Genomic DNA, 57671 nt, shown 5'->3' with positions numbered 1-57671 from the left:
CGAGAGTGCGGTGTGACCGAGAAAGACAGCCGCTCCACATGCGTCTCAGTGAGCCTTTCCCAAGCTCAGTTTGAGGCGTTGAGGTGGAGGGTGAGGACGGCTTGGACGAGTGCGGTGATGCGGGTGGTGCTGCACCGGAGTTTGCGTAGGAGTCGCCAGGTCTTGAGGGTGGCCATGGCCTGTTCGCCGAGTGCGCGGATCTTGGCGTGGGAACGGTTGACGGCCTGCTGACCTGCGGACAGTTCCTCCCGGCGGCCGCGGTAGGGAACCCGCACCGTACCGCCGGCTCCCTGATACGCCTTGTCGGCACAGCAGGGGATGTCCGCTTGGGCCAGGGCGTCGACGATGCCGTGGGTGCGGGCCGCACGGATGTCGCGGACCGCACCGGGCAGCGCGGCCGAAGCCCACAGCAGACGCCCGGACAGATCGGCGAGGACCTGCACGTTCATCCCGTGCTTCTTGTGTCTTCCGGAGTGGTAGGGGCGATCGGCGGCGATACGGTCGATGGGGAGCAGCGTCCCGTCGAGGATCACGAACGCCTTGCGCGCCGCAGCCCGGACGGCTGTGGCGAGGTCGGGTGCAAGCACGGCCAGGACCTCGACAGCCTCGGCCACATATCGGCCCACCGTGCTGGTCCCGACGCCGAAACCGGCTGCGAGCTGGGCATAGGTGTGTCCGCAGCGCAGGTGGGCCAGGACCAGCAGGGCCTGGCGGGCCGCCGGGAGCCGACGCCATCGTGTGCCCAGCTCCAGGCGTCGGGCGGCCTGCCGGCGGGACAGGAACCGAAGGGCGGAACTGGACAGATCCAGCCCCGATGGGTAGACAAGCACATGAAGCTCCGGGCGGACAGGTTGCTCTTGGTCGACAACCCATCTACCAGGAGCTTCACCTCTTCCCGCACACGGCCCCCGCCTCAACTCACACCATGATCAGGCAGGTTGGCAAAGGCTCAGTGCCGACCTGTGCCTCATCGTGGACGAAGAAATCGACGACATCACCGCCGAACTGGCGGCTCACGGTGTGACGATCGAAGAAGGCCCCGTCGAGCGCACGGGCGCGACGGGGAAAATCAACAGCGTCTACGTACGGGACCCCGACGAAAACCTGATTGAGCTGAGCAACTATCAGGTCTGATCCGGTACCGCGCCGCCACTGGCAGCCCTTGCCGCGATCTGTCGTGCGCGGCGCAGGACGGGCTCGTCGATCATGTGGCCGTCGTGCGTGCCGACACCGCCCGTCGACGAGGCCAGCAGGTCGCGCGCCCACCGGATCTCCTGAGGCGAAGGGCTCAGGAGTTCGGCGACCGCGCCGACCTGGGACGGATGGATCAGCAGTTTCGCCGTGAAGCCCAGTTCACGTGCGTGACGCGTGTCGGCGCTGAGTGCCTCCGGGTCCTTCACCGAAGTGGTCACCCCGTCGATGGGCGGGGCGCAGCCGGCGGCCGCCGAGGCGTAGACCAGGTGGGAGCGTGCCGCGGACAGCGCCGTGTGTGACGCGGGGTCCACTCCGGTCTCCGCTGCGAAGTCCACGTTTCCGAACGCGACCCGCACCACGCCCGCCGTCTCGCAGATCTCACGGGACGCGTACAGGCCGCGCGGGGTCTCCACGAGCGGAACAACCGGCAGCCCGGAGCCGTACCGCGCGCCCACCGCCGCGACGTCGGCGGCCGACTCCGCCTTGGCTACGACGACAGCGGTCGCACGGGCGGCCACGGCGAGGTCGTCGCCGAACCACACCGTGTTCCGCCCGTTGACCCGCACCGCGGCACGGCCGCCGGAGGCCAGCCACTTCTCCACGTTCGCTCGCGCTCCTGCCTTCTGATCCGGGGCGACGGCGTCTTCGAGGTCGATGATCACCACATCGGCTCCGCTGCCCACTGCCTTGTCGAAGCGGTCGGGGCGGGTCGCGGGGACGAAGAGGAATGTGCGGGCCGCCTCGATGTCGTGTCGAGCCATGCGAACTGCCTCCGTAGGAAGGAGAGTTGGATGCGAGGGACGGGGATGTCGGCTAGGCCGGCTTTGCCGTGCCGGGGTCGCCGAACTCGGCCCGCAGCGCCTCGTTGTGCGCGCCGAGCGCGGGCACATCGCCCATCCGCGGTTCACGGCCGAGTACCGTCACGGGCGGCAGGGGCGCCTGGGCCGTGCCGCCGGGCGTCTTGATCTCCCGCCAGCGGTCCCGTGCCTGAAGCTGCGGGTGCTCGAAGAACTCGGCCGGTGTCCTGAGCCGTGCCGAGGCGATGCCGACCTCCTCCAGATGATCGACCACGTCGTCCGCCGTGAGATCCGCGAAGGCCGCCTCGATCAGGGGGGTGATCTGGTCGTTGTTCTCGACTCGGTCGGTGTTGGTGACGAACCTCGGGTCCTCGGCCAGTTCCGGGCGTCCGAGGACCTGTGCGCACAGGGTCTTCCACTCCCTGTCGCTCTGCACTCCGAGGAAGACGGTCGAGCCGTCACCGGCCTGGTACGGGCCGTACGGCGCGATGGAGGCGTGGCGGGCTCCCGTGCGCTCGTTGGGCCGTTCGCCGTAGACGGAGTAGTAGGCGGGCTGCACCATCCACTCCCCGAGGGCGTCGAGCATGGCGACTTCGAGAGTGCTGCCCTTTCCGGTGCGCTCGCGTTCGTACAGGGCGGTGAGGATGCCGGTGTAGGCGTACACCCCCGTCGCTATGTCGGCGATCGAGACACCGGTCTTCGCGTAGTCGTTCGGGGTGCCGGTCACCGACACCATGCCGGCCTCGCACTGCACCAGCAGGTCGTACGCCTTCTTCGTCCGGTACGGTCCGTCGGCGCCGTATCCGGAGATGGAGCAGTGGATCAGTTCCGGGCGCTCGGCACGCAGCGTCCTCGCGTCGAGGCCGAGGCGCTCGACGGCACCCGGGACGAGGTTCTGGACGAGGACGTCGGCCTGGTCGATGATCCGGTCGAGCAGCGCTCGGTCCTCGGGCTTCTTGATGTCGAGTTCGATGCTTTCCTTGCCCCGGTTCAGCCAGACGAAGTAGCTGGCCTCGCCGTGCACGGTGCGGTCGTAGCCGCGGGCGAAGTCCCCGGCGCCGGGACGCTCGACCTTGATGACCCGGGCCCCGAGATCCGCGAGTTGACGGGTGGCGAACGGTGCGGCGACGGCCTGCTCCAGGGAGACGACGGTGATGTCTTCGAGGGGTAGCACAGAGGGGCCTTTCATCGTGATGACGCCCACCGGTGGCCGGACGGGGTTCGCCGGCCACCGGTTGGTCATGGGGGTCTTCTTGGTTTGCTGGTGTGCCGAGGACAGCGGCGAGTTCAGCCTTCGGGTGCTTCCTCTTGGCCGAACGCCTCCGCCTCCATGGCCAGCCGACCGTCGAGGGACGCGGCCCACAGGGAGGTCCGGCGGCCGTCGCGGCGTCCGTTGACGGTGAAGGCGTCTGGCAGGAAGAGCGGGGAACGGGCCTTGTACCGGAACGAACCGAGCGGACGTCCCTCGTGGACGGCCAGGTCCAGCAGCAGTGTGGCCAGCAGGGGGCCGTGGATCACCAGGTTGGGATAGCCCTCGACCGACCGGCTGTAGTCGGCGTCGTAGTGGATGCGGTGGCCGTTGAAGGTGAGCGCCGAGTACCGGAACAGCGCGGTGCTGTCCAGGTGCCAGGTCTCGCTGAATTCCGCGTCCGTGGGCGCCACCGGGCCGCCGACGAGGACGGGCTCGGTCGGCAATTCGCGGTAGACGATGGTCTGGACCTCGGAGACCGCCGGCTGTCCGTCCGCCTCGACGTCGTGGTCGACCGTGACGAAGAAGAGCGGGCCCGTGCGCCCGTGCTTCTCGGTAATCGACCGGATGGTAGAGGTCCGGGTCGCCGTGACGCCGAGCGGCAGCGGTTCATGGAAGGTGAACTCTCCGCCGGCCCACATCCGTCGGGGAAGCGGCACCGGCGGCATGGTGACGCCCAGCGCCGGGTGCCCGTCGCCCCCGAGGTTTCTGGCCTGCACGATGTCGTGGAAGTAGAGCCAGTGCCAGGCGGGCGGAAGGGCCTCACCGGCCTTGAAGGACGGTTCCCGGTCCAGGGTGACCGCCATCCGGTTCGCCTGTTCGGGGTCCAGCCAGGCGGTGGTGGTGGTGCTCCTGCCGATCCAGTCTTTCCAGTCGGTCATGCGGTGGCCTCCGGTGCCTCGATGGCGGTGACGCGGGTTGACGGGGTGATCTCGACGTGGGTGTCCTGGTCGAACGTCTCCCGCGCCGCCACGATCGCCCCGATGCTGATCAGGGATCCGAGGATCATGTACAACGAGATCGCCCAGGTTCCGCCGGTCCAGCTCAGCAGGGCCGCGGCGAGGAACGGCGTGGGGCCGCTCGACAGCATTCCACCGATCTGGTAGGTGATCGAGGAACCGGTGTACCGGAGGCGGGTTTCGAACAGTTCGGACAGGAAACTGGACTGGGCGCTGTAGATCAGCCCGTGCACGACCGCCAGTGCCAGTACCAGCGCGACGAGTACCAGCCCCACCGATCCACTGTTCAGCAGCCAGAAGAACGGGAACGCCACCACGGCACCGATCGCGGCGCCGGTGATCAGCACCGGACGGCGGCCGACCCGGTCCGACCACGCCGACGAGACCGGGATGACGACCATCTCCAGCAGAGCGGCAGCGAGCAGGCCCAGCAGCACCGACTGGTGCGCGACGCCGGTCTTCTCGGTCACGTAGCTCAGCGCCAGGACCGAGGCGCTGTAGAAGAAGATGTTGGGTCCGAAGGTCGAGCAGATACCGAGGAACACCTGCTTCCCGCTGGTCCGGAGCACGTCCGCGATGGGGAGCTTGGACGTGCTGTCGGTCTCCAAGACCTTGCGGAAGGCGGGGGACTCGATGATGCGCAGCCGGATATAGAGCCCGGCGATGACCAGGACCATGCTCGCCAGGAACGGAATGCGCCAGCCCCAGGCGTTGAACTGGTCGTCGCTCACGGTCTTGGTCAGCACGAAGTAGAGACCGCTGGCCAGTACCAGGCCGCTGGGGGCGCCGACCTGGGGCCAGCTGGCGTAGAACCCGCGCCGCTTCTTGGGCGCGTGCTCACTGGCCATCAGTACCGCGCCGCCCCACTCGCCGCCGATGGCGAACCCCTGGGCGAAACGAAGTATCACCAGCAGGACCGCCGACCAGATGCCGATGGTGTCGAAGGTGGGCAGCAGACCGATGGCGAAGGTGCTCAGCCCCATCAGGAGCAGGGAGCTCACAAGCATCTTCTTGCGGCCCAGTCGGTCACCGAAGTGGCCGTACACGATGCCGCCGATGGGGCGGGCCGCGAACGCCACACCGAAGGTGGCGAAGGAGGCCAGAGTACCGGCTGTGGGGCTGATGGTGGGGAAGAACAGCTTGCCGAACACCAGTGCTGCGGCGGTGTTGAAGATGAAGAAGTCGTACCACTCGATGGTGGTGCCGATGGCGCTGGCGAACGCGACGCGCGCTGGTGACACCTGGTCCTGGATCTGCGAGGTGGAGGCCACGGCGAATCCTTTGCTGGGGATGAGCGGAAGAGCGGGAGCCGGTGTTCGGACCGGGCGCTGGCCTGGCGCCCGTCCGCAGGGCTCGGGAGACCGTGGGTCAGAGCTTGACGATCACGGTCTTCGTCTCGGTGTAGGCGTCGAGAGCCTCCAGGCCCTTCTCACGGCCGTATCCGGATCGCTTGAATCCACCGAACGGCAGCTCCACGCCGCCGCCGGCCCCGTAGGTGTTGACATACACCTGGCCCGCCTCGATCTGGGTGGCGAGCCGGTGGGCCCTGCTGAGGTCGCGCGTCCAGACCGCGCCCAGCAGGGCGTAGTCGGTGCAGTTCGCCAGTGCGACCGCTTCCTCCTCGGTCTCGAACGGCATGCTGACGACGACGGGACCGAAGACCTCCTGCTGGGCGATCTCCGACTTCGGGTCGACGCCGTCGATGAGCGTCGGCGCGAAGTAGGCGCCCCCGGCGAGACCGTCGTCCGTCGGTACGTCGCCGCCGACGAGCACGTTCCCCTGGGTGAGGCGACCGACCATGCCCCGCACCCGGTCCTGCTGCTTGGCGGAGACCAGGGGACCGAGGTCCGGATCGTCGAGGCCCCGGCCGATGCTCACCTTCTTGAAGCGCTCCGCGATGAGGCCGAGCAGTTCCTCGCGGATTGACTGGTGGACGATGAGGCGCGAGCCGGCCGAACAGGTCTGCCCGGCGTTCTGCAGGATCGCCTTGGTCGCGACCGTGGCGACGGTCTCCAGGTCGGCGTCCGGGAAGACCAGATGAGCGCTCTTGCCGCCCAGTTCGAGGACGACGGGGGCCACACGATCGGCCGCGGCGTGCGCGATCTTGGAACCTGTCTCGGTGGACCCCACGAAGCCGACATGGGCGATACCCGGGTGGGCGGCCACCGCGGCTCCCGCCTCCGCGCCGACGCCGGTGACCACGTTCAGCAGTCCGGCGGCGGCACCGGCCTGGGAGAAGAGCTCCGCGATCGCCACCGAGGTGCGCGGTGTCTCGTCGGCGGGCTTCACCACACAGGCGTTGCCGGTCGCGAGGGCCGGGGCGGCGGCGCGGGCCAGCAGCTGCATCGGGTAGTTCCAGGCCAGGACCGAGCCGACGACGCCGAAGGGTTCCTTGCGGGTGTAGACGTGCAGGTCGTCGCTGAGCGGGATGGTCTGCCCGTAGTAGGACTCGATGGCGTGCCCGTAGAAGCGGAAGTAGCGCGCACAGATGGAGGCGTCGGTCCGGGCCTGCGAGAGGGGCTTCCCGGTGTCCTCGCTCTCCAGCCGCGCGAGCCGGTCGACATCGCGCTCGATGAGGTCCGCCGTGGCCGTCAGGAGCCTCGCCCGGTCCTCCGGCCGGGTGCGGGCCCAGGCCGGCTGGGCCGCCGCGGCGGCGGCGACCGCCTCGTCGACGTGTTCGGCTGTGCAGCGGGCGACCTCACCCAGCGGCAGCCCCGTGGCGGGATCGATGTTGTCGTAAGTGTCGGCAGCGGCGACCGAGCGGCCGTTGATGTACGCGTTGGTGGTCATCGGTGTGTCAGTCCTCGTCCATGATGAGAGCGGCGCGGGTGACCTTCCGGTCCTCGGCGGCCTGGATCGCTTCGCCGGCCTCGGCGAGCGTGTAGTCGGCGTCGACCAGCTCCTCCCAGGGGTAGTGGGGGGTCGCCGCCAGGAAGTTCACCGCCCGCGAGAGCATGTAGGGCGGGTAGCGGAGGATGGCCTGCATGGTCACGCCGGACCGGGTGAACAGGCCCGGGTCGAACTGCGCGTAGTGCTTGGGGCTGACCGAACCGACGCTCACGAACCGTCCGGCGGGCCGGACCATCTGCACCCCCTCGGCGAAGGCGCTCGGCACACCGGTCAGGTCCACGACCACGTCCGCACCACCGTCGGTGAGCTCGCGGATCATTGCGATCCGTTCCTCCCCGTCCGCGGCGAGGGACAGGTCGACGGTGTGGTGGGCGCCGAACCGCTCTGCCTTGGGCAGTCGCGTGGCCGTCATCTCGGCCACGTACACCTCGGCGCCGGCCTCCCGGCCCAGCGCGGCGGCGCACAGCCCGAGGCCACCCGCACCGAGCAGAAGCAGGCGGTCTCCCGCGGAGACCTTTCCGGCCGCCATCGCGTTGACCATCTGGGAGAGCGCGCAGTTCGCGGAGGACGCCGCCTTGCTGCTCACCGAGTCGGGCACCCGGTAGACGTACTGGTCACGACCGAGCGCCCAATGCGTGCCGAAGGTGCCGAAGAAGTGCGGAGCCCGCTCGGCAGGCTGGGACCACCGGCTGTAGGCGTTGCTGCACAGGCTCCAGTCGCCCCGGTTGCACTGGGGACAGCGGCGGCAGACCGAGAAGTAGGCCGCGACGACGCGGTCCCCCTCGTGCAGCGGCTGTCCGGCGAAGTCCGTGGTCACGCCCTCGCCGAGGGCGGCCACACGGCCGATGCCCTCGTGCCCGAGAACGCAGCCGGGCTTGATCAGGGGGTGGTGACCCCGGGCGATGTGGACCTCGGTCCCGCAGACATTGGCCCGGATCATGTTCAGGACGACACCACCGGGTTCCGGATCCGGCACGGGGAACTCGCGCAGGTCCAGGGTGTGCGGCGCCGTCATCACCGCTGCTACGCCGTTCATCGGCCGCCCTCCTGGCGGGCAGGCCGGGGCTGCCCGGCGAGGGGTGTGCTTGCTGAGGTCAGAGACATCTCGCGGCTCCAATCTGTGCCTCTTGACCGGCATGATGGGCGCGCATATTGCGGCATGTCGAATGACTTGTTTTCATGGCCCGATGATGAGGTGAGATACAGCGAGGAAACCCCATGGAAATCAAGCAACTCACCGCTGTGGTGACGGTGGCGGAAACCGGAAGCGTCACCAAGGCCGCCCAGCTGCTGCACCTGGTGCAGTCCGCCGTCACGCGGCAGATCATCGGTCTGGAGGAGGAACTGGGCGTCGCCCTCTTCGAGCGCACCCGGCAGGGGATGGTGCCGACCGCCGCGGGTGCGGCCCTCGTCGAGCGATCGAGGCGGGTGCTCGTGGAGATCGAGCGGGCACGGGCGGAGATCCGCCCCACCCGGGGCCACGTCACCGGGATCGTCCACGTCGGCATCCTGGGCGCGACTCTGGAACTGCTGGCCCAGCCGCTGCTCGAGGCGGTCGCCGAGAAGTACCCCGGCGTCGACCTGCGCATGTCGACCGCGTACTCCGGACACCTTCAACAGTGGCTGGACGCAGGTGACTTGGATCTCTCCCTGGTGTATAACCTGGAGAGTTCGCCGTCGGTGCACGTCGTGCCACTGCTCAGCGATCAACTGTGGGCGGTGGCTCCCAGGGACGCGGGGCTGCGCCCCGACCAGCCGGTGGATGTCGCCGAGGCGCTGCGGCAGCCGTTCATCATGCCGGTGCCCGGCCACGGTCTGCGGGTCCTGCTCGACCAGGCGCGGCTGGAGGCCCAGGTGAAGCCGAATGTGATCATGGAGGCCAACTCCTGGGACTTGCAGAAACTGCTGGTCAAGGCGGGGTGTGGCTGGACCGCTCTACCGGCTCCAGGCGTCGCCGCGGATCTGGCGAACGGGACGTTGAGCGCCGCACCCCTGCAGAACCCGGAGATCCGGCGCACCATCGCCCTCGGCCTGGCGCGCACGGGCCGTACACCACCCGCGGTGGAGGCGGTCGCCGCCGAACTCATTCGGATCATCCGCGCGACCGTGGGGGACGGCAGGTGGCCGGCGGCGCGGCTCATCGAGGAGTGACTCCGCGCGGTGACGTAAGGCCTCGTCACCTCTCCCGGGTTCAACGACGGCTGCTCGGTCCGTTGAATGAGCGAGCAGCGGGAATCAGTCGGGAGGTGAGACGGAATGAGCCGGAGACAGAGGGCACTGCGCAGTCGGCTGGGCGGTGCCGCGTTGCCGGCAGCCACCGAGGCGGTGGGATTCGCACCGTATGGGTTCCAGCCATGGAAGCTGTGGCAGCGCACGACTGTGGAAGAGGCGCTGCCGACGCGACCACCGCGCGGAGCGGTGCGGGCCCCGCGCGCTGGTGCATCCCAGCTCGGAGAAGTCGGGGCAGAGGGGCGGCTGCGGACGTCGACGTGATGAAGAGCCGGCGATACCCATCGGCCGAGAGATATCCCCCGACCGGGAGACCGGTTGGGGGATATGGCCCGCGCGTTGGCACCGGCTGCCCAGGAGATGAGCCCGCGTGCGGCGGATCCGCCGATCCCGCAACCGCGAGCGTCATGCCATGGAGTGCGGGATCGACTGCCTTGAGTGCCACCGGACGTGGCCACCGGATGCGACAAGCCTGCCGTGTGCCACGGGGCGACCGCGGGGGTCGCAGTCCTCAGCCGGCGGCTGTGACCAGCGCGTTCCCTGTCACCCTAGCCCGTGGGGTCGGAGCTGTTGCCGCTGAACGGCGTGAAGCCGACGGTCGACTCCGACGGCGGCGTGACCGGAGTCAGTCGCGGCTCCTCGGCGAAGACCATCTCCGAGCCGGACTCGGTGAACGACGGCCAACCCGGCAGTCCGTCGTGTCCGGGAACCCCGTTCCGGGCGAAATTCGCCCATGACCGGGTCATCGCGGCGGAGACCGCGAATCGTTCCGGACGGTTGCCGGCGACCGGGGATCGGTCGACGTTCCCGAAGACGAACGGCAGGTCGAGGCTGTGATGGGCGCCGAGGATCCCGCCGAGGACTTCGGTCCGGTAGTCCAACCGGTAGGCGTAGACCGCGGCCGCCTGTGCGGCCTTGGCCTCGCGCAGCCGTACCGTCGGGCGGCCGAACGCGGCTTCGGTCGTCGCCCTGGCCAGCACCAACTGAGGCGGCGAGTCCGGCTCCGACTCGCGGAACCGGGCCAGCGCGTCCCTGCCGCCGCTGCCGAAGAACTCCTCGAACCGCCTTGGCAGTTCGGCTGAGGTCATGGAGTGATACCAGCCCTCCGCGGCGAGCATCAACGCGAACTCATGGGTGGTGGCGCCGATCAGCAACGGAACGTGATCGGTACCAGCCGATGAGGCCTCGGCGAACGAGGGCTCGGGCAGCTCGACCGGGTGCCACACCGGCGCGAACGGCACCGGCCCGCCGCGCATCACCTCGGCCTGAGCGGCCAATACGGCGGACAACGGAACCCGACGAAGCTGCGCGAGATCCTCGGCACCCGTGTAGCGGAGCACGTCCTGCCGGACCTTGGCGGCCTCGATCAGGTCCATCGCACCGAGGAACGGCGCGCTCTGCATGATCGCCTTGTGGAACAGACCTCGCGCGGCCGGCATCGCCATGAGCGCCGCCACCTTGCCCCCGCCACCGGACTGGCCGAAGACGGTGACATTGGCGGGATCCCCGCCGAAGCCGGCGATGTTGTCACGCACCCACCGCAGCGCCAGCACCAGGTCCAGCATGCCCGCCACACCGGAGGCCTCCTCGGGCTCGGGCTCGTCGGCGCCGAGAAAGCCGAGGATCCCGAGCCGGTGGTTCACCGTGACCACGACCACGTCCTCGGACGCCGCGAGCCGGTCGCCCTGGAACCAGCCCTCCGCCCCGGTGCCGTGCACGAACCCGCCGCCGTGGAACCAGACCATCACCGGTTTCGGGCCGGTGTCGGCAACGGAGGCCCACACATTCAGTACCAGGCAGTCCTCCGCCGCCGGCCGGCCTTCCAACGGAGTCGGGACACCGGGATACAGCAGCCGGAGCACGTCGTGGAACCCGGCGTTCGCGTCGACCCGGGGGTCCAGTTGCGGGGCGGCCGGTCCGAAGTCGAAGGCGTCGCGGATTCCGGGCCAGGGCTCGACGGGTCGCGGCGCGGTGAAGCGGTGTTCACCGGACACCGAGGCTCCGTACGGGATTCCCAGGAAGGTGCGGATTCCCCCGGCCCGCACCCCGCGGACCGTACCGGCGGTGGTGTCGGCTGTCGTGTAGCTGCCGAGCATGGGTCTTCTGCTCCTTCGAATCAACGGACACTGCGGATCGGAACGATCGCGACCGCTCCGAGGGCCGCGCAGCCGATCGCGAAGACGAACAACGAGCCGTAGCCGCCCAGGGAATTGATCACCAGCGCGCCGATGAACTGGGACAGCACCTGCGGACCCGTCGTGGCGACGTTGAGGATGCCCAGGTCGCGGGCGTTGTCACTGTCGCCGGGCAGGACCAGCGTCATCAGCGCGGCGTCCACGGACAGGTAGGCGCCGAAGGCGAATCCGAAGACCACCTCGAAAACGATCATGCCCGTCCAGGTGGGCGCGACCAGCGGGACGACCAGGGCGATCCCGGCGAGCGCCGACGACAGGATCACAAGGATCTTGCGGCGCGCGATACGGTCGGAGAGCCAGCCGCTCACGATGGTGCCGGCCAGCAGACAGCCCATGTTGATCGTGGTCAGCGTGCCCACCGCCGACACGGCGTCGTGCCCGGGGATCGTGTCGGCCCTGATGTAGTCCTGCAGGGTGTAGAGCAGGTAGCTGGAGACGCTCCAGTAGCCGAACATCAGGATCATCCTGGCCGTGAAGGCCCAGGCGAAGTCGCGGGACCTGAACGAGGAGAAGAACAGCTTCAGCGCGGTGAGAGCCGAACCGGACCGTCTCCTGCCGGCGCCCGGCGGACGCGGGGTGTCACGGGTGAACAGGACGAAAACCAGCGCGAACAGCACCAGCGTCCCGCCCAGCACCGCGTACCCGGCAAGGGGCGAAGTGGTCACCTTGGACACCATGTTGACGCCATATAGGACACCTATCGGGGTGGCCACGCCGACGACGGCCGACGCCGTGCCGCGGCGTTCGGCGGGTATCCGGTCCGGGACGATCGCCGAGATGACGGCCTGGTAGGAGCCCATCACCAGCATCACCAGGCAGTAGACCGCACCGAGCAGGAAGTAGCTCTGCTGACCGGCGAGCAGCAGCAGGGCCAGCGCGGCCAGTACGGCGGTGACCAGCAGCCACGGGGCGCGGTGCCCGAACCGGGTGCGGGTCCGGTCCGACAGCGCGCCCGCCAGCGGGTTGGCGATCGCGGCGAGCAACGCACCTGCCGCGGCCAGTACGGCCAGCATGTTGACCTTGTCGCCAGGGTCGATGTCGGCGACCTGCTGCGGGAGCAGCACGGCCTGCATGCCCTGGAAGACCGAGAACATCCCGGCCGTTGCCGGAAGCAGCAGGGACAGCTCCCATGCCAGCCGACGTGGAAGGGCGGCGTCTTGGACGACCGTGTTCACGGGTTGGGTGATGGGTTCGGACATCACGAAGGTCCTCTCTCCGTTCACGTCACTGTTACGGAGAAGAAGAGCCCCGACCCGGACTTCAAGTCAATGCATGAACTCAAGAAACCTGAAATTCAGTTATTGAGTTCAGGAAACAAATTCAATTCCAGATCCTGGGCGCACTGCAGAAGGCAGCCCAGGAGCATCCCGGTCCGTCCCAACTCCGCACGGCTCACGGTCAGCCGGGAGCGCAGCAGCATGCGCAGGTGCTGCCGCAGTGACTCGGTCAGCGGCTCCAGCAGGATGTCGCCGGCCTCGGCAAGGCGGCCGCCGACCACGACCTGGGTGACGTTCAGCAGTGTCACCACGTTGACCAGCGCGTAACCGGCGTCGCGTCCGGCCTCGACCACGATCCGCAGCGGCAGGTCCTCCCCGCGCCGCGCTCCGTCGAGCAGGGTGTCCAGACTCACCTCGCTGCCCGCCGGCATGGCGTTGCGGATCGGTTGCAGCAGGGCGTCGGCGCCGATCAGAAGCTCCAGGCAGCCACGGTTGCCGCACCAGCAGCGCGGGCCGTGTTCCGATCCCTCCAGATGGCCGATCTCGCCGGCCATCGCGTCGTCCCCCTCGAAAACCGACCCGCCTATGACCAGGGCGCCCCCGACACCTTCGGACAGTTCGGCGTACACCAGGTTGCGGCTGCCGCGCCCGGCACCCATCCGGAGCTCCGCCAGTGCCGCCATGTTGGCGTCCTTCCGCACCGCGACCGGTACGCCGCATGCCTCGGCCAGCGGGTCGGTCGCATGCGGCGGCAGCCAGTCCAACAGCGGATAGCCGGCCGGCAGCACCAGCCGGGCTCGCTCGGGGGACCGCGACGATCCCCAGCCGGGGAGGCAGGTCGTCGCCGCCTGGACCTCGTCTCTCCCCCGTAGGAGTTCGCTCAGCCGACCGGCCGCCCGCTCGGGTTGTGAGCCGGAGCCGGGTAGTTCCGCCCAGGGGGTGTCGATGATGTCCACCCCGTCGCGGTCCCAGAGCGCCACCTGGAAGGAGGTGCGCGTCAGCGACATTCCCACCAGGGTGCCGGTGGGTACCTGCGTCAACCGGACGATGGTGGCCCGGCGTCCGGAGCGAACACCGGGCGAGGTCTGCACCATGCCGTCGGCGGTGAGCTGCCGGATGATGCTCGTCACCGCCGCCGGGGACAATCCGGTCGCGGTCGCCAGCTCGACCTGCGCCCGCGGGCCTTCGGCGAGCACCGAGAGCACGCGCTCCACATTGGCACGGCGCAGGCCGCTCACCGACCCCTGACCCTCGGTCCCGCGATTCACAGCACGATTCTGACAACGTCACCTGTTGAATTCAAGAGCTAAATTCACGAAGTTGTCCGCGTGATTCACGCGGGACACCGGTCACTCAGATTGCATGCTGTCCCAACGGTGGCCGCATGACTTCCGGTGCCTGCGGATGAGCTGGGAGCGGGCGTGCGCCTCGAATGCCGATCCTGTCCTTCGGGGTACTGGGATCCATGAGGCCTGGAACGGGTCGGTCCGGCTGCCGACCATGAAGGCATGGCACATGTACTCGTCACGGGCGGAACCGGGTTCCTCGGTTCTCACACGATCGCGCAGCTCCTGACCGCCGGGCACACCGTCACGACCACGGTGCGCTCCCTGGCACGGCGGTCCGACGTCGAGCGGATGCTCAAGGCGGCCGGATCCCCGAACGCGGACGGCGTCTCCTGGGTGGAGGCGGATCTGACCTCCGACCGGGGCTGGGACCGGGCCGTGGCGGGAGCCGACTACGTCCTGCACGTGGCATCGCCGTTTCCCGGAGCGCGGCCGAAGAACGAGGATGAGGTGATCGTCCCGGCCCGTGACGGGACCCTGCGGGTCCTGCGCGCCGCCCGGGACGCGGGTGTCCGTCGCACGGTGCTGACCTCCTCCTTCGCAGCGGTGGGCTACGGGCACGGTCAGACCGGACAGATGTTCAGCGAGGACGACTGGACGGACACCGCCGGGCCGGGGGTGTCCGCGTACGTCAAGTCCAAGACGGTTGCCGAACGGGCCGCCTGGGACTTCGTCGGGAGCGAGGGCGACGGCCTGGAGCTGACGGTCGTCAACCCCGTGGGAATCTTCGGACCGGTCCTCGGACCGGACTACTCCGCGTCGATCCGGATCATCCACGCGATGCTGACCGGCGGGATGCGGGCCGCGCCGCCGATCTGGACCAACACGGTGGACGTCCGGGACGCGGCCGACCTCCATCTGCGTGCCATGACCGCGCCGCAGGCGGCCGGGCAGCGGTACCTGGCGCTCGCGGGCGAGCCGATCTCCTTCCACCACATCGCCCTGGCGTTGCGCGAACGGCTGGGCGAGGACGCCGCCAAGGCCCCCACCGGCTCGGCCCCCGCCTGGTTGCTGCGCCTGCTGGCCACGATCAACCCGGCGCTGCGTGAGACGGTGCCGCAACTGGGCGTGGTGCGCCGCGCCTCCCACGCGAAGGCCCGCAAGGAGCTGGACTGGGCCCCTCGTTCCAACGAGGACGCCGTCGTGGCCACCGCGGAGAGCCTGGTCCGCCTCGGACTGGTGAACGGTTAGCGTCAGGAGCATGGCGCACGAGACGGCCGACACCCTGGGCGAGTTCCTGCGGGCCCGGCGCGGGCAGATCAGCCCCGGGCAGGTCGGGCTGCCCGCCGGCGAGCGGCGCCGGGTCCCCGGACTGCGGCGCGAGGAGGTCGCTCAGCTCGCCGGCATCAGCCCCGAGTACTACCTGCGCCTGGAACAGGGCCGCAACCTCAACCCCTCCGACCAGATCCTGGCCGCCCTGGCCGGCGCCCTCCAGCTCGACGAGGACGCCGTGGCCTACCTGCACCGCCTCGCCCACCCCGCCCCGCCCGCCCGCAGGCCGCGCAGCCGCGCCCGTACGAACCAGGGCGATCTGCAACCCCTGCTGGACAGCTGGCCGCAGACCCCCGCCTACGCGCAGGGCCCCAGTGGACGAGTCGTCGCCGCGAACCAGCCGGCCGTGCTCCTGTGCCCCTTCTTCGCGGTCGGCCACAACCTGCTGCGGGCCGCCTTCCTCGAACCCGAGATGCGCAGCCTCTACCCGCAGTGGGACGACATGACCGCGAAGGCCGTCTCCGGACTGCGAGCCATGATCGACGTCGACGAGGCCGACTCGGAGCTGCTGGAGACCATCGGTGAACTCACCGTCGCCAGCGAGCGGTTCCGCACCCTGTGGACCCGCCGCGAGGTCCGCCGCCGCGACACCGGCCTCACCCGGCTGAACCACCCGCTCGTCGGCCGACTCGACCTGCACTACGAGAAGATGGTGCGCCCGCAGGCCCGCCAGCTGATAGTCGTCTACTACGCCGACCAGGGCTCGACCAGCGCCGAGCGCCTGGCACTTCTCAGCAGCCTGTGACCACGTCCGAGGGCGGTGCCCCCGTGGTCCGCTCGGGGTTCCGGCCGGGATGCGCCGGGCCCGCTCCAGGACCGGCTTTTCGACCATCCGACCGCCCACTGTGGCGAGCGCGCCGGTGGCACTGAGGACCGCGCGGGCCCAGCGCAGCTCCTCCTGTGCCGGGCCGAACCCGTCGGCCACGGGCGTGAGAGAACCGGTCAATCGGCCTCGGTTCCAAGAAACTCCGCGGTGAGCCAGCGGCCCTCGGCCACCGCCGACCGGATCTGCTGGACCAGTTCGTGGGCCACGGCCTCCACCGCCGGCGGCGTCCGACCGGATCTCGGCGTGGCGAGGACGATCGAGCGCCACACGTCGGGTTCGGTGAGCGGCGCGGCGCTGAGCGTGCCGTCCCTGATGTCGTCGGCGACACCGACGCCGGGCAGCACGGTCCAGCCGTGCCCGGCCTGTACCAGCTGCTTCTGCACCCGCATGGAGTTGGTCTGGGCGGCGACATTCATACCGGCGTCCGCCCGTGCTGCCGCTGCGTCGATCAGGACTCGCAGCGAGTGGCCCGAGGCGGGCAGGACCAAGGGGCGGGCGGCAGCCTTCGAGAACGGGACGGGCTCATGGGTACGTAGCCCCTCCGACGCGGGCGCGACCACCCACAGGCGTTCGCGTACCAGCGGGCGTGTGTTGAGAGACGGCGTGCTGTCCATGTTGTAGAGAAGGCTCAGGTCCAGGTCGCCGTCGTCGAGCCACTGTTGGAGGTGACCGGAGTACGCGGTGATCACGCGCAGGTCGATACCGGGGTGGGCGCGGGTGAGAGTGGTGACGAGAGGTTCCGCGAGCAGGTCGGTGGTGCTCTCCAGCAGGCCCACCGTGACGATGCCGGTCACCGCGCCGGGAGCGGGCCGTACTTCGGCGCGAGCCCGTTCCAGCTCGTTCAGGGCGCGCCGGGCACGTTCCACCATGATCGTTCCCGCGTCGGTGGGCCGCATGCCCTGTCGCGTGCGTTCGAACAAGGGCACCTGCAGCTCCTCCTCCAGGGTGCGGATCTGCCGTGTCACGGCGGGCTGCACCAGGTGCAGCAGTTCGGCGGCCCGGGTGACACTGCCCACCTCGGCGACGGTGATCAGCGCCTTGAGCTGTTTCAAGTCCACGGGGTGATCCTCCACTGCCATCCGCAAGAGGCATGGATCCATCATGAATCGGTATTTCACTTTGGCTGGCATTAATCATCATGATGGTACTCCTGGTTCGCTCCCCGTCTGGGCGAAGCCTTCCTGGAGGTCACCCCATGGCTGCCTGTCCTGAAGCCCCGCCATCCACCGGCATCACGGTCGTCAGCGTCGAGCAGGCGATGGCGGCATCCGTCGCCACCCGGGTGATCAAGACGGAACGGCCGGACGATTCGGATGACGGGCGGGCGGTCCCGGAGGAACTGCTCGCCGGGTCGGGCAGCGGTGCGGTGGCGAAACCGCCGGACGAGATCGGCATCGTCGGCGCGACGTGCGCATGGATGCCGTACCCGCCGTCGGCGAGGACAGCGGGAGCATCCTGGCCGAGCTGGGGTACAGCACGGCCGACACCCGGAACCTGAGGGCCCAAGGCGTCATCTGACCTGTCCGCGCCGGCGGCGGCATCATCCCATGAGGAGCGTCACAGCATGAGCACTCTCGACATCCTGTCCGAGGACGAGCAGTTCGTCGTCAGGACTGTGCGGAACTTCGTCGACAAGGCCGTCAAGCCCGTCGTACAGGAACTGGAGCACGCCAACACCTACCCCGAGACCCTCATCGAGCAGATGAAGGAGCTGGGCATCTTCGGACTGGCCGTTCCCGAGGAGTACGGCGGCACCCCGGTCTCCATGTCCTGCTACGTCCTCATCACCGAGGAACTGGCACGAGGCTGGATGAGCCTGGCCGGCGCGATGGGCGGCCACACCGTGGTCGCCAAGCTGCTGCTGCACTTCGGCACCGAGGAGCAGAAACAGCGCTACCTGCCGATGATGGCCACCGGTGAGATCCGGGCGACCATGGCCCTGACCGAGCCGGGCGGCGGCTCCGACCTTCAGGCCATGCGCACGGTTGCACGTAAGGATGTGGACGGTTACGTGATCAATGGCGCGAAGACCTGGATCACGAACTCCCGGAGGTCGGGTCTCATCGCTCTGCTGTGCAAGACCGACCCGGAAGCGACGCCCGCGCACAAGGGCATCTCGATCCTGCTCGTGGAGCACGGGCCCGGCCTGACCGTGTCGCGCGACCTGCCCAAGCTCGGTTACAAGGGCGTCGAGAGCTGCGAGCTGTCGTTCGACGACTACCGGGCATCGGCGAACGCAGTCCTGGGCGGGGTGGAAGGCAAGGGCTTCGCGCAGATGATGAAGGGACTGGAGACCGGCCGCCTTCAGGTCGCCTCCCGCGCGCTGGGCGTCGGCCGCGCGGCGCTGGAAGACTCCCTGGCCTACGCGCAGGAGCGGGAGTCCTTCGGTCGGCCGATCTGGAAGCATCAGTCGATCGGCAACTACCTGGCGGACATGGCGACGTCGCTCACCGCCGCCAGGCAGCTCACCCTGTATGCCGCGCGGGAGGCCGACGCGGGACGCCGGGTGGACATGGAGGCGGGTATGGCGAAGCTCTTCGCCTCCGAGACGGCGATGCAGATCGCCCTCAACGCCGTCCGCATCCACGGTGGTTACGGCTACTCCACCGAGTTCGACGTGGAGCGCTACTTCCGTGACGCCCCGCTGATGATCGTCGGCGAGGGCACCAACGAGATCCAGCGCAACGTCATCGCGAGCCAGCTCGTCAAGCGCGGAGGTCTCGACGGATGAGGAGCATTGTCACCGTGAGGTAGGCGCCCGAGGCCACCGGCGGCCGGCACTTCGCCGATGACCTGGCCGTCGACCGTGACGACGCGTACAGCCTGCCGACGGTGTCGGGGCCACCGTTCTGACGGTGGGTTCGGGGGACGCCAAGGGCGCGCCGCGCAAGGCGCAGTCGATAGGTGCGGTCAAGGTGATCGTGCCGGTCCTGCCGGCCGAGCGCCTGGGCGTCTCAGAGGCCGTCGTGCCCTCCAGAGGTCTCCCTTGAGGGCGTCGCAGTGCGTCCGGCCGCCGCTGACCCCTGTCGCATCGGTTCGCCGGTCGGCGTTGTGTCGGGTGCGGGTGCGGTGAACACGCCGGGATGCCGGGGCCCCGATCTTCGAGTTGGTCGAGTTCGGGGGGCTGGCGGAGGGACTGCCCGCCATGCTGTTGGCTCTGGGGCCGAGGCCGAGCTGCTCGCCTCTGCCGTTGGCTTCCTTTTAGTGGCAAAGTGGGTAATAGTTGAACAAATTTTCACCCTGGTGGGAAACGAAAGATGACCTGGGAGAACGACGTCGGCTTGGCGCGTGCGCATGGCAGGTTGCAGCTGGGCGCGACAGTAATGACGGGCGGTAGGAAGAGTGGGGTCCGCCGTCGCATCGGAATGTCCTGGCAACGGTGCGTCGACGGGGGGCTTACGCCGGACCGGGCGTGCGTCGCCTTCAACCAGGACGCCGATCTGGAATGCAAGCTGCTCGACACCGCGGCACCGGTCATCGACCGACTGGCCGGGCGCCTCTCGGGGGCGCGGGTCAGTATTGTCATCGCGGACGCCTACGCACAGGTACTGCGGCGATGGGTCTGCGATACCGGGCTGGACCAGCGATTCGACGCCGCTCGGCTGGTCCCGGGCTTCGTCTTCCTGGAGCGATTGGTCGGGACCAACTCCATCGGCACGACGCTGGTCGATCGGCGGCCGTGCTTTATTGCCGGGCGCGAGCACTTCTCGGTCGTCTCGGACATCCCGGAGTCGCTGGCCTGCGCGGGTGCGCCGATTCGTCATCCGCTGAGCGGCAGGGTCGAGGGGGTACTCAACCTCGTCGGCCTGTGCGCGGACGCCGATCCGGCCATGGTGAAGGTGGTCCAGCAGGCGGCGGCCGCGATCGAGCAGCGGATGGTGGAGCAGACCAGCCGGCGCGAGCGCGAACTTCTTGCTGCGTTCTACCGCGGCGACAGACTCCCGCCGGAGGGCGCCGGAAGCGGCGGCCCGACCTGGGGAGAAGACCCTGCAGCGCTGCCCGGGTCGACCGGCGCAGGTCGCCTGGACCGCGCTGATCAGGCGTTGCTCCGCCAACGCGCCGCTGAGCTGATCGCCTCGCCGCAACAGGTAGCCATTGAGGTGCCGCTTTCCGGTGGCCGGACGGCAGCGCTGCTGCGCCGTGAGATCACAGATGTCTCCGGTCAGGTCGGGGTCGTCGTCGAGGCCGCGGTGATCGACATCGACCACCCTGCGAGCGCGGTGCGCGCCTCCTCCCGTACACCGTCACCGAGGGTCTTGGACCAGCCCGGCTCCTTGCGATCCGGGATCCGCTGCAGCGTCGGCCAGGGGGCGGCCGGCGAAGCAGAGGTAGGGGCATCTGCAGGCCGGGTTTCGACCGGACCGCCGCACGTGGCTCCTCCTGGCTCAGGGGACCACCTGGTTGACCAGCCGACCGCTCTCCCATGGCCGCTGCTCGTCGGCGAAGCGGGAGTCGGGCAGATGGCGCTCCAGGCTCGTCGACGCCTGGAGCTCCTCTACGACACCACCGTGCGCGTCGGCACCACCCTGGACGTGGTCCGCACGGCCGAGGAACTGGCCGAGGCAGTAGTACCTCGTTTCGCGGACTTTGCGGCCGTCGACCTCGCCGAACCGGTGTTCCTCGGTGATGAGCCGACCACGGATCCGGACATTCCGTTGCGCCGCGCAGCTTTGGGCCAGCGGCAGGGCGGTCTCGGGTTGTACCAGGTCGGCGAGACCGTCACCTTCGCAGCTGCGACGCCGCAGTCGCGCTCGCTGCGGACCGGCACAGCGGCATTCGAACCGGAGCTCAGGCAGGCCAAAGGCTGGATCGACCACGATGTGCAGCGCACCCACATGATCCTGGAGTCGGGGATCCATTCGCTGATCACCGTGCCGCTACTGGCCCGGGGCGTCGTCCTCGGGGTGGTCAGCTTCTACCGTGCCGAGGAAGCCCCCGCGTTCGAGGACGACGACCTCGCCCTCGCCGAGGAACTCGTGGGCCGGGCGGCGGTGTGCATCGACAACGCTCGTCGGTACGTGCGTGAGCGGACGATGGCCCTGGCCCTGCAGCGGAGTCTGCTGCCGCGTGGCCTTCCTCGTCAGGACGCAGTCGAGGCGGCACACCGGTACCTGCCCGCGCAGGCCGGGGTGAGCGGCGACTGGTTCGATGTGATTCGGCTCTCCGGGGGCCGGGTCGCCCTGGTCGTCGGGGATGTGGTGGGGCACGGGGTGCACGCGGCGGCCACCATGGGGCGGCTGCGCACGGCTGTGCAGAACTCCTCCGCTCTGGATCTGCCTCCCGAGGACCTGCTGGCGCACCTGGACGACCTGGTCGCCCAGCTGGACGAGGACGGAGATCAGATCCTCGGCGCCACCTGCCTGTACGCGGTCTACGATCCCGTCTCCCGCCGTTGTTCCTTCACCAGGGCCGGGCATCCGCCGCCCGCAGTCGTGGCCCCGGACGGCACGGTGCGGTTCCCGGAGGTTCCGGCAGGCCCTCCGCTCGGCCTGGGCGGTCTGCCCTTCGAGACCGTGGACATCGAGGTGCCGGAAGACAGCCACATCGTGCTGTTCACCGATGGACTCATCGAGAGCCGCCACCGGCCCATCGACGCCGGTCTCGACCTTCTGCGTGAGACGCTGACCGCCGCCAAGCCGCATCTGTGCTCGCCAGAAGAGATCTGCGAGACGGTTGTAGCCGGCATGCTTTCCGACGGCCCGCGTGACGATGTCGCCCTGTTGGTCGCCCGCACCCGCGCTCTGGACGGCAAGCGCACCGCGCACTGGGACGTGCCGGCCGACCCGACGGAGGTCTCCCGGGCACGTGCCGCGGTTCTGGACAAGCTGGAGGAGTGGGGTCTGTCCGACCAGTCCTTCGTCACCGAGCTGATAGTCAGCGAACTGGTCACCAACGCCATCCGGTACGGCGGCGGGCCCATCGGCCTGCGCCTGATCCGGGACGACGTTCTCATCTGCGAGGTCTGGGACGGCAGCAGCACCTCTCCGCGTCTGCGCAGGGCCCGGACAACTGATGAGGGCGGGCGTGGCCTCTTCCTGGTCGCGCAACTGGCCAGCCGCTGGGGTACCCGGTACACGGCAGACGGGAAGGTGATCTGGACCGAACAGCAGTTGGCTTGAGAGGGATCGCTCTTCGTCCCAAGCCGGTTGACGGGCTACTCGGTGACGATCTGAGGGGCTTCGGCGTCGGGCTGGAGCGTCACGCCGAGTTCTTCGACGGGGATGCTCAACACCCTCTCCTTCCGCCCGTCGCGGTTGGTGCAGGTCGCCGTCCAGCGAAGGACGGTGGCACCGTCGCCGGAGGGGCGTCCGTACAACATGAACGGTTCCAGCCACACACGAGCGTGGGCACGAAGGTCTACGGGTGGGAACGTGATCACGACACCGTCTTCCGACGTGACCCGTGTGGGAAGACGCCGGTCCGAAGGGTGGCTCCGATCCCCGTAGAACGCCCACAAGGGGAAGATCGGCGGGCTGTTCAAGCCGGATGCGAGGGGCCCTTTCCCGTAGGGCTCCGGTGGCTCGGGCCAGGGTAGGTTACTCAAGTCGGGCAGGAACTCAGGGGGCTCAACCATCACCCGGTAGCCCGCATCCACAGTCGCGATCACCTCTACCTGGAGGAGCATGGCGTTGGACCGGTTCTCCAACCGCAGACTGAGCGGATTTCTCTCCCATGCCACTGCCTTGTGCAGCATCCGGAGCAGCCCGCGCCGGCTCTTCTCGAGATGGGCTTCGACCTCCTCTCGATACTGCTGGGGAGAACGGTGGTCTCGCAACAGCAGTTCAGCCAGTGGAACCTGGGCGACCTCCTGCAGCCGGAGGAGTTCCTCGACAATCGGTTGCCTGTTGCCGGACGGATCCCTGCCTGCCCGCCGGCTACTTGGTCCGCGTTCGGACAAGGGTAGAGAAGAGAGCAGTTGACGGCGTCGCCTTTCCACGAGGGAGTCGATCACGCTGTCGTCAACCGTCACACCTACCGCGGTGCCGTCCTCAACAGCCAGGTCGAGATCCAACCCTGGTTCGGCGTGAAGTCCGTTGTTCATCAGCCGGTACACCTCGTCCGGCGTGAGGTACTGAGTCTGGTCGCCGTGTCGTCGCGGGATGGCGACCCCGCCTTTGAGGAGCCTCCCGTCCTCCGACAAGGTCTTGGTGACCAGGGCCCATCGGTCGGATTCCGGGAGCGCCTGCACCTCGATGAGGAGGTAGCCGAGGTCCTGGCACGCGGGGTCGGCGAACCAGGAGAACTCGACGTGCACCAACGGGCGCACGTACTCGGCGATGACCTGCTTGTACTTCTCGGCGTTGACCAGCCTCTTCGCGAAGGGCGTCGGCTTCACCGCGGTCTCGTGCAGGTCGGTCGGCCGACGCGTCGCCTTGAATCCGCACACGATGAGACCACCGCCGGTGTTGGCGAACGCCGCGACGTCCTTGGCCAACTCGTACTTCTTGGAATCCTGACGGAGGTCGTAGGGACCCTCAGGCCCGGTGGTCTTGAAGTCCACCCATGCGGACTCCGTCATCCCGACGATTGCTTCAGGACGCTGCTGGGCGAGCAGGGTGACGATCCTGCCCCGACTGTCAACGGCGGTCATGGGGACACATTTTACTGAGCGACCGGGTGGTTTGTTGATGTTTGATACAGGCCCATGGCCTGCGGCGGCCGTCGGGGCGTGACCAGTCGCGAACTGGGAAACGATCGCGGCCGTTCCGCCCCGCAGTTGCATGCTGACTTCCACCGGCGCCGGTCAGGCCGAGGACGGCTCCACCGTCGAAGCTTCATGGCCGAAGGACTCCTCAAGACCCTCTGCGAGGCTCTTGAACTCCTCGCCGCCGGCCATGAGATCGAGTAGTTCGTTGCGGGACTTCTCGCCCCGCGCGAAGTCCGCCGCCGTCCTGCCGTTGATCAGCACCTGGAAGCGATCGCCAATGGCCATGGCGTGCTGGGCGTTGTGGGTGATGAAGATGATCGCCACTCCCGCGTCGCGCACCCGCTGGACGAGCCGGAGCACGAGGGCGGCTTCCTTGACTCCGAGCGCCGACGTCGGTTCGTCGAGGATCAGCACTTTGGCGCCGAAGTGAACCGCGCGGGCGATGGCGAGGGCCTGCCGTTCGCCGCCGGACATCGTGCCGACCAGCTGGTCCGCGTCGAGTACCCGGGTGAGGCCGAGGTCGCGGATCGCGGTGAGGGCCGTGGTGCGCATGGTCGCGCGGTCCAGGCGCCGCAGTGGCCACACGCCCTTGCGGGGCTCGGCCCCGAGGAAGAAGTTGCGGTCGACGCTCATCAGCGGAGCCGTACCGCCGTACTGGTGGACGGTCGAGATGCCGGCGTCGCGCGCCGCCTTCGGGTTCGGGAACTCGACCCGCTTCCCGTCCAGGTGGAGGGTGCCGCCGGTCGGGCGGTACACCCCGGAGAGCATCTTGATCAGGGTCGACTTTCCGGCGCCGTTGTCGCCCAGGAGGCAGAGCACGGTGCCGGGACTGGCGGTCAGGCTCACCTGGTCGACCGCGACGTTGGCGGCGAACCGCATGGTCAGTTTCTCTGCACGGAATTCTGTGGTCATGTGAATCTCCTACGGCCTGCTCAGTGCCAGTCGGCGGACGAAGTTGTTCCCGACGACCGCGACGAACAGCAGCACGCCGACGAAGAGCTGGACGAGATCGGGATTCCAGCCGGTGTAGTAGATACCGACGCTCACGATCGAGTACGTCATCGTGCCGAAGACGATTCCGGCGACCGATCCGTAGCCGCCCGAGAGCAGAGAGCCTCCGACGACGGCTGCGACGATCGCCTCGAAGACGAAGGACTGGCCGCGGGTGACATCGGCGTTGTTGAACTCGACGGCCTGGATGACCCCGACCAGGGCCGCCGAGAAGCCGCTGTACATGTAGAGGCGGAGCTTGACCGTTCTGACCGGGACACCGTTCAGCCGGGCCGTTTCGAGGTCGCCGCCGATCGAGAAGACCCAGTTGCCGAACCCGGTGCTCTGCAGCAGGTATTGCCCGATGACGGCGACGGCGAGCCACCAGATCAGCGAAACGTTGAACGAACCCACGTGACCGGCGAACAGGTCGTGCGCGAAGCCGGACGTGGTCACCGACACGGTCGTGGTGCCGGCCACCGTACGACTGACACTGAGCGCTGCTCCCGCCACGGCGAACAGGGTGACCAGAGTGACGATGAAGCTCGGCAGTCCCGTTGTCACCACGAGCAGTCCGTTGACCAGGCCGATGAGCACGCCGAAGGCCAGGGCCAGCACGATGGCCAGCCACAACGGCCAGCCGAACTGCGCTACCGGCACCGCCACGATCATCGAACTCGCGGCCACGACGGACCCGACGGACAGGTCGAACTCTCCGGCGATCATCAACATGCCCACGGCGAGGGCGACGATCCCGAGTTCCGCGGCGACGGCGAGCCAGGAGACGTAACCGCCGGTGTCGAGGAAGCCCGCGTGGAGCCCGAACGCGGCGAAGAAGACGAACACCAGGGCCGTGCCCGCGGCCGCGCCGGCCTCGGGCCTACGCAGGATCCGGGACAGCCGGCCGGACCCCGGCTTCGAAGCAGCGGCGGCCGGCACGGACGCGATACCTTCGGTCGTGGTCACGAGGCCCCCCGCACGCCGTACTTCTGCTGCACCTTCAGCACCTTGTCGGCGTTGTCCTTGGTGATGACGAGCGGGGACGTGTCCAGGCTGTTGACCGGGTGCATGCCGAGCACACGGTCGGTGATGCCGATGCTGACGGCCTGGTAGGTCTGGAGCCAGCCCTGCTGGTCGATGGCGAACTGGAGCTTGCCCGCCTTGACATCGTTCAGGACCTGGATCGAAAGGTCGGTCGTGCCGACCTTGACCGGCCGGCCGACGCTGGTCACGGCACTCTCGGCGTCGGCGGCGATTCCGACCCCGAGGGTGAACACGCCGTCCACGTCCTTGTGCGACATCAGATAACCCTTGATCGTCTGAGTCACGCTCTGCGCGTCTCCGCTCTGCGACGAAGGGATGGTCAGGGTGGATCCGGTGCCGCCGGCGGCCTTGATCCCCTTGATGGCACCGTCACAACGCGTCTGCAGGACGGGGTTCTCCGGCACGTGATTGACACAGACGAGGTGCTTCACCCCCGCCTTGTTCAGCCCCTCGCCGGCGGCCTGACCGGTGGCGGCGGCGTTCTCGCCGACGAAGCCGACGGCGCCGACCTTCTTCCAGCTGTCCGCTCCCGAGTTGTAGAGGACGACGGTGATCCCCGCGTCGACCGCCTTCTTGATCTTCGGATCGAAGGCGGAAGGGATGAAGTCGCCGACGACCAGAACGTCCGGCTTCTTCGTTATCGCCGTGTCGATGAGCTGCGAGAAGTCCGCTGCGAAGTTCGTCAGGTCCTTCGGAGCCGAGTAGTCGTACGACGCGCCGAGCTGAGCGGCCGCGGCCTTGGCGCCCTTGTCGATGGCGCCGAAGAACGGATCCGACAGCGGGCCCCCGACCGCGACGACGCTGAGACCGTCGCCGATCGCGGGTCCCGACTTGGTCTTCGCTCCGGTGGTTGATGAGGATGCGCTCGTGTGCGTACAAGCAGACAGGGCGAGCAGCGTGGCAAGGGTGCCGGTGAGTGCCAACCCGCGGCGTCTGGAGAGTGCGGCCATGTCCCGCTCCGATGGGTGAGGGTGATTGGTGCGGGAAACGTAGCGGTTACCTCCAGGTTATTTCAAGGGTCGTAACAACCTTCTTTGTGTAACTCTTCGGCAGCTGTCAGACTCCGTTGCATGTCCTCGACTGGCTTTCGGAAAGTCGCGGCCGACTCCGCGGCCGACAGTTCTCGTGTGCGCACCCACAACCTCTGTCTCGTGGTGGACGACGTCCGACGGCACCGGCGGACCACCCGTTCCGAGATCTCGGAGCGGACCGGTCTGGCCCGGGCCAGCCTGACGGCGATCATCCCGGAGCTGGTCTCGGCCGGGCTGCTCAAGGAGGTGGGGAGCGCCTCCGGCCCGCGTGGCGGAAGGCCCGTCGCCGCCCTGGAATTCGACGGCTCTCGTGTCGCCGTGGTCGCACTGGAGATCACTGTGGGCGAGGTCATCGTGGAGTCGGTCGATCTCGGCGGCCGCACGCTGAGGATCGACCGTGCCCCCCATGGCCGGCCCATCGGGGATCCGGCGGCGGTCATCGACACGGCGGTCGACCTCTTGCTTCAGCACCTGAACGAACTCGACCGCCTGTCGGTCGCGTTCGGCCTCGGCGTCGTCGTCATGCCGGCGCCGTTGGCCGGGGACCCGCCCGTGGTCGTGGCGTCCAGTGATCTGGGCTGGGGCCGTGTGGACCTGCTGGGACAGCTCGTCGCGCGGGTCCCGCGCCTTGAGGGTGCTTGCCTTCTCGTCAACGACGCGAACGTGGCGGCCATCGCGGAGGCGGCCGCCCTGGAAGTCGAGGTCGGGCACCCGCTGACCGACCTCGTGTACCTGAAATCCCTCACCGGTATCGGTGGCGGGGCGATCGTCGCGGGCAACCTCGTGACAGGTGCGCGAGGCATCGGGTTCGAGCCCGGCCACGTTCTCGTCCGGGCGGGTGGCAAGCCCTGCACGTGCGCACGTCATGGCTGCTTCAACGCCGAAGCCGGCCCTGAAGCCGTGCTCGAGGACGCGGGCCTCGCGGACCTCGCCGGCCGGGCGGGGGTCACCATCGCGATGGCGGAGCTCGTCGACCGCGCCCGCTCGGGCGACCCGCGAACGCTCGCCGCGCTGGGGCGGGCCGGCGAGGTCATCGAGACCGTGATCACGGACCTCTCGCTCGCCTTCGATCCGCAGGCCGTGGTGCTCGGAGGTTATTGGGCCGACGTCTTCAACCACTTGCGCGTGTCCACCGACCTCGGTCTGGGGGAACCGTCAGCGAGGACCATCGCCTGGACAAACAGTGACGAATCCATGCCTTTTGTGCTTCCCGGCCGACTGGGTGCCCGCGCCGCCCGGGCCGGAGCGTTCCGGCTGGCTATCGACCGACTGCTGAGCGAACCTACGGCTCTTAATAATTTCAACGGTTGAAATAACCTTCGGTCTCCACCTACAGTCACGTGTCATCTGGACACGACGACTGTGAGGAGACGTGCGTGACCGCATCAGGCATCCACGTGGCACCCCCGGCCGGCCCGATGAGCGGTGTGTGGCGGGGTGAATCGGCTGCTTTCCTCGGGATTCCCTTTGCCGAGGCCCCTGTTGGGGACCTGCGATTCGCCTTGCCCCGCCGCAGGGCGGCCTGGACGGACCGGAGAACGATGACGGCGTACGGACCGACGCCACAGCGTCGGCCCATGGCCGAGGTGACCACGATCCCGGAGCCGTCGATTCCCGGTGCCGGGACGCTCAACCTCAACATCTTCACGCCGGCTCCGGGGGACCGCTCAGCCAGGCTGCCCGTGATGGTCTGGGTGCACGGCGGCGGATTCTATGCCGGGTCACCGGCCAGTCCTTGGTACGACGGGCGGTCGTTCAACCGGGACGGCGTCGTGACCGTGACTCTGTCGTACCGCTTGGGCATCGAGGGATTCGGATGGCTGGCCGACGCACCGAGCAACCGCGGCCTCCACGACATCATCGCCGGTCTCGAATGGGTCGCCGAGAACATCGAGTGGTTCGGCGGCGACCCTGCTCGGACAACGATCGCCGGCCAGTCCGCGGGAGGGGCGGCGGTGTTGTGCCTCCTCGCGGCACCTCGTGCGCGCGGTCTGTTCGCCCGGGCGGCCGTGACGTCCGCCGTCCCGTCCGTCGCTCTGCACGCGTCACACGTCGAAGACGGAAAGCGCCTGGCCGAGTTGGCCGGTGTGGAACCGACCCGTGCCGGCTGGGCAGAGGTGGAGGGCGAGCGGCTGCCCGCCATCGAGCAGCGGACCGTCCGACGGGCCTCGCCCCTGGCGCCGGATCACCCGTTGGCCGGCACCGTCGAGTGTGCACTCGTCGACCGCCACGTCCGTCTACCGTTCACCCCGGCCGTCGACGAAGACCTTCTATCCGATTTCAGGTCGACCGACTGGTCGTTCTCGACGACGCCTCTGATGGTAGGCAGGACAGCGGACGAGTTCGTCGCACCTGGCGTCCTGGCACCGGAAACCCCCGAGCTCGCGGCGTGGCTCGACAGTGTGACCGACGGCCCGGTCGAGCCGTGGCTGGCTGTGTCCCGGGACTCGGTCGACCCCACTGGGCGACTCATGACGTACCTGGATGTACGCCGGCCTGCCGAGGACATCGCAGTCGGGCGGCATCGCGCGGGCAGCGCCGCCACGTGGCTCTACGACTATCGTGTCCGCAGCGCGATCACCAAGACGGCAATGCACTGCCATGACCTGCCGTTTGTCTGGGATCTCCTCGATTCCGTAGGGGTCGGTGACGCGCTGGGGGACGCGCCACCCAGATGGGTGGCCGACGATCTCCACCGTGCCTGGGTCGATTTCGTGTCGACCGGCTCCCCGGGCTGGGCACCGGCGGGCGACGCTCTCCACGGCCGCCGCTACGACGAAGACGGTGCCAGGGATACCTCCGAGACTCTGGACGGCGATGGTCCCGGCCTCTGCCATCCGTACTCATAGAAGTCTTCCGCATGCGTGCGCAGGCTGCTGGCGCCCTTGGTCCGTCCCCGCGAGGACGAGGTCCTGGCCGAACAGATCCGGCGCATCCATGTCGGCTCCAGTGGCGCCTGCGGTTCTCCGAGACGTGACTGTGGGACTGCGCGAGGCCGGAAGCCGGATCAACCAGGCCGAGGCGGCGGTTACGGACCTGTTCAAGAGGGACTTGACCGACCCGCCCAGGCCGCGGCCGATCGCGGTCGTCGTCCACAGCAGGAGCGCCGTCCACGCCTGGTTGACCCGCTGCAACACGCGCCTCCGCCACTCAAAGGGCGAGGCCTGAGGTGGCGCCGGGCCTGGCGGCGCCGGGGTGGCTTCAGGGCATGGTGAAGAACAGTTTCAGCGCTCTGACGCGCTCTTCGTTCTCCAGCCCGGACAGCAGCGGTACGACGATCACGCCGACTTTCTCCGGTTCGGTGACATGCCGCACTGTCATCACCAAGTGCCGAACGACTTCCGCGAGAAGGTCTGCCTGCGGGGCGACGAGCTTGACGACCTGTTGAGCCCCTTCGAGGAGCGGCGGAAGGGTTGCTCCATCGCGCACCTGGAACAGTGTCCAGGCGATGAGAGCGCCGGTGAGAGCCGGCAGGGTCGCTGGTGCGGTGACCTGGCGGAGACCGCGCAGGGCAGCAACGCACCATGCCGCGGTCCGCTCCGGGGTGTGCCCGGGCTGGTTCTCGATCATGGTCTTGTACTTGAACCATCCGCTGTCGACGGGTTGCCACGTTGAGGCGCGGGTGAGGAGGAAAGCGGCGTAGCCGCCGGGATGCCACTGTTCCTCGCGGGCAATATGTTGCAGTTGGTCGAGTACCGGCAATTCGCCCGCAGGGAGTGCCATCAGACGACGGTGCGCCTGCTGGACGGAGTCGCCGGACAAGACTCCGTCCTGGACGAGGGATTCCAGCAGTTGCAGGCTGCCGAAGGCGGGGATTCCCTCGCTGCGGGCGACGGCTCGCAAGGCTGCGTCGTCGGCAATCAGGCCGACCCTGCGCTCGCGTGCGAGGCGGATAGGCGCGCTCCAGACGCGGTGCCGCGGATCGTCGTGATCGGCGGGAGGGTCGGGCAGGACATCGCAACCGTCGAGTGTGGCCGCCAGGGCTGCGGCTTCGTCAGCCCAGCGCTGCGTGACCTCATCCGGGATCTCGGTGAAGACCGGGCGCTGGGTGTTCGGGTCCCAGCCGAGCCAGCCGGAGCTCCGCATCGACAGAGAGGTACGCGCTTGCAAGATGTCGTCTCGCTGCGGTGCGGCGATGAGCAGTTGCTCGAAATGCTCCCGAAGCCGTACGGCGTCTCCGAGGGTGACCGGAGACAGGTACAGGGCGGAGGTGTCGACGACCACCGCCGTGTTCCGCGCCCGCCGCGCAGCTTCGACTTCCTGCGCGTGGACGCTCTCGTCCCAGGAGCGGAGTATGTAGCACCCGGTAGATTTCCGGATCAGGGCGTCGGCGTAGTTGTGAGCGAAGGCGCCGGCGTAGACGCTGATCGGAAGCTTTCCCGCAAAGGCATCGCGGCGCATCTGTTCTGCGATTTCCGCATTCGGAGCGAGGCGGGTGCGCAGGACGTCCCTGAGGGTATCGAGCGTGTCGTCGAGCGGGACCTGTTCGATCAGTTTGCTGTGGGGGAAGCGCTGAAAGAACGTCTGATGGAGGTCGCGTGCCTGGGTCATCAGGCTGTAGTCGCTGTCCTCGGTGGTGGGCATCGTGAAGGCGGTCATCACGGCGGTGGCGACCAGTTCCTCGTCGTCAGGGAACTCCTGGGCAGCTTCCGTGACCGCGGACAGGATTTCCTTCTGCGTGATGTCGGTGTCGGCCTTCGTGATCGAGGGCGCGATCGTGCGCAGCACGGACGCGAGGAGTCGAGCCTGGGTGCGCGTCGTGGGCTTGAGCCTCGGGTCATCCCTTACAACCCGGTACGCGTCGGGCATCCGCCGCAGCTGATGAAGGGCATGGACGCGGGCCCATCGGTATTTGATCCGACTCGCCTCGTGGTCCGGGTCCGCCTCCGCGATCTCGTCGTCGGTCAGAAGGCGTTGCGTCTGCTCCAGCATCGTGGTCCATGCCCCGCGGCGCGCTGCGGTGTCGAGGAGGATCTCGCGGGCCGTTCGACGGCGCACCGCGTCGTCGCTCGAGGTCAGACGTTTGGCCAGGCGCTCGGCGTCGTCCAGCAGTCCGTGATTGTGAGCCAACAGGACCGCGCCGAGCAGGTGCCGCTCGTCGTGGTTGTGGGCTTCGGCGAACCGCTCCAGGGCGCTGAGTGCGCCGGAGGTGTCGTGCTGGAGCACCAGTCCGTCGACTCGGATTTTCAGAGCAACATCGGAGTCGGGGTAGCGGCGGGCCAGGATCTGTGCCTGATCGACATCTCCGACCGCCAGCAACGATTGGGCGCGGATGAGGTCCGCGGTCTCGGCGTCGAACGAGTCGAGCAGGGGGAGCTCGGCGTCACCGAGTGCGTCGACCATGGACAGTCCGAGCAGGGCGCGCAGTTGCCGATCCGTATCTCCTTCGGGCAGGACCACATCGAGTGCAGCCCGGAACTCTGCGGCGGCCTCGCGGCGGCAGTCCTCGCGTCGGCTGAGCGCGAGGGCGGTCGTCAGCCGCTGCTCGAAGGGATCTCCGAGGCGGGCCGAGAGATCGAGAGCAAGATCGACATTCCCGACCTGGGCGGCCAGCCCGGCAGCGACGTGCACAACGGGCCCGGAAGTAGCCTCCGCCGGGTCGGCTGTGCCGGCGGGGGGCGGTCGCAGCATCGCCAGGGCGCCGCGGGCATCGCCTGTGAGAGCGCGAGCCTGGGCTGCGAGGGCGAGGGCATCCGCAGTGGGGCCGTTCCAGTCCAGCCGGCGGCCACGTGCAGTGAGGGCGAGCCCCTCCGCGCGGCCGAGTGCTGCGTCCCTGTCGAAACCGGAAAGACGGCCGGCCGGGTCGGCGGCCTTGACCAACAGTGTCCTCGCCAGCTCCAGCGCGACCACCGACGAGCGCGGTCCGAACAGTGCCGCCAGCGCGGACGCGGCAGCGGGCCCCGGACGATACGGCGCGAAGGCCTGGATGAGGTTCTCCGCCAGGATCTGGGCAGCGTCGACCTGACCGGCGGTCTCGTTGAGCACGGCGATCGCGGTCACAGCGGCGTCCAGCCTCACCGACTCCAGAAAGCCTGGGTAGCGCTCCGCGAAGTCCTCGAGGAAATCCGCGAATTCGGCTCCGGCGATCGGCAGAGTGCCGGGAGTCGCCGCCAGGGCGGTCACCGCGGGCTTCGGCAGCGGCAGTGCAAGTGCCTCGGCCACCACCCGGAGCCTGGGGGCGACCACGTCGACGACGCCGGGCAGCGAGCGGTACAACTCCCATAGCGGTCGGCCGGCAGGAGCTGCCGTTTCAGCGAGCGCGAGCAACTCTCCTGCTCTGTCCGAGCCCTCGATCTGTACGGCAGCGTACGCGGCCTTGCCGTACAGGAACGCGGAAAGAAGGCTGTCGGACCATCGCCGCGCGGCCTGTTCGAAGAGCCAGGAAGCCGCCGGGTGGTCATGTGATCGGGCGAACTCGGCAACCAGCACCCACAGCGCGCCACTGTCGTCACGGAACTGCTGGGGCGGCCGCTGCTTGAAGCGGCTCAGCCACGTCGCCGGTTGCCCGCCGAGTGCCGCAAGGTCCTCCACCACCGCGGTGGCACGCGCTCCGGCCACCGGCAATGCCCACTGGTAGGCCACTGCCACTTCCGGCGCCACTCGCAACAGCGCCTCGACCGGGGAGCGGTGAGCGGTCGAAGACCCGGCGGTCGCCGGAACACGCCCACCGCCGGGCCCGGGAAGGTCCTCCGGCTCGGCCTGACGCAGCAGCGCGAACGCGAACTCCGCCGCATGTCCCGACGCCTGGGGTTGCCACTTCCGGTCAGCGCCCGGGGACTTGTCGTCGACACAGTCCGAGATTCCACGTACGGCAAGGGCGGCCACGTTCGTGAGATAGGAGGTCTCGTAGAGCCCGAACGACTCCATGTCGACCGCGCCCACGTCGTTGAGCTCCCGGCGCACCTTCTGCATCAGCGCCGAGCGGCCATCAGCGTGGACGACTTGGCCCGCGGCGATGGGCCGGATCGCCACCCGCGGCTTGTCCCCGAGCGCGTTGCGGCCTTCGCCGGCGGGGAGTCCGTGCGCCCAATCACCACGCCGTACGTGCCTCGCCAACTGCAGTACCCCGTTGGCGGCGGTGAAGGACACGTGCCGCGCCAGATGGATCGAACCCTCCACCTCTTCCCAGGCGTCCTTGCCCCGGTGCAAGTCGTAGACCCGGTCGGCGACCACCACATCGCCGCGGACCAGATCCTCCGGCTTGACCGAGCCAGCGACGCCGACGAACAGCACGAGATGAGGGTCCAGAGCCCCAGCGGCTGAAGCGAATTCCGCGGCGGTGCGGGTGTTGCCTTCACCGACCTCCGCGACGTACACGGTCCAGTCCACGTGGGCGCCTGTGAACTCGTCGACCTCGAAGCGCGTCGTCCGGACTCGGCTGGGCCGTCGAGTCGGCAGATGGGCCGCCACGGCTTCGTACTCGTCCTGCAGAGCGGTGAACACCACCGCTGTCATCCGCGGTCGGGCGGTGCTCTCCTCACCGTTCGCGATGAGGCCGGTGGACTCGTAGAGCCACTCGCGCACAGTGGAGTTGCCCGGGTTCACACGCCACAACGTCGAGCGGCCCTCCACGGTCGAAGTCACGAAGCTCGCCTTCCTGAGAGTAGCGAGCGCCGTGGTCGCGGTGGTGGGGGCGACGTTGAGAGCGCGTGCCAGCGCCCGCCCGCTCACCGGTCCGCTCGAATTGGCGAGTGAGTCAAGTGCGCGGAAGGCAGTCTCTCCCAACAGGGCCCGCAACTTGTCAGCGGTCGAAGTCACACGAGCACCGTAGCGCATGTCCAATTATTCTGGACATTCATGTAACACCCCTTGACCGGCCGACAGTTGCCGTAGGGCACAGGGGCCGGACATGGCGCTCCTCGGCGCTGCTGAGGCCGGCCTGTCAAAATCGGTGTGCTGAATATCGAATGATGCTCGACGTCCATGTCGCGATAGCGCCAGGTCATGACTACATCGGGTCGTCGGGGCCCTTACGCGAAGGGCGCCGAGCGTAGGGAGCAGATCCTGCGCACGGCTTTGGATGTGTTCACCGAAGGCGGCTACCACGGCTCCTCGACGAAGGAGATCGCTCGCAGGGTCGGCATCACCGAGTCCACCCTGTTCCACTACTTCGGCTCCAAGCAGGCCATGCTCGCCGCGGTGCTCGCCGCCCGGGACGAGCGCACGATCGCCTTGCACGGCGGACGGGACCCACTCTCCGCCTTGGTGGAAGCCGTTCGACGGAACGCGCAGTCACCGGAACTCGTGCGACTTTTCGTCGCCACCACGGCCGAAGCCGCCGAATCGGGACACGCCGCCAACGAGTGGGTGACCGAGCGCTACGACTCCGTCCGGGAGGACCTGACCACGCGTCTGGCCGGCCATGTCGAGCCTGGCATCGATCCGGCGTGGGCGACCCGTGTCCTGCTCGCGGCCATGGACGGTCTCCAGATCCAGTGGCTGCTCGATCAAGACGTCGACATGTCCGTGGATCTGGAACGCCTGGTCGCCCTGCTCGTTCCGGCGGCTCGCCGGCACGAGCAGGGCGATCCGACGAGCCAGCAGGACCAGTGATCGTTGGCAGTACGCGGCGGGGGAGGGCGCCGTGGTCGCCGACTCATGTCCTCAGCTCAGATTTCCCTCTTTGCGAAGATGCTCGGTGAGCAGTTCGCCAATGTGCCTGATGTGATCGCTCATCACCGCTCGGGCCGTCTCGGGATCGCGGCCCCGCAACGCGGTGAAGATCGCCGAGTGGTCGTGCGCGGAAGCCTGCGCCCAGCCTTCGATGGTGCCGAAGTAGTTCAGCGGAACGTACTGGACGGTAAGGCTCAGCAGCGATCTCATCCGGGTGGAATTGCTCGCCTTGTTGATGGTGCGGTGGATCTCGTGGTTGTACTCGTCGACCAGAGCCGCCTGGCCGTCCTTGGCGGCTTGCTCAAGCTTGGTCTGGATGTCTTCCAGCCGGGCGATCTCGTTCTCGTCCAGCACCTCGGCCGCTCGCGCCGCGAGTTCGCCGGCGATGTGAGCCTGCACCTCGAACAGGTCGCTCACGTCCTGCTGGGTGAGGGGCACGATGCGGTACCCGCGGCGGGGCTCCCACCTCACCGACCCTTCACTGTGCAGGAGCATGAGCGCCTCGCGTACCGGTGTGGCACTCACGCCGAGCTGTTCGGCCAGCCGCTCGGTGCGAAGGAAGTCGTCGGCGTGGAACTCACCGATCATGATCCGCTCGCGCACGTACATCGCGACCTTCTCGCTGAGCTGGCGCTTGTCGTCGATCGCCGAGCGTCCGGTCAGGTCGACACTCCGCGCTCGGGCGGGCTTGGCAGTGGTCATGATCGACTTCGTCCCCCCTTCGGTGGCCTCTCTATATTCTAGAGAAACAATCAGCGAAGGGCTCAGCCGGTCTCCGTCGTCTTCGGCTTGGATTCGGGAGCCGGGTGTGGCTGGGTGTGGGGGTGAGGGTGCGGATGGGGGTGAGTGTGAGCGTGCGGCCGGTGCACGGCTCCTCGGGAGAGTTCGTCGACGGTGAGCGGCGCGGAGTGGTAGCGGCCTTCGTGGGCGACGACGGGGGAGCGCTGCTCGGCGAGCTCTGGGTGACGCGCCTCCAACTCGGCGCGCTTGTCCAGTTCACGACGCCACTTCGCAATGTACTCGGTGTTGCCCTTGTGGGTGCCCTCCCATGACTTGGGCGCGGCATCGGCGGTCGCCGGCAGACGTGCGTGACCGAGAAGTGCGGCGCCGGCCGAAACCAGCCGCCGGGTCTCGCCACCGCAGCGCACGCAAGCGGGGGTGATGTCCGCGTTCGCCACCATCGCCTCGAAGCGGGCCCCGCAGGAGCAGGCGTAGTCGTAGATTCGCATGGTCGTCCTCCCGGTGTGGCGGCAGCGGACCCGCGGCCGCCACACCGTCAACGGGTCAGGTGTAGCTGGCCGGCGTGGTCTTGAGCTGCTTGATCTGCTCCTCGTCGTGGCCGAAGACGACGGTGGCGTTCGTCTTCTCGGCGATCGAGCGGATCTTCTCGACGGAGGCGAACCACTTGCGACTGTCGTAGACGATACCGGCGCCGACAGACGGGGGACCGTAGCTCTCCGAACGGTAGATCGCGTCGGACGTGAAGATCATGGTCCCGGAGTCGGGCAGGTCGACCTGCAGCGACATGGTTCCCCAGGTGTGGCCGGGGGTCTGCAGCAGCGTGACGCCGGGGAGGATCTCGGTGTCGCCCTCGACCGTGTCGAAGGTCAGGCCGCCGTAGTCCTTCTTCACGTGGGCGCCGAAGTTGTAGCCCTCGAAGCCGAAGGCACCGTCGTACTCGTCCTTGCTGCAGACGACCTTGGTGTGCGAGGCGTCGTTCCACAGGTCGGCCTGGCCGGCGTGGTCGAAGTGCAGGTGCGACAGGACCAGGTAGTCGATGTCGTTCGGTTCGTAGCCAAGCTGCTTGAGGCGGGAGTCGAGCCACATGTCCTCGGTGACCTCGTCGACCGGGAAGTAGTCGTGCAGCCCGGTGGGGGCCCACCGCGTCTCCCAGTCGCGGGGGACACCTGAGTCCCAGAGCAGCTTGCCGTCGGGGTGGTCGATGAACACGCAGTGCGTGGGCACGCCCACCCACGCCGCGGGCTTGTCCTTCTGGGCGCGGGAGGCCATGACCTGGGTCGGGTCCAGCAGGAGCCAGGTCAGGTCGGAGTGCATGGTGCCCGTCGGCAGGATCTGCAACGAGATGGAGTCAGGCATGATCGGGTTTCTCCTGAGGATGTGATCAGCCGGCGGACGCCGGGGACGGGTCGGTTCCGTACTCGCGCACCACGGCGTCGATGCCACCGTCGGCGATCCGGGCCCGGATGGCCTTCTTGTTGTATTTGCCGACGCTGGTCTTGGGGACCTCCTCGACGAACAGGAACCGGTCGGGGATCCACCACTTGGCGAAGCTGCCGATCAGGTACTCGCGCAGTTCGTCCTCGGTGACCGAGGGATCGGCGGGTACGACACACGCGAGCGGTCGTTCCAGCCACTTCTCGTGGGGTACGGAGACCACGGTCGCCTCGCGGACCTTGGGGTGCGCCATGAGAGCGTTCTCCAGGTCGATGGAGGAGATCCACTCGCCGCCGGACTTGATCAGGTCCTTGGAGCGGTCCTTGAGGATCACGAACCCGTCCGGGTCGATACAGCCGACGTCGCCGGTGCGGAACCAGCCGTCGCGCATGCTCTCCTTGGTCCGCTCGTCCCTGTAGTACTCGCGAGCGGTGTACGGCGACTGGATCCAGAAGTCGCCGACGCTGGTGCCGTCCCAGGGCAGCTCGGCGCCGTCCTCGCCGAGCACCTTGATCTTCATCAGGGGGAGCGGCAGCCCCTGCTTCTGGCGGAGTGCGTACACCTCGTCCTCGTCCTGGTCGGCGAGGGTGGTCTTGACCCAGGAGAAGCAGATCTGCGAGGTGCTCTCCGTCATGCCGTAGCCCTGCACCACGTGGGTGCCGTACTTCTCGTCGAACCATTCCATGATCGAACGGGAGGGCGCCTGTCCGCCCAGCCACAGGATCCCGAGGCTGGACAGGTCCCATTCCTGGTCGGAGGACTGGATGAAGTCGCGCATCATCGTGCCGATGGTCACGGCGGCGTTCATGCCGGTGACCTTGAGGTCCTGCACGATCTGCACGTAGTCGCGGTCGACGGGGTGCACGCCGGGGAACACGAGCGTGGCGCCCTGCAGCAACGCGGCGTGCGGAATGTTCCAGCCGTTGGCGTGGAACATGGGTGCGACCTCCAGCCACACCTGGCTCTCGCACATGTTGATCTTGTCGTGCAGGGCCACGCACATCGCCTGCAGCACCGTTCCCCGGTGCGAGTAGGCGACGCCCTTCGGGTCGCCTGTGGTGGCGGAGGTGTAGCACATCGCCGACGCGGTGTTCTCGTCGAACTCGGGGAGCTCGAAGTTCTCGTCCCCGCTTTCCATGAGGTCCTCGTAACGGACCACGGGCGACAGCTTGGTCTCCGGCAGCGGGCCGTCACCCATGACGACGAAGGCCCGGACCGACGGGATCCCGAGGTCGACGAGCTGCTCGACGACGGGGATCTGGTCCTCGTCGATGATGAGGACCGAGTCCTCGGCGTGGTTGATCAGATACTGCTGCTGCTCGGGGAACAGGCGCATGTTGATCGTGTGCAGGGTGGCGCCGAGGCTCGGTACGCCGTAGTAGACCTCGAAGTGGCGGTAGTGGTTCCACGCGATGCTGCCGACACGGTCGCCGGGCTGGACCCCGAATTCGAGGAGCGCACTCGCCAGCTTCCGGACTCGTTTCCCGAAGTCGGCATAGGTGTAGCTGTGGTACTCGCCGGGGCCGAGGTAAGTGATGACCTTCTTGTCGTGGAAGAGCCGCTCCGTCCGCCAGAGCAGTCTGCTCAGGAGAAGGGGTTGGTTCATCATCAGGCCGTCCACGCTGACCTCCCATGATGAGGGCTGTGACGCCGCCATGTTGCACATTCTATAGAATGTAGTCAAGATAAGTGGCGCCCCGGCCGCCGACCTGACCCGCGGCCGGGCTCTGGCTTCCGGCCGACGTGTTCGGTGAGGAGATATCCCTGTGATTGACCGTAATGCGAGTTACGTGTTCGGCGCCTGGCATCAGGGCGACGGGACCACGATCCCGGTGGAGAACCCGGCGACGGGGGAGATCATCGGCGTGGTGCCGGACGGCACCGCGGAGGACGTGGACCGGGCGGTACGCGCCGCACGCACTGCGTTCCCCGGCTGGTCCACGACTTCGCGCGCCGAGCGGGCGAAGCGCCTGCGGGCCCTGAACGACGGGCTGGCCCAGCGAGCCGACGACATCGCCGAGACGATCGCGAACGATGTCGGCACGCCGCTGCGCATCGCGACTCGTATCCAGGCGGCCCTCCCGCAGACCGACATCGCCACCTACGTGGACCTGCTCGAGCAGGAGGAGCCAGAGGAGCGGATCGGCAACTCACTGGTCGTGCGTGAAGCGGCAGGTGTGGTCGCGGCGATCACGCCGTGGAACTACCCGCTGCACCAGATCACCGCCAAGCTGGCGCCGGCGCTCGCCGCCGGATGCACGGTGGTGATCAAGCCGAGCGAGGTGGCCCCCCTCAGCGCCTACCAGTTGTTCGACGCGATCCACGAGGCAGGCTTCCCGGCGGGCGTGATCAACCTGGTGAGCGGCCGGGGGCCGGTGGTCGGCGAGGCCCTCGTGACGCACCCCGAGGTCGACGTCGTCTCCTTCACCGGATCGGTCCGGGCCGGCACGCGCGTGGCCGAACTGGCCGCGCGCACGGTCAAGCGCGTCACCCTCGAACTCGGCGGCAAGTCCGCGAACGTGATCCTCGACGACGCCGATCTCGCCACCGCGGTCAAGGTCGGCATCGCGAACGCCTTCCTGAACGGCGGCCAGACCTGCACGGCATGGACCCGCATGCTCGTCCCCGCGGCCCGCCACGAGGAGGTCCTCGAACTCGCGAAGTCGTTCGCGGAGGGCTTCGCTCCCGGCGACCCGCTCGACCTCAAGACCAAGCTGGGCCCCATGGTGTCGGCGGCCCAGCGCGATCGGGTGCGTTCGTTCATCACCCAGGGCATCGAGTCGGGTGCTCGCCTGGTGACCGGGGGAGCGGATGCCCCCGACGGGCTGGAGACCGGTTACTACGTGCGGCCTACCGTGTTCGGCGGGGTCGACCCGGACTCCGTCCTGGCCCAGGAGGAGATCTTCGGCCCGGTGCTGTCGGTCATCCCCTTCACCGACGACGAGGACGCGCTCGCCATCGCCAACAACTCGAAGTACGGCCTGCACGGCGCGGTGTGGTCCGCGGACCAGGACCGGGCGCTGGCCTTCGCCCGCCGCGTGCGCACCGGGCAGATCGACGTCAACGGCGGCGCCTACAACCCGCTCGCCCCGTTCGGCGGTTACAAGCAGTCCGGTGTCGGACGCGAAATGGGACGGCAGGGTCTCGACGAGTTCCTGGAGACCAAGTCCATCCAGCTCTGATCCGGCTCGTGGATCCCGTTCGTACCGAATATCAGGAGGTCATCGTGGTGAAAGCCGTCGTCGTGTCCGGGCCCCACGCACAACCGGAAGTCCGCGACGTCACGCTCCCCGCCCCCGGGCCCGGCGATGTCCGGGTACGCATCGCGGCCGCCGGCGTGTGCCATTCCGACCTGTCCATGTTCAACGGCACCCTCGCACCCGGTTACCCGCTCGTCCTCGGCCATGAGGCGTCCGGCGTGATCACCGAGGTCGGGGACCAGGTCGCCGGTGTCGGCCCGGGAGACCGGGTGGTGCTCAACTGGGCCGCGCCCTGCCGTGAGTGCTGGTTCTGCGAGCACCACGAGCCGTGGCTGTGCACCGCGGTGGAAGGCGTCGTCAGCGTGCCTGGCGGGCAGCTCGACGACGGCACCGGGGTGCACACCTGCATGGGCGTCGGTGCCTTCGCCGAGGAGGCCGTCCTGCCCGCGCGATCCGTCGTGCCTCTGCCCGACGGAGTCCCGCTCGACCTTGCCGCGCTTCTCGGCTGCGCCGTACTGACCGGTGTCGGAGCGGTCCGCAACACCGGCAAGGTACGGCCGGGCGAATCGGTGCTCGTCGTCGGCCTGGGCGGCATCGGCCTGTCCGCGGTGCTCGGGGCGAAGCTTGCGGGTGCCGGCGAGATCATCGCCGTCGACCTGTCCGAGGAGAAGGGAAAACTCGCGCTTGCCGTCGGAGCGACGCACTTCCTCACCAGCCACCCCAAGCTCGCCAAGGACGTCCGCGCCCTGACCGGGGGCCGCGGTGTGGACCACGCCTTCGAGTGCGTCGGCGCGGCCGCCACCATCCGGCTGGCGTGGACCTCCACCCGCCGCGGCGGCTCCTGCACCATCGTCGGTGTCGGAAAGCGTGACGACGAGGTGACGTTCAACCCTCTGGAGCTGTTCCACTTCTCTCGCAACCTCACCAGCTCGATCTACGGCGCCTCGGACGCGGACCGCGACGTCCCCGAGCTGGCTCGCGATGTCATCGAGGGGCGTCTCGATCTGGCCCCGCTCGTAACCCACCGCATCGGCCTCGAAGGTGTGCCAGGGGCGTTCGCCCGCATGACCGCCGGCGAGGGTGCCCGGTCGCTCATCGAACTGGACGTCCGATGACCGACGTGCCGGCACGGCCCCTGGCCGGCATGCGCGTCATCGAGTTGTCCAGCTTCGTGGCCTCCCCGCTGGGCGGCATGACACTCGCGCAGCTGGGCGCGGACGTGATCCGGATCGACCCGGTCGGGGGCGCCGCCGACCGGAAGCGCTGGCCGCTTGCTCCCAACGGCGAAAGCCTCTACTGGGCGGGCCTCAACCAGGGCAAACGATCGGTCACTGTGGACCTCCGTTCTCCGGAGGGCGTGGCACTGGTCGCCGACCTGGTCGAAGCCAGCGGTGAGAACGGCGGCATCGTGCTCACCAACGCCCGAGCCCGGCCGGGTCTCGCCTACGAGGACCTCACCCGGCGCAGATCCGACCTCATCCACGTCCAGTTGCTCGGCCGACGCGACGGCGGAACCGCCGTGGACTACACGGTCAACGCCACCTGCGGCTTCGCCACCGTCACGGGCCCGGAGACCCATGCCGCCCCCATCAACCACGTGCTGCCTGCTTGGGATGTCACGACTGGGCTCTACCTCGCCGTCGGCATACTCGCAGCGGAACGCCGGCGGTCCAGGACAGGCCAGGGCAGTCAGCTGACCGTCTCCTTGGAAGACGTCGCGCTCGCCACGGCCGGAAACCTCGGCTACCTCGCCGAGGCCCAGCTGCGGGAGGACCCCCGTGGCCGCATCGGCAACCAGGTCTACGGCGACTTCGGCCGCGACTTCGCGAGCGCCGACGGCCGGCATGTGATGGTGCTGGTGCTCACACCCCGGCACTGGCGTCACCTCGTCGAGGTGACCGGTACCGGCGCGGTGATAGCCGCCCTCGAAGACACGCTCGGGGTGAGCTTCGAGGTGGCGAGCGAGCGGTACGGACACCGCGATCTGCTCACGGGCCTGTTCCAACCATGGTTCGGTGCGCGCAAGTTCGACGAGATCCAGGTGGTCCTGGAGCCGACGGCGATCCTGTGGTCCCGCTACCGCACCTTTACCGACCTGGCGCAGGACCAGGACACCGGTCTGGCCGCACATCCGCTGATGGCCGAGCTGACCCAGTCGGCCATCGGCAGCTACCTCGCACCGGGTTCACCGCTGCTCTACGACGGAGAGCAGACACCGGCCGAAGCGGCTCCGGACCTGGGTGCGCACACCGACGAGGTCCTCACCACTCTGTTGTCCTGCTCGTCCACACGCCTCAACGACCTGCGCAGCCGTGGAGTGATCGGACAGTAGGGCACGCTCCGCCCGCAGCCAGTCAAGTGGAGAAGGAAACGATGTTCGCCGTCTACGCCAGTGAAGCAAGCCCTCAGGACCCCCTGGCCGCACTGCGGGTCGGTGAGAGACCGGACCCCGACATCCCGAAGGGACACGTCGCGGTCAACATCCGCGCGGCGAGCCTCAACATGCACGATCTCTGGACACTGCGTGGCGTCGGCATCACGCCCGACAAGTTCCCGATGATCCTCGGAATGGACGGTGCCGGCATCCTCGACGACGGCACCGAGGTCGTCGTCTACCCGGTGATCACGTCTCCCGGATGGCAGGGCGACGAGACACTTGACCCCCTCCGTCACACCCTGACGGAGGACTGTCAGGGCACGTTCGCCGAACGTGTCGTGGTCCCGGCACGCAACGTACTGCCGAAGCCCACCGACATGACCTTCGGCGAAGCCGCCTGCATGGGAACGGCATGGCTGACGGCATACCGCATGCTCTTCGTGAAGTCCGGGCTGAGACCAGGGCAGACCATCCTGGTCCAGGGCAGCTCCGGGGGCGTGTCGACGGCGCTCATCCAGTTGGGCCGGGCCGCAGGATTCCGGGTCTGGGCGACGGGCCGCTCCGAGGCCAAACGAGCGCTGGCCGGAAAACTCGGGGCGCACGCCTCGTTCGCATCGGGCGCCCGGCTTCCCGAGCGTGTCGACGGCGTCTTCGACAGTGTCGGCAGGGCTACCTGGTCGCACTCGATCAAGGCACTGAAGCCGGGGGGCGTCGTGGTCACCTGCGGTGCGACGACCGGCGATCCCATGGCGGCCGAACTGCACCATATCTTCTTCAAGCAATACCAGGTCATCGGCTCCACGATGGGCACATGCGCCGAACTCCGCGACCTGCTCACCTTCTGTTCCGCGACCGGCACGCGCCCCCAGATCGACTCCGAACTGCCCATGGACGAGGCAGAGTCGGCCTTCCGGTCGATGCTCGACGGTGGCATCAACGGCAAGATGGTCCTGACTCGCTGATGTGATCAGGGACGGGTTCCTGAGGGCGCCCGATCCGACTCCTGGGCTACGGTGTCGTGGGTGCCCACGGGATCGCGGCCCGGGATCCGTCGGTCCGCCGGAACCGCGCCGTGGTCACCAGGCGCAGGGCGAGTGGGGCAGGATTCACACAGGCGATGCGGAAGTGGCTCGTCCTCCTCACGCCCCCTCGGGCCGGTTCCGACGAGAACACCGACGCAGTTGAAGGCGTTGAGCCGGGTTAGCACCATGTCGGGAGGACCGGCCGCGCTTGTCCACAACGGGCTGAGAACGGCGAATCCGAAGCCCGCAAAGTCTGCGGCGACGACGGCGTACAGCCAGCTGGGGCGTCAGCCGGAGCGGTTGGGATGGCGGTTGCGGGCAGGGCCGCAACACGGACTGCCGTCATCGGCTCGTTCCGGCGGACCAGGATGTCGGCGTTACCCAGGTGCCGGCGTCACCGCGAGATCGCGCCCGCGGGCAGGCGCTCGCTATGAGCGGCCTAGGTGTCCGTGCGTGTGCGGGAGAGCTCGTCCGGGCTCCGTCTACCGACGAACGCGGTGAGGAATCATTCCCCACTTACTTGTCGAACGTACAGCTTGTATGTACCGTCACGGGAGGACGGCAAAGAGGCCGAAAGGACGGATGGTCGTGTTCCCCATCATCGATTTCGAGACCGACCCTCCCCAGTTGGGCGGCGGTATCTGCCGCGAGTGCGGATTCGTGTTCTTCCCCTTCCAGAGCTATGGCTGTGAGCGGTGCGGCGCGTACGGGGACTCCCTGCAGCCCGTCCGGTTGCGTGGAAGCGGTGAGGTGAGCGCCACCACGACCGTCCACCGGCACGCGGATCCGTCCCGGAAGGCGCCCTTCCAGGTGGTGCAGGTCGAGCTGGAGCAGGGGCCGCGGGTCCGGGCGCTGTCCGTCGAGGGCGCCGAGATCGAGGTCGGCAGCCCGGTCGAACTTGTCCGGCTGTCGGACGTCGACGTGTCCGAGGACCCGCGGCTGGCCGTGCGGTTCGCCCCGGTGACAAAGGAGTCCTGGTGACCAAGCTGCTGGGTGACTTCGAGCCCGTCTACGTCGTGGGCGCCGGTTGGCATCGCTACCAACCGCTGAGCGAGACGACCTACGTCGAGCTCGGGCTGACCGCGGTTCGAGCCGCACTGGCCGACGCCGGCATCGGCTGGGAGGACGTTGACGAGTCGTTCATCGGCCACGGCCGCCTGGGCATGGCTGCGGGGCGGCCGATGCTGCGTCACCTGGGGGCCCTGGGCAAGCCGCTGGTGCACGTGGAGAACGCATCGGCCTCGGGTTCGGCAGCGTTCCGGCTGGGCTGTGTCCAGGTGGCTGCCGGCGTGAGCGACGTGGCTCTGGTCCTGGGGGTCGACAAGCCCCGTCCGACGTACCGCTCGCCCACGGGCACCCAAGGCCTCGCGGACGACGCGATCGTTCCGTTCACTCACTTCTCGCTGCTGACCGGGGCCTACACGTCGGCGTACGGGGTGACGGACGAGGACATGGCCCGGATCGCCGTGAAGAACCACGGCAATGGTGCGAAGAACCCGAACGCGCACCGCCGGCAGCAGCGGACCTTGGAGGAGATCCTCCAGGGCCGGAAGGTCGCGGGTGCTCTGACCTCACTGCAATGCTGTCCGGTTGGCGAGGGGGCGGCTGCCGTCCTCGTCGCCTCCGAGACGGCCATCAACCGGCTTGGCATCGACCCAGGCAAGGCGATCCGCGTGGCCTCCTCGGCGGCGGTCACCGAAACGACCGTCTCCTCGGACCAGCAGGTCACCGAGGAAGTGATCGCCCGGGCCCTGCACGAGGCGCAGACCCCGGCGAGCGAGCTCGACGTGTTCGAGTTGCACGACGCCTTCACCATCGAGGAAGCGCAGTACGTCGAGGCCTCCGGCATCGCGCCACCCGGCCAGTACATCCCGATGCTGAAGGAGGGCGCGTTCGACATCGGCGGCAAGTGCGCCGTCAGCACATCGGGCGGGCTCATCGCGATGGGGCACCCGATCGGGCCGACCGGCGTCGGTCAGATCGGCGAGATCGCCCTCCAGTTGCGTGGGGCGGCGGGCGAGCGCCAGCACCCCGGAGCCCGCGTCGGTCTCGCCCACATGGTCGGTCTCGGCGCCGTGGGATACGCCCACGTACTCCGCAGGGACTGACGGTCCAGATTCCATTCCCCCATCCGCATGTCACGGAGGCAACGATGCTTGCTGGCCCTCGGATGACCCGGCCGCACCTGCGGCTGCCGGCTTCCCCTCCCGCCCCGATCTCCCCGAACGCGGCGATCGACAGAGCCCAGTTCCGTAAGGACTTCGATGTGGTCGCCGAGCATGGAGCGCCGATGGCGATCACCAGTGGCGAGAGGGTGCTGGTGGGCAACCATGTCAAGTGATCACCTGGCTGAAGAGAAGGCTCCGGCGCAGGCGACGGCGTTGCCGAACTCCGTGGAGCACTGGACGGCACGCGAGCCCGACCGGGCGGTGCTGTTCGAGGCCGACAACGAGATGACCTGGGCACAGATCGACGAGCGGGCGGACCGGCTGGCGGAGGGACTCGCCCGGCACGGCGTGGGCGCGGGGGACGTGGTGGCCGTCCGCACTCTGGTCCGGATGGAGTGGGTGGTCATCGACGCCGCCCTTGCCAAGCTGCGGTGCCGGCTGCTCGGGATGAACTGGCGGCTCACACCCACGGAAGCGCGTTTCATGCTGACCGACAGCGACGCGAGGGCCGTTGTCTGCGACGACCAGGACCCCGCCGCGTTCGCGGAGGCGCTGACCGGTACCGGCGTGGTCGTCGCGGTGTCGATGGACGTGCCGGCCGCGGGTTTCGTCGACTATGCGGAGCTGGCGGCCACCGAGCGGCGCCGTCGCCTGTCTGCGGGCTCAGCACCACTGGTGATCTACACCGCGGGCACGACCGGCAGGCCCAAGGGCGTCGTGATGGGCCCGCGGCCCGGCCGTGAGCAGGACGCTGCGGAGTTCCAGGCCGACATCGCCTCGTACGCGGCCGGCATGCGGGACGACGTTTACCTGGCAACGCTTCCGTTCTCACACGGCGCGGGGCCGAACCAGGTCCGCCGGGTGCTGAGCCACGGCGGCCGGATCGTCTTCCAGCGGCGGTTCGACCCGGTCGGAGCCCTGGACCTGATCAACCGGTACGGCGTGACGACCTGGAGCACCGTGCCGACGATGCTCCAGCGGGTGGCGGCATTGCCCCCGGACGTCCTGGAGCGCAAGCGGCCGACCCACCTGCGGATGGTGGTCACTGGCGCGGCGCCGAGCACCCCCGAGCTGAAGTCGTGGCTGGAGGACTACTTCGGCGAGATCCTCTACGAGTCCTACGGCACGACCGAGGTCGGTCTGGTCAGCATCGCGCCCCCGGGGCTGAGGCGTACCAAGCCAGGCTCGTGCGGGCTGCCGTACCGGCACGTGGAAGTTGACATCCGGGATGCGGACGGAACGGTGCTTCCCGCCGGGACCACCGGCGAGATCTGGGTACGGACCCCGGTCGTGCTCAGCCGCTACGTCAACGCACCGCCGCTCGGACCGGATGTGCTCGACGAGGCGGGATATTTCCGCACCGGGGACGTCGGCCGCCTGGACGAGGGCGGCTACCTCTTCATCACCGACCGGGTGAAAGACATGATCGTCAGCGGCGGGGTGAACATCTACCCCGCGGAGATCGAGGCCGCGCTGCAGAGGCTGGAACCCGTCTTCGCGGCCGCCGCGATCGGTATCCCGGACGAGGAGTTCGGCGAGCAGGTGAAGGCGTTCGTCGAGCTGAAGCCGGGGGCCACTGCCGCGGCGGACGAGCTGATCGCCGGGCTGCGGGGCGTTCTGGCGTCGTACAAGCAACCGCGGTCGATCGAGATCGTCGACCAGCTGCCGCGAAACCACATGGGCAAGTTGCTCAAGAAGGACCTTCGAGCACCGTACTGGGAAGGCAAGGAGCGGAAGATATGAGTGGAGACATCCTCGACCTCGGGGGACGCGTCGCGCTGGTCACCGGAGCGGGGCAGGGCGTCGGGCGGCAGATCGCGCTCCACCTCGCCCGGCACGGAAGCGGTGGCGTCGCCGTCAACGACTACGTCATGGAGCGCGCGGAGAAGGTGGTCGAGGAGATCCACGAGGCCGGCGGCAAGGCGTTCGCGGTGCAGGCGGACGTGAGCGACCACGAGGCGGTCAAGGAGATGGTCGCCGAGGCCGAGGCGGCCCTCGGCCCGATCGGCGTGCTGGTGAACAACGCCGGCAACATGGGTGCCAACCCCAACCCGGACATCCGCAAGCCCTTCTGGGAGACCGGGCCGGAGGTGTGGAACAGCACGATCGGCGTGAACTTCTACGGCGTGCTCAACTGCGTCAGCGCGGTCGTACCCGGCCTCATCGCGCGGCAGGCGCCGGGCCGGATCATCACGATCATATCGGACGCGGGCCGTTACGGGGACTCCGGGCTGGAGATCTACGGCGGTGCCAAGGCCGGCGCGGCCGGCTTCCTCCGAGGCGTCGCCCGGACCCTCGGCCGGTACCAGATCACCGCGAACAACATCGCCATCGCCGCGACCGAGACGCCCGCGACCGCCGACCGCCTCAAGGCCGACCCCGAGCGGCTGAAGAAGGTCATGTCCGGGTACATCATCCGCCGTCCCGGGCAGCCGACGGACGTCGCCAACATGGCCCTCTTCCTCGCGTCCGACGCCAGTTCCTGGATCACCGGCCAGACCTATCCGGTCAACGGCGGTTTCACCCTCGCACTCTGATCCCCTGTTAAGAGGTATGCGTTCATGTCCGAGACCGTGCGTACCGAGGACCTCGTCCTCACCGAGCGACGTGGCCACGTACTCGTCATCACCATCAACCGGCCGGAGGCACGAAACGCCGTCGATCCGGCCACGTCCGAGCAGCTCAACAAGGCGATGGACCTGCTCGACGACACCGATGACCTGTTCTCCGGCGTGATCACCGGCGCGGGCGGGACCTTCAGCGCCGGCGCCGACCTGAAGGCCGCGGCCAAGGCCTCCGGTCGTGCCGCACGTCCGCCCCGCGGTGGCTTCGGTGTGATGAGGCGTCCGCCGCGCAAGCCGCTGATCGCCGCCGTCGAGGGCTACGCCGTCGGCGGCGGCTTCGAGGCCTGCCTGTCCTGTGATCTGATCGTGGCCGCCGAGAGCGCCCGGTTCGGGCTCCCCGAGGTGCGGCACAACGTGATCGCGGTCGGAGGCGGGCTCTTTCGACTGCCGAAGCGCATGCCGTACCACCTGGCCATGGAGCTCGCTCTGACCGGCGAGTTCCGGGACGCGGCGTTCTTCCACAAGTGGGGCGTCGTCAACCGGGTCGTGCCAACCGGAACCGCTCTCCGGGCGGCTGTCGAATGGGCGGAATCGCTGCAGGTCAACGGCCCCACCGCCGTTGCGGCGTCCAAGGAGATCATGTTCCAGTCGGTTTCCTGGAGTACTGAGGAGCAGGCGTGGGAGGCACAGATGCCGATCGCGGCGAAAGCGCTCGAGTCCGAGGACCGCGCCGAGGGACTGGCGGCATTCGTCGAGAAGCGCAAGCCGGTATGGAAGGGGCGCTGACCGGCCGCGCGGAGCAGCCGCCACCCGGCGGCTACGATGTTCCCGTGGTCGAGCGCCGTACACAGGCTGAGCGGCGCGCCGAGTCGCGCGACCGCCTGATCAAGGCGGCCATCAGGCTGTTGGCAGAGCGCGGCTACGCACACGCCTCGTTGGTGGAGATCGGCCGTGCGGCGGGTTTCAGCCGTGGTCTGGTCAACCACCACTTCGGATCCAAAGAGGCGTGCATGCGTGCCGTCGTCGAGCACATCCGCAACACCGCCGGGCTCCGTACCCAGAAGCTCGGCGGACGTGGTGCCGACGCCATCGCCGCCCTCATCGACAGCTACTTCGACACGCTTGTCGATCCGGCGAACGTCAATGCTCAGGCGATGTACGTCATCCTTGTCGAGGGCCTGACGGCTACGCCCGGACTACGGGCAGCCGTCGCCGAGACCAACGCCCTCACGAGGAGCTTCATCGCGGGGCATGTCGCCGAGATGTTCGACGTCCCGGTCGACCGCGGCGACGGGGACCCAGAGGTCCGAGCGATCGCGACGGTGATCGAGGGGATCTTGAGGGGCGTAGCCGTGCAGTGGCTGGCGGACCCCGACAACGTCGACCTCGATGCCGTCAAGACGACGACCAAGCTGATGATCAACAGCGCTGTCTCGTCGCTCGAACTCCGGCGGTAGTCGTTCAGTCCGTCAACGTCGTCGGCTGCCTGACGTGCACACCGGCCTGCCTGACGCTGACCGGTGTTCATCAGCCTTGTCGGTGTCAGGGGCGTCGGCGCTCCTCGTCTTCGTGTCCGACACGGACGACCGCATCCACAGCCGTCACCCCTTCGCCGACCCGTCCGATCAGCACCGGATTCAGCTCCGCCTCCACGATGTCGTTGCTGGTCGCGAGGGTGGAGAACCTGGTCACCAGGCCGGCAAGAGCGTCGAGATCACCCTCAGGAAGGCCGCGGAATCCCCGCAGTGCCCCGAGCGAGGTCACCTCGCCGAGCATTTCGCGGGCCGTCGCCAGGTCGACCGGAGCGAGCCGGACGGCTCGGTCGCGGTACAACTCAGCGAGTACGCCACCCGCCGCGACGACCACGAGTGGTCCCACCTCCGGATCGAGTCTGTATCCGATGAGCACTTCGCCGAGCGCCGGGCACATTTGCTGGACGAGCACCTCGCGCAGGTCGACTCCCACAGCCGCGACGGCGTGGCGGATCCGTGCGGCTGCGGACCGGACCTCCTCCGGGCCCTCGACGCCGAGCACCACGCCACCGGCCTCGGACTTGTGCGCGAGGTCTGCCGACAGCGCTTTGACCGCAACCGGGTAGTTCAGTCCGCGGGGCACCGGCCCGCTGACCGGTATCACTGTGTAGGGGGCGATCGGGACGTCGAGGTCTGCCAGGCGACGGTAGGAACTCGCCTCGTCGAGGACACGGGCGCCTCGCCTGCCGGCGCGGCCGGCGGCGACCGCGCCGGGCACGGACCGGGACAACGCGGCGGCAACGACGTCGGCGCAGGACTCGGGTGTGCGGAAGGCGGGGACGGCGGCCGCGGCGAGCATCGTGAGAGCCCGGGGTGCGTCGGGAACGACGAACACCGCGAGCGGGTAACCGCGGTTCGCCCGTTCGACCAGCGGCGCGACCGCCAACTCGGGCTGTGTCCGTGCCGAACTGCCTACGACCACCACGAGCAGGTCGACCTCTTCGGCGGCGCCGAGAACGTCAACGGCGGCCCCCATGATCTCCGGCCGGGTGCCCGCCAGCGTGAGGTCGACAACGGAACCGAACGCGGTCCTGACTCCTTCCGCCACCAGCCGGTGGCGGGTCTCGTCCGATGGCGTCGCCATCGGAACCCCTCGGAGTCCGAGCTGATCGACCACCATGGCTGCGCCGCCCCCCGTGGTGGTGACGACACCGACCCGGCGGGGCATGCTGTCGCGCACTCGTGGTCGTACGTTGCGCAGGAGGGGGAGTGCCTCCACCAGGCCGTCCAGAGTGGACACGCGGGCAATACCGCAATCGGCCAGGAACGCCCCCGCGACATCGTCCTCGCCGGCCAGCGCCCCGGTGTGTGACTGGGCGAGTTCCGCGGCGACCGCGGAACGGCCCAGTTTGTAGGCGACGACCGGCTTCCCGCGCTCCGCGGCAGCCAGGGCGAACTCTCGTATGCGGTCGGCGTGCTGCAGCGACTCCAGGAAGAGCAGATACCCGGTCACCTCGTCGTCGTCGACCGTCGCCGCGCAGATCTCCCCGAGCGACAGGTCGACTTCACCTCCGGTGGATGCCATGCGGGCGAAGCCGAGACCGCGCTCGCGCCCCCGGGACAACAGCGCGCCGAGCATGCTGCCCGAGTGCGACGCGACCATGATCCCGCCGGCCTGGAGGTCTGCCTCATGGAACGCCGCGTTGGCCGTCAGGGTCAGGCGGGCGTGCGGGTTGACGACCCCGAGGCTGTTGGGACCCAGTACCCGCACCCCATGGGCCAGCGAGGCCTCGCGCAGCGCTCGCTCGCGGGTGAGCCCTTCCGGGCCGCTCTCGGCGAACCCACCACTGAGCACGGTGACCAGCCGGACTCCGGCCCGGCCGCACTCCTCGACGGTGTCGACGACGTCGGCAGCCGGCGTCATGAGGAAGACGTGCTCCGGGACCTCGGGCAGCTCGCCGAGCGAACGGTAGACGGTTTCACCGCCGTTCGTTCCGCCGCGCCGGTTGACCGCGTAGACGGCGCCGGGGAAGCCGTCCCGGCGCAGGTACCCGAGTGGGCGCGACGAGGCTTTGCCGGGGTCGGAGCTGGCCCCGACCAACGCGATGCTCCCGGGTGCGAACAACGCCCGCGTCAGATCGGCTCCCGCCAGCGGGGCCCGCTCGACGGGCGTCACCGGGCTGCCCGCTGGCTGAACTTACGGCCGAGCACTTCCTCGGCTATGCGGTTCTTGAGGACCTCCACCGAGCCGCCGGCGATCATCCAACCGCGGGTGCGTCGCAGGCAGTACTCGACCAGGCTCTCCTTGCTGTAGCCGAAGGCGCCCATGAGCTGCACGGCCTCGTTCGCCGCACGGAAACCAGCCTCGTTGGCAGCGAGCTTGGCCACCGCGGTGTCGTAGGCGGTGGGCAGGCCACCGTCCGGTGGATGTACTGCGCGGGTGAGGAGCAACTGCGCGGATTCGAGGGCGACCGCCACTTCCGCGACCTTCCATTGCAGCCCCTGGAACTCGGCCAGCGGGCGCCCGAACTGTTCACGCTGAAGGATGTACTCCTTGGCCGTGGTGAACGCGAGCCGCCCAAGAGCCAGGGATCGGGCCGCGTTGCCGAGGCGCTCCACATTGAATCCGCTGATCTGCTTCTTGAACCCGCCGGGCCCGAGCAGGACGTTGTCCTTGGGGATGCGGCAGCCGTCGAAGTACAGCTGCGCCCAGCGTTCGCCGCTCAAGTACTCCGAGGGCTCGCCGTGGCTGAGTCCGGAGGTGCCGCGTTCCACGAGCACCGAGCCGATGCCGCCCACGCCCGGACCGAAGCGGACGTAGACGAGGAACAAGTCGGCGTCGACGCTGTGAGTGGACCAGATCTTCGTGCCGTCGAGGACACAGAAATCCCCGTCCTGTCTCGCGGTGGTCCGCAGCTCGGTGACCGCGGAGCCGGCCTGGGGCTCGCTCATGCCGAGCGCGATGAGCTTTCGGCCCGCCAGCAGGCCGGGCAGCCAGCGGGCTTTCTGCTCGGCGGTGGCGTACTCGGCGAACGTCCGAAGCGGGCCGAAGTTGCCCGCCTGCACGATGTCCGCGCTCTTGGGACACACGGCGCCGATCTCCTGAATCGCGATCACCGCGTCCATCAGGGACCCGCCCTGCCCGCCGTCGGCCTCTGGGAGGGCGATGCCGAGCAGGCCCTGGTCGGCGAGCAGCTTCGCCACGTCCCACGGAAACGCCGGATCGTGCGCCCGCCGGAGTGCGCCGTCCGCCAGGTGCTTCCTGGCGAAGGCCTGGACCGACGCCGCGAAGTCCCGTTGCGCCTCGGTGAGTTCGGTGACCATGATCACGCTCCCTGTATGGAGTACCATGCACTTGTATACAGGTCTGGCGAGGCGGGCTCAAGCTAAAATCCGCAGGGAGGTGCGATCACAGTGAGTAGTCGGGGTGACGGGGCGCTGCCGCCGCTGCATGCCAGGATCTGCGAGGATCTCCTGGCGGGTCGGCTGACGGCCGAGGACCGGTTGTCCGAGCATGCGCTCAGTGCCCGTTACGGTGTCAGCCGCACACCGGTGCGGGAGGCACTGGTGCGGCTGGAGCAGGACGGGCTGATCGAGCGCAACGGCGCCACCGCGCGGCTGCGCGTGAGGACGCCGGACGAGATCAATGACCTCTACCGCGCGCGGATCTCGCTGGAGCAGATGATCGCCGAGGACGCGGCCGAGCGGCGAGGGGAACTGGACCTGATGCGCCTGGAGCGGGCGTTGGAGGTCGCGGACGGACTCGACTCGGCCGACGCGAGTCCCGGTGAGCTGATGCAGGCCAATCGGGCGTTCCATGACGCGCTCGCACTGGCCGCGCACAACGCCGCGCTGCTCGACCTCCAGGCACGGCTTACCGTCCAGGTCGGACGGCTGCCCGCCACGACGCTCAGCGCGCCGGGCAGGTGGCCTGCCGCGCAAGCGCAGCATCGGGAGATCCTGGAGCACGTCCGCGCGGGGGACCGGGTGGCAGCCGGGGCGGTCGCCAGGCAACACATGGCCGACGCCCGGGATATTCGCCTGGCGCTGTCCCTGCGGAACGCCTGACGGGACTGCCTCGCGCCGAAGACTCGGGGCGGGCGGTTGCAGGGCTTGTTGCCACGCGGTCGGGCTGTCGCCGACGCCGATCGGCAACCGCCCAGGGCCTTGATCGTGGCGAACTCTGTGCAGGCGGCGGCCGTCGAGTTGGCTGGGAGGTTCTCCTCGCACCGTCCGCGATGGCAACGAGAGTATCGGCCGCAATGCGCTGCGGGCTCGGCGTCAGTGGTCTCGGTCAGGGCTGTCGGGCATCTGCTGCCCGGAACCCGTCGACAGCTCCTCCCGCGAGTGGTTCCGCCTGCAGAGCCGAGTAAAAATTATGTTGTTGACAGACAACTTTTCTTCCCGCACGCTGATGTGGCTCTCATCGAACTCAGCGAGGAGTTTTGATGCACTTGACGCTCGAGGGCCGCACGGTAGTCGTCACGGGAGCGGCAGGCGGCTTCGGTTCCGCGATCTGCCAGGTATTCGCCGAGGCCGGAGCACATGTGATGGTGTCCGACATCGACACCGAGAGAGCCAGGGAGGTCGCGCGAGCTCTCCCGTCGGCGACCGCGGTGACCACGGACGTGACCGACCCGGACGCGGTCCGCGAGCTCGTGGAGTCCACCATGGACGCCACAGGCAGGCTCGATGTGCTGGTCAACAATGCGGGCCTGCCGCACCTCAGCCGCAAACTGATCGACCTCCCGGTCGACGTGGTGGATGCGCAGCTCACCATGAACGTCCGCAGCGTCTTCCTCGGTTGCAAGTACGCCGTGCCGGCGATGCTCGGTTCGGCGGGCGGGGGCGTGATCGTGAACGTCGCGTCGATCGCAGGACGGCGACCCCGGCCAGGGCTGGTGATCTACAACGCGACCAAGGCAGCGGTCATCAACCTGACCCGCGGCCTGGCCGGTGAACTCGCACCCGATATCAGGGTCAACGCCGTGAACCCCGTGGTGTCCGAGACCGGTTTCATCAAGAACTCGCTCGGTGTGGACACTCTCCCCGACAAAGCCAGGGCGCACGTCGTGGCCGGCATTCCCATGGGTCGCCCCGCCCTGCCGCAGGACGTCGCGAACGCCGTGCTGTACCTGGCATCCGAGCCCGCTTCGTTCCTCACCGGTGTGTGCCTCGACGTCGACGGCGGCCGCAGCATCGCCTGAGCCGGCGTCACGAACTAGAACCCGCTCCGCTCATCCCCTCTCCTCCCCGGAGATCCCATGAACGACACCGGATCTGTCACACCCTCCCCAAGTGACCGGATGGCTCGCGTGCCCGTCCTCACCCGGTTGCACTACCGCTGGCTGGTGCTACTCGGCCTGCTGCTGTTCTTCGAACAGGCCGACCTGAACACATTCGCCTATGCCGCGCCCGCCATTCGCCAGGACTGGCACCTCAGCATCGGCGACATCGGAACGATCACCGCCGCATCGTTCCTCGGTATGTTCGTCGGCTCGATCTTCGGTGGTCGGGCAGCTGATCGCTACGGCCGCAAGCGGGTGATCGTCGGCGCCACCATCTTCTACTCGCTGTGTTCCCTGGTATCGGCCTTCGCTGTGGGCGTTGCAGACCTCGCGGTCTACCGCGTACTCACCGGTGCAGGGCTGCAGGCGATGGCAGTAGCGTTGATCACTTACGTCAGCGAGATGTTCCCCGCCCGCCTGCGCGGTCGCGTGCAGGCGTTGATCCTTGCTCTGAGCGTTCTGGGCATTCCCGCAGCCGCCGCCTTCGCGAGATGGGTGACAACCTACGGCAGCTCGGCATGGCGCTGGATATTCGTCATCGGCTCGGCCGGTATCATCGTGGCGCTCATGGCGATGAAACTGCTCCCGGAATCCGTGCGTTGGCGGTCGGCGCCCGGGCGGGACTCGGCAACCGAAGCTCTTGTCACGCGGGTGGAAATGTACGCCCGCAGCAAGACGGGCCGTGACCTGCCACCCGCGATGCCGACGTCTGTGCAGCCGAAGGGGACACCGCAAGAGCTGTTTCGCGCACCGAATCTCAAGCGCGTCGTGATCGTCAGCGTCGTGTTGATGCTCGGCGTGACCGTGTTCTACGGCTTCAACGCCTGGATCCCAACGGTCCTGGTCCAAAAGGGTTTCACTGCCGCCCAGAGTCTGACCTTCAGCTCGATCATCGCGCTCGCAGGTTTTCCCGGTGCGCTGTCGGCCATGTTGTTCATCGACCGGATCGAACGGCGCACCGCGATCATGCTGGTCACCTTTGGCATGGCCGGGCTACTGCTGATCTTCGCACTCGTGGACGACTATGCGATTCTGCTGGGCGCCGGCTTCCTGATGGTTCTGATCATGCAGGCCAGCGTGGCATGCACCGCCACGTACCTTCCGGAGATCTTCCCCACCCATTTGCGGGCTCTCGGCTCCGGCATCGGGAACGGCCTGGCGCGGCTCGCGGTCGTCGGCAGCAGTTTCCTGATCGCGGCGGTCCTGGCCCAGGCCGGCGTAGCGGCCGTGTTCACGCTTCTCTGTGGCGCCGCGCTCCTTGCCGCAGTGGTCATCGGCGTGTTCGGTGAGCGAACCCGCGGCCGGTCGCTTGAGTCGATCGCCGGAACCATGGTCGTGGCGGCTCCGGCGAGGGCGAAGGCGCAGGACGGCGGCTGATGAGCCATCCGGCTGCGCCCGTGGCGCGGCAGAGCGAAGCCCATGGAAAGCATCACCAGCACGGGCTTGGCGTTCAGGAGGGGACGTCACCTCGACCCCGGTTTTTCGGGGCTGAGCGCTCCTGCCCGGCTTCGCTGAGACATCTGCGGGCACATCAATCAACGTTTCCGACAACGGCAGTTGGGCGCGATATGGCGAAATGTTGGGCTGCCAGCATCACCGCCGCACGTAGGCAGCGCCCCGGCCGCAGCTGACGGCGATCTTGTTCACGGCACCTGTAGGACAGGCCTGGCGGCTGGAGGCTCAAGTTGAAGGGCTTTGAGCCAGGAACTGAAGGCGACTGCCGGGTCACAGGCCCCGGAATCCAGGTCATTTGACGGGTGCCATCGTGAAAACGGTTTTCACTAGGGTTCATGGCGTGTCACACGGGGCGGCCGCTCTTCGCACAGCAGCTCAGCGGTGGGCTCTCCGTGAGAAGCTGTTGTCTTTTCGATCTTGGGAGATGCGTGTCGAACGGGAGTCCCGATCGGGTGGTCGTGGGGCGCTGGGTGCATACGAAGGGGGCCTC

At 68.4% G+C, this 57671-nt stretch carries 46 protein-coding genes and 1 pseudogene; 25 read left to right on the top strand and 22 right to left on the bottom strand.

Features of this window, described 5'->3' with window-relative positions:
* Positions 1 to 65: 65 nt before the first annotated feature.
* The gene (locus ACFZB3_RS49400) at positions 66 to 830 is read right to left on the bottom strand and encodes a transposase family protein (protein WP_391390344.1); all 765 of its coding nucleotides are present in this window, start codon (positions 828 to 830) and stop codon (positions 66 to 68) included.
* 142 nt (positions 831 to 972) lie between these two features.
* On the opposite strand from ACFZB3_RS49400, the gene ACFZB3_RS49395 reads away from it, so the two are divergent.
* Positions 973 to 1134, top strand: coding sequence for a VOC family protein (locus ACFZB3_RS49395; RefSeq protein WP_391390342.1), 162 nt, complete (start codon positions 973 to 975; stop codon positions 1132 to 1134).
* On the opposite strand, the gene ACFZB3_RS49390 is transcribed toward ACFZB3_RS49395, so the two are convergent.
* From ACFZB3_RS49390 to ACFZB3_RS49365, 6 genes are all read right to left on the bottom strand, one after another.
* Entirely contained in the window at positions 1125 to 1955 is an 831-nt protein-coding gene (locus ACFZB3_RS49390; protein ID WP_391390340.1) for an aldolase/citrate lyase family protein, read from the bottom strand. The two genes, ACFZB3_RS49395 and ACFZB3_RS49390, sit on opposite strands and share 10 nt — an antisense overlap.
* A gap of 52 nt (positions 1956 to 2007) precedes the next feature.
* Positions 2008 to 3180 carry a CoA transferase gene (locus tag ACFZB3_RS49385; protein ID WP_391390352.1) on the bottom strand — a complete coding sequence of 391 codons (1173 nt, stop codon included), beginning with the start codon at positions 3178 to 3180 and terminating at the stop codon, positions 2008 to 2010.
* A gap of 98 nt (positions 3181 to 3278) precedes the next feature.
* Positions 3279 to 4121 carry a MaoC family dehydratase N-terminal domain-containing protein gene (locus tag ACFZB3_RS49380; protein WP_391390338.1) on the bottom strand — a complete coding sequence of 281 codons (843 nt, stop codon included), beginning with the start codon at positions 4119 to 4121 and terminating at the stop codon, positions 3279 to 3281.
* Positions 4118 to 5470: an MFS transporter gene (locus tag ACFZB3_RS49375; protein WP_391390336.1), complete on the bottom strand. Its 1353-nt coding sequence runs from the start codon at positions 5468 to 5470 to the stop codon at positions 4118 to 4120. Before ACFZB3_RS49375 ends, ACFZB3_RS49380 begins: the two co-directional genes overlap by 4 nt.
* A gap of 97 nt (positions 5471 to 5567) precedes the next feature.
* Positions 5568 to 6989, bottom strand: coding sequence for an aldehyde dehydrogenase family protein (locus ACFZB3_RS49370; protein ID WP_391390334.1), 1422 nt, complete (start codon positions 6987 to 6989; stop codon positions 5568 to 5570).
* 7 nt (positions 6990 to 6996) lie between these two features.
* A complete protein-coding gene (locus ACFZB3_RS49365; RefSeq protein ID WP_391390332.1) occupies positions 6997 to 8085 on the bottom strand; it encodes a zinc-binding dehydrogenase in 1089 nt (362 codons plus the stop codon).
* A gap of 182 nt (positions 8086 to 8267) precedes the next feature.
* Between ACFZB3_RS49365 and ACFZB3_RS49360 the strand changes: the two genes are divergently transcribed.
* Positions 8268 to 9200 carry a LysR substrate-binding domain-containing protein gene (locus ACFZB3_RS49360; protein ID WP_391390330.1) on the top strand — a complete coding sequence of 311 codons (933 nt, stop codon included), beginning with the start codon at positions 8268 to 8270 and terminating at the stop codon, positions 9198 to 9200.
* A 626-nt stretch (positions 9201 to 9826) separates the two neighbouring features.
* Here ACFZB3_RS49360 and ACFZB3_RS49355 read toward each other — a convergent pair.
* From ACFZB3_RS49355 to ACFZB3_RS49345, 3 genes are all read right to left on the bottom strand, one after another.
* Positions 9827 to 11374, bottom strand: a complete 1548-nt coding sequence (locus ACFZB3_RS49355) for a carboxylesterase family protein (protein WP_391390328.1) — start codon at positions 11372 to 11374, stop codon at positions 9827 to 9829.
* 20 nt (positions 11375 to 11394) lie between these two features.
* Positions 11395 to 12672: an MFS transporter gene (locus ACFZB3_RS49350; protein ID WP_391390326.1), complete on the bottom strand. Its 1278-nt coding sequence runs from the start codon at positions 12670 to 12672 to the stop codon at positions 11395 to 11397.
* Positions 12673 to 12767: 95 nt separating this feature from the next.
* Positions 12768 to 13958 carry an ROK family protein gene (locus ACFZB3_RS49345; RefSeq protein WP_391390324.1) on the bottom strand — a complete coding sequence of 397 codons (1191 nt, stop codon included), beginning with the start codon at positions 13956 to 13958 and terminating at the stop codon, positions 12768 to 12770.
* A 240-nt stretch (positions 13959 to 14198) separates the two neighbouring features.
* Here ACFZB3_RS49345 and ACFZB3_RS49340 point away from each other — a divergent pair, with 240 nt between their 5' ends.
* Both ACFZB3_RS49340 and ACFZB3_RS49335 read left to right on the top strand, forming a co-directional pair.
* Positions 14199 to 15227 carry an NAD-dependent epimerase/dehydratase family protein gene (locus ACFZB3_RS49340; protein WP_391390322.1) on the top strand — a complete coding sequence of 343 codons (1029 nt, stop codon included), beginning with the start codon at positions 14199 to 14201 and terminating at the stop codon, positions 15225 to 15227.
* Between the two features lie 10 nt (positions 15228 to 15237).
* Complete coding sequence (locus ACFZB3_RS49335; protein ID WP_391390320.1) at positions 15238 to 16053, top strand: helix-turn-helix domain-containing protein; 816 nt, start codon at positions 15238 to 15240, stop codon at positions 16051 to 16053.
* 197 nt (positions 16054 to 16250) lie between these two features.
* Here ACFZB3_RS49335 and ACFZB3_RS49330 read toward each other — a convergent pair whose 3' ends face one another.
* Complete coding sequence (locus ACFZB3_RS49330) at positions 16251 to 17192, bottom strand: LysR substrate-binding domain-containing protein (protein ID WP_391390318.1); 942 nt, start codon at positions 17190 to 17192, stop codon at positions 16251 to 16253.
* Positions 17193 to 17329: 137 nt separating this feature from the next.
* Here ACFZB3_RS49330 and ACFZB3_RS49325 point away from each other — a divergent pair, with 137 nt between their 5' ends.
* The 4 genes and pseudogenes from ACFZB3_RS49325 to ACFZB3_RS49310 all read left to right on the top strand — a co-directional run bounded on the left by ACFZB3_RS49325 (position 17330) and on the right by ACFZB3_RS49310 (position 22253).
* Positions 17330 to 17632 carry a hypothetical protein gene (locus tag ACFZB3_RS49325; protein WP_391390316.1) on the top strand — a complete coding sequence of 101 codons (303 nt, stop codon included), beginning with the start codon at positions 17330 to 17332 and terminating at the stop codon, positions 17630 to 17632.
* Positions 17633 to 17698: 66 nt separating this feature from the next.
* On the top strand, positions 17699 to 18865 hold the full coding sequence (locus ACFZB3_RS49320) for an acyl-CoA dehydrogenase family protein (RefSeq protein WP_391390314.1): 1167 nt from the start codon (positions 17699 to 17701) through the stop codon (positions 18863 to 18865).
* Positions 18862 to 19055: pseudogene (locus ACFZB3_RS49315) on the top strand (electron transfer flavoprotein subunit beta); the annotation flags it as partial. The gene ACFZB3_RS49320 and the pseudogene ACFZB3_RS49315, both read left to right, overlap by 4 nt.
* A gap of 336 nt (positions 19056 to 19391) precedes the next feature.
* Complete coding sequence (locus ACFZB3_RS49310) at positions 19392 to 22253, top strand: SpoIIE family protein phosphatase (RefSeq protein ID WP_391390312.1); 2862 nt, start codon at positions 19392 to 19394, stop codon at positions 22251 to 22253.
* A 35-nt stretch (positions 22254 to 22288) separates the two neighbouring features.
* Here the strand turns inward: ACFZB3_RS49310 and ACFZB3_RS49305 are convergent, their stop codons facing one another.
* The 4 genes from ACFZB3_RS49305 to ACFZB3_RS49290 all read right to left on the bottom strand — a co-directional run bounded on the left by ACFZB3_RS49305 (position 22289) and on the right by ACFZB3_RS49290 (position 26766).
* Entirely contained in the window at positions 22289 to 23725 is a 1437-nt protein-coding gene (locus ACFZB3_RS49305) for an RNA-binding domain-containing protein (RefSeq protein WP_391390310.1), read from the bottom strand.
* Positions 23726 to 23878: 153 nt separating this feature from the next.
* Positions 23879 to 24694, bottom strand: coding sequence for an ATP-binding cassette domain-containing protein (locus ACFZB3_RS49300; protein WP_391390308.1), 816 nt, complete (start codon positions 24692 to 24694; stop codon positions 23879 to 23881).
* Positions 24695 to 24703: 9 nt separating this feature from the next.
* Positions 24704 to 25738 carry an ABC transporter permease gene (locus ACFZB3_RS49295; RefSeq protein WP_391390306.1) on the bottom strand — a complete coding sequence of 345 codons (1035 nt, stop codon included), beginning with the start codon at positions 25736 to 25738 and terminating at the stop codon, positions 24704 to 24706.
* Positions 25735 to 26766, bottom strand: coding sequence for a substrate-binding domain-containing protein (locus ACFZB3_RS49290; protein ID WP_391390304.1), 1032 nt, complete (start codon positions 26764 to 26766; stop codon positions 25735 to 25737). The genes ACFZB3_RS49295 and ACFZB3_RS49290 overlap by 4 nt, the downstream gene beginning before the upstream one ends.
* Positions 26767 to 26943: 177 nt before the next feature.
* Between ACFZB3_RS49290 and ACFZB3_RS49285 the strand changes: the two genes are divergently transcribed.
* Both ACFZB3_RS49285 and ACFZB3_RS49280 read left to right on the top strand, forming a co-directional pair.
* Positions 26944 to 28158 (top strand): ROK family protein, encoded by a 1215-nt coding sequence (locus tag ACFZB3_RS49285; RefSeq protein ID WP_391390302.1) that lies wholly within the window; start codon positions 26944 to 26946, stop codon positions 28156 to 28158.
* 107 nt (positions 28159 to 28265) lie between these two features.
* Positions 28266 to 29696 (top strand): carboxylesterase family protein, encoded by a 1431-nt coding sequence (locus ACFZB3_RS49280; protein WP_391390350.1) that lies wholly within the window; start codon positions 28266 to 28268, stop codon positions 29694 to 29696.
* Between the two features lie 352 nt (positions 29697 to 30048).
* Here ACFZB3_RS49280 and ACFZB3_RS49275 read toward each other — a convergent pair whose 3' ends face one another.
* Positions 30049 to 34605, bottom strand: a complete 4557-nt coding sequence (locus ACFZB3_RS49275) for a hypothetical protein (protein WP_391390300.1) — start codon at positions 34603 to 34605, stop codon at positions 30049 to 30051.
* Positions 34606 to 34791: 186 nt separating this feature from the next.
* Between ACFZB3_RS49275 and ACFZB3_RS49270 the strand changes: the two genes are divergently transcribed.
* Positions 34792 to 35400 (top strand): TetR family transcriptional regulator, encoded by a 609-nt coding sequence (locus ACFZB3_RS49270; protein WP_391390298.1) that lies wholly within the window; start codon positions 34792 to 34794, stop codon positions 35398 to 35400.
* 51 nt (positions 35401 to 35451) lie between these two features.
* On the opposite strand, the gene ACFZB3_RS49265 is transcribed toward ACFZB3_RS49270, so the two are convergent.
* The 4 genes from ACFZB3_RS49265 to ACFZB3_RS49250 all read right to left on the bottom strand — a co-directional run bounded on the left by ACFZB3_RS49265 (position 35452) and on the right by ACFZB3_RS49250 (position 39292).
* Positions 35452 to 36162, bottom strand: coding sequence for an FCD domain-containing protein (locus ACFZB3_RS49265; RefSeq protein WP_391390296.1), 711 nt, complete (start codon positions 36160 to 36162; stop codon positions 35452 to 35454).
* A 62-nt stretch (positions 36163 to 36224) separates the two neighbouring features.
* On the bottom strand, positions 36225 to 36689 hold the full coding sequence (locus tag ACFZB3_RS49260; protein ID WP_391390294.1) for an FmdB family zinc ribbon protein: 465 nt from the start codon (positions 36687 to 36689) through the stop codon (positions 36225 to 36227).
* 55 nt (positions 36690 to 36744) lie between these two features.
* Positions 36745 to 37557, bottom strand: coding sequence for an MBL fold metallo-hydrolase (locus ACFZB3_RS49255; RefSeq protein WP_391390292.1), 813 nt, complete (start codon positions 37555 to 37557; stop codon positions 36745 to 36747).
* Positions 37558 to 37582: 25 nt separating this feature from the next.
* A complete protein-coding gene (locus tag ACFZB3_RS49250) occupies positions 37583 to 39292 on the bottom strand; it encodes a long-chain-fatty-acid--CoA ligase (RefSeq protein ID WP_391390290.1) in 1710 nt (569 codons plus the stop codon).
* A 109-nt stretch (positions 39293 to 39401) separates the two neighbouring features.
* On the opposite strand from ACFZB3_RS49250, the gene ACFZB3_RS49245 reads away from it, so the two are divergent.
* From ACFZB3_RS49245 to ACFZB3_RS49195, 11 genes are all read left to right on the top strand, one after another.
* On the top strand, positions 39402 to 40817 hold the full coding sequence (locus tag ACFZB3_RS49245; RefSeq protein ID WP_391390288.1) for an aldehyde dehydrogenase family protein: 1416 nt from the start codon (positions 39402 to 39404) through the stop codon (positions 40815 to 40817).
* A gap of 44 nt (positions 40818 to 40861) precedes the next feature.
* Positions 40862 to 41950 (top strand): zinc-binding dehydrogenase, encoded by a 1089-nt coding sequence (locus tag ACFZB3_RS49240; RefSeq protein WP_391390286.1) that lies wholly within the window; start codon positions 40862 to 40864, stop codon positions 41948 to 41950.
* Positions 41947 to 43167, top strand: coding sequence for a CoA transferase (locus ACFZB3_RS49235; protein WP_391390284.1), 1221 nt, complete (start codon positions 41947 to 41949; stop codon positions 43165 to 43167). Before ACFZB3_RS49240 ends, ACFZB3_RS49235 begins: the two co-directional genes overlap by 4 nt.
* Positions 43168 to 43208: 41 nt before the next feature.
* Positions 43209 to 44174: a zinc-binding dehydrogenase gene (locus tag ACFZB3_RS49230; RefSeq protein ID WP_391390282.1), complete on the top strand. Its 966-nt coding sequence runs from the start codon at positions 43209 to 43211 to the stop codon at positions 44172 to 44174.
* A gap of 648 nt (positions 44175 to 44822) precedes the next feature.
* Positions 44823 to 45215, top strand: coding sequence for an OB-fold domain-containing protein (locus tag ACFZB3_RS49225; protein ID WP_391390281.1), 393 nt, complete (start codon positions 44823 to 44825; stop codon positions 45213 to 45215).
* Entirely contained in the window at positions 45212 to 46342 is a 1131-nt protein-coding gene (locus ACFZB3_RS49220; protein ID WP_391390279.1) for a thiolase family protein, read from the top strand. Before ACFZB3_RS49225 ends, ACFZB3_RS49220 begins: the two co-directional genes overlap by 4 nt.
* Before the next feature lie 44 nt (positions 46343 to 46386).
* The gene (locus ACFZB3_RS49215) at positions 46387 to 46575 is read left to right on the top strand and encodes a hypothetical protein (protein ID WP_391390277.1); all 189 of its coding nucleotides are present in this window, start codon (positions 46387 to 46389) and stop codon (positions 46573 to 46575) included.
* A complete protein-coding gene (locus tag ACFZB3_RS49210; RefSeq protein WP_391390275.1) occupies positions 46565 to 48145 on the top strand; it encodes an AMP-binding protein in 1581 nt (526 codons plus the stop codon). Before ACFZB3_RS49215 ends, ACFZB3_RS49210 begins: the two co-directional genes overlap by 11 nt.
* On the top strand, positions 48142 to 48939 hold the full coding sequence (locus tag ACFZB3_RS49205) for an SDR family oxidoreductase (protein ID WP_391390273.1): 798 nt from the start codon (positions 48142 to 48144) through the stop codon (positions 48937 to 48939). Before ACFZB3_RS49210 ends, ACFZB3_RS49205 begins: the two co-directional genes overlap by 4 nt.
* A 24-nt stretch (positions 48940 to 48963) precedes the next feature.
* Positions 48964 to 49752: a crotonase/enoyl-CoA hydratase family protein gene (locus tag ACFZB3_RS49200; RefSeq protein WP_391390271.1), complete on the top strand. Its 789-nt coding sequence runs from the start codon at positions 48964 to 48966 to the stop codon at positions 49750 to 49752.
* Entirely contained in the window at positions 49737 to 50423 is a 687-nt protein-coding gene (locus tag ACFZB3_RS49195) for a TetR family transcriptional regulator (protein WP_391390269.1), read from the top strand. Before ACFZB3_RS49200 ends, ACFZB3_RS49195 begins: the two co-directional genes overlap by 16 nt.
* A gap of 85 nt (positions 50424 to 50508) precedes the next feature.
* Here ACFZB3_RS49195 and ACFZB3_RS49190 read toward each other — a convergent pair whose 3' ends face one another.
* Entirely contained in the window at positions 50509 to 52614 is a 2106-nt protein-coding gene (locus tag ACFZB3_RS49190) for an acetate--CoA ligase family protein (RefSeq protein ID WP_391390267.1), read from the bottom strand.
* On the bottom strand, positions 52611 to 53762 hold the full coding sequence (locus ACFZB3_RS49185) for an acyl-CoA dehydrogenase family protein (protein WP_391390265.1): 1152 nt from the start codon (positions 53760 to 53762) through the stop codon (positions 52611 to 52613). The genes ACFZB3_RS49190 and ACFZB3_RS49185 overlap by 4 nt, the downstream gene beginning before the upstream one ends.
* A 90-nt stretch (positions 53763 to 53852) precedes the next feature.
* Between ACFZB3_RS49185 and ACFZB3_RS49180 the strand changes: the two genes are divergently transcribed.
* The 3 genes from ACFZB3_RS49180 (at position 53853) to ACFZB3_RS49170 (ending at position 57103) form a co-directional block, all read left to right on the top strand.
* Entirely contained in the window at positions 53853 to 54506 is a 654-nt protein-coding gene (locus ACFZB3_RS49180) for an FCD domain-containing protein (protein WP_391390263.1), read from the top strand.
* 386 nt (positions 54507 to 54892) lie between these two features.
* Positions 54893 to 55645, top strand: a complete 753-nt coding sequence (locus tag ACFZB3_RS49175; protein WP_391390261.1) for a glucose 1-dehydrogenase — start codon at positions 54893 to 54895, stop codon at positions 55643 to 55645.
* Positions 55646 to 55702: 57 nt separating this feature from the next.
* On the top strand, positions 55703 to 57103 hold the full coding sequence (locus tag ACFZB3_RS49170; protein ID WP_391390259.1) for an MFS transporter: 1401 nt from the start codon (positions 55703 to 55705) through the stop codon (positions 57101 to 57103).
* Positions 57104 to 57671: the final 568 nt, after the last annotated feature.

Source organism: Streptomyces sp. NPDC008092 (assembly GCF_042957285.1).
Taxonomy (GTDB): Bacteria; Actinomycetota; Actinomycetes; order Streptomycetales; family Streptomycetaceae; genus Streptomyces.
Note: the sequence above shows the minus strand (reverse complement) of the source record. Positions and strands in the feature narration are given on the sequence as shown.

Coding starts and splice junctions, on each gene's coding strand:
- ACFZB3_RS49255 (WP_391390292.1), bottom strand. CDS start 37,557: ATGCCTGACTCCATCTCGTTGCAGATCCTGCCGACGGGCACCATGCAC.
- ACFZB3_RS49260 (WP_391390294.1), bottom strand. CDS start 36,689: ATGCGAATCTACGACTACGCCTGCTCCTGCGGGGCCCGCTTCGAGGCG.
- ACFZB3_RS49280 (WP_391390350.1), top strand. CDS start 28,266: ATGAGCGGTGTGTGGCGGGGTGAATCGGCTGCTTTCCTCGGGATTCCC.
- ACFZB3_RS49230 (WP_391390282.1), top strand. CDS start 43,209: ATGTTCGCCGTCTACGCCAGTGAAGCAAGCCCTCAGGACCCCCTGGCC.
- ACFZB3_RS49380 (WP_391390338.1), bottom strand. CDS start 4,121: ATGACCGACTGGAAAGACTGGATCGGCAGGAGCACCACCACCACCGCC.
- ACFZB3_RS49350 (WP_391390326.1), bottom strand. CDS start 12,672: ATGTCCGAACCCATCACCCAACCCGTGAACACGGTCGTCCAAGACGCC.
- ACFZB3_RS49265 (WP_391390296.1), bottom strand. CDS start 36,162: ATGACCACTGCCAAGCCCGCCCGAGCGCGGAGTGTCGACCTGACCGGA.
- ACFZB3_RS49215 (WP_391390277.1), top strand. CDS start 46,387: ATGCTTGCTGGCCCTCGGATGACCCGGCCGCACCTGCGGCTGCCGGCT.
- ACFZB3_RS49300 (WP_391390308.1), bottom strand. CDS start 24,694: ATGACCACAGAATTCCGTGCAGAGAAACTGACCATGCGGTTCGCCGCC.
- ACFZB3_RS49310 (WP_391390312.1), top strand. CDS start 19,392: ATGACCTGGGAGAACGACGTCGGCTTGGCGCGTGCGCATGGCAGGTTG.
- ACFZB3_RS49205 (WP_391390273.1), top strand. CDS start 48,142: ATGAGTGGAGACATCCTCGACCTCGGGGGACGCGTCGCGCTGGTCACC.
- ACFZB3_RS49170 (WP_391390259.1), top strand. CDS start 55,703: ATGAACGACACCGGATCTGTCACACCCTCCCCAAGTGACCGGATGGCT.
- ACFZB3_RS49235 (WP_391390284.1), top strand. CDS start 41,947: ATGACCGACGTGCCGGCACGGCCCCTGGCCGGCATGCGCGTCATCGAG.
- ACFZB3_RS49360 (WP_391390330.1), top strand. CDS start 8,268: ATGGAAATCAAGCAACTCACCGCTGTGGTGACGGTGGCGGAAACCGGA.
- ACFZB3_RS49340 (WP_391390322.1), top strand. CDS start 14,199: ATGGCACATGTACTCGTCACGGGCGGAACCGGGTTCCTCGGTTCTCAC.
- ACFZB3_RS49365 (WP_391390332.1), bottom strand. CDS start 8,085: ATGAACGGCGTAGCAGCGGTGATGACGGCGCCGCACACCCTGGACCTG.
- ACFZB3_RS49305 (WP_391390310.1), bottom strand. CDS start 23,725: ATGACCGCCGTTGACAGTCGGGGCAGGATCGTCACCCTGCTCGCCCAG.
- ACFZB3_RS49370 (WP_391390334.1), bottom strand. CDS start 6,989: ATGACCACCAACGCGTACATCAACGGCCGCTCGGTCGCCGCTGCCGAC.
- ACFZB3_RS49185 (WP_391390265.1), bottom strand. CDS start 53,762: ATGGTCACCGAACTCACCGAGGCGCAACGGGACTTCGCGGCGTCGGTC.
- ACFZB3_RS49250 (WP_391390290.1), bottom strand. CDS start 39,292: ATGGCGGCGTCACAGCCCTCATCATGGGAGGTCAGCGTGGACGGCCTG.
- ACFZB3_RS49200 (WP_391390271.1), top strand. CDS start 48,964: ATGTCCGAGACCGTGCGTACCGAGGACCTCGTCCTCACCGAGCGACGT.
- ACFZB3_RS49355 (WP_391390328.1), bottom strand. CDS start 11,374: ATGCTCGGCAGCTACACGACAGCCGACACCACCGCCGGTACGGTCCGC.
- ACFZB3_RS49335 (WP_391390320.1), top strand. CDS start 15,238: ATGGCGCACGAGACGGCCGACACCCTGGGCGAGTTCCTGCGGGCCCGG.
- ACFZB3_RS49290 (WP_391390304.1), bottom strand. CDS start 26,766: ATGGCCGCACTCTCCAGACGCCGCGGGTTGGCACTCACCGGCACCCTT.
- ACFZB3_RS49270 (WP_391390298.1), top strand. CDS start 34,792: ATGACTACATCGGGTCGTCGGGGCCCTTACGCGAAGGGCGCCGAGCGT.
- ACFZB3_RS49195 (WP_391390269.1), top strand. CDS start 49,737: ATGGAAGGGGCGCTGACCGGCCGCGCGGAGCAGCCGCCACCCGGCGGC.
- ACFZB3_RS49210 (WP_391390275.1), top strand. CDS start 46,565: ATGTCAAGTGATCACCTGGCTGAAGAGAAGGCTCCGGCGCAGGCGACG.
- ACFZB3_RS49325 (WP_391390316.1), top strand. CDS start 17,330: ATGGCTGCCTGTCCTGAAGCCCCGCCATCCACCGGCATCACGGTCGTC.
- ACFZB3_RS49390 (WP_391390340.1), bottom strand. CDS start 1,955: ATGGCTCGACACGACATCGAGGCGGCCCGCACATTCCTCTTCGTCCCC.
- ACFZB3_RS49320 (WP_391390314.1), top strand. CDS start 17,699: ATGAGCACTCTCGACATCCTGTCCGAGGACGAGCAGTTCGTCGTCAGG.
- ACFZB3_RS49385 (WP_391390352.1), bottom strand. CDS start 3,180: ATGAAAGGCCCCTCTGTGCTACCCCTCGAAGACATCACCGTCGTCTCC.